The 56102-nt window shown below is 67.8% G+C and carries 59 protein-coding genes and 1 pseudogene (2 of these 60 running past the window's edge); 27 read left to right on the forward strand and 33 right to left on the reverse strand.

Annotated features, from left to right (window positions below; all coding sequences use genetic code 11):
- The 6 genes from hsaA to ACT89H_RS13085 form a co-directional block, all read left to right on the forward strand.
- A protein-coding gene (gene hsaA / locus ACT89H_RS13060) for a 3-hydroxy-9,10-secoandrosta-1,3,5(10)-triene-9,17-dione monooxygenase oxygenase subunit (RefSeq protein WP_445108816.1) crosses the window boundary here: on the forward strand, positions 1-772 show its 3' portion. Its footprint begins 392 nt before the window's first position; 772 of the gene's 1164 nt are visible here — the last part of the coding sequence; its start codon lies beyond the left edge, outside the window; the stop codon is at positions 770-772.
- An 11-nt stretch (positions 773-783) separates the two neighbouring features.
- Positions 784-1662, forward strand: a complete 879-nt coding sequence (hsaD, locus tag ACT89H_RS13065; protein WP_445108817.1) for a 4,5:9,10-diseco-3-hydroxy-5,9,17-trioxoandrosta-1(10),2-diene-4-oate hydrolase — start codon at positions 784-786, stop codon at positions 1660-1662.
- Positions 1662-2567: an iron-dependent extradiol dioxygenase HsaC gene (hsaC, locus tag ACT89H_RS13070; RefSeq protein WP_445108818.1), complete on the forward strand. Its 906-nt coding sequence runs from the start codon at positions 1662-1664 to the stop codon at positions 2565-2567. Before hsaD ends, hsaC begins: the two co-directional genes overlap by 1 nt.
- A 13-nt stretch (positions 2568-2580) precedes the next feature.
- A complete protein-coding gene (gene hsaB, locus ACT89H_RS13075) occupies positions 2581-3153 on the forward strand; it encodes a 3-hydroxy-9,10-secoandrosta-1,3,5(10)-triene-9,17-dione monooxygenase reductase subunit (protein ID WP_445108819.1) in 573 nt (190 codons plus the stop codon).
- A gap of 109 nt (positions 3154-3262) precedes the next feature.
- Positions 3263-3490 carry a hypothetical protein gene (locus ACT89H_RS13080; protein WP_445108911.1) on the forward strand — a complete coding sequence of 76 codons (228 nt, stop codon included), beginning with the start codon at positions 3263-3265 and terminating at the stop codon, positions 3488-3490.
- Entirely contained in the window at positions 3487-3891 is a 405-nt protein-coding gene (locus ACT89H_RS13085; protein WP_445108820.1) for a type II toxin-antitoxin system VapC family toxin, read from the forward strand. Before ACT89H_RS13080 ends, ACT89H_RS13085 begins: the two co-directional genes overlap by 4 nt.
- A gap of 454 nt (positions 3892-4345) precedes the next feature.
- Here the strand turns inward: ACT89H_RS13085 and ACT89H_RS13090 are convergent, their stop codons facing one another.
- The 8 genes from ACT89H_RS13090 to ACT89H_RS13125 all read right to left on the reverse strand — a co-directional run bounded on the left by ACT89H_RS13090 (position 4346) and on the right by ACT89H_RS13125 (position 11187).
- The gene (locus ACT89H_RS13090) at positions 4346-4699 is read right to left on the reverse strand and encodes a YybH family protein (protein WP_445108821.1); all 354 of its coding nucleotides are present in this window, start codon (positions 4697-4699) and stop codon (positions 4346-4348) included.
- Positions 4700-4781: 82 nt separating this feature from the next.
- Positions 4782-5360, reverse strand: coding sequence for a maleylpyruvate isomerase family mycothiol-dependent enzyme (locus tag ACT89H_RS13095; protein WP_445108822.1), 579 nt, complete (start codon positions 5358-5360; stop codon positions 4782-4784).
- Positions 5361-5700: 340 nt separating this feature from the next.
- Positions 5701-6168, reverse strand: coding sequence for a MarR family winged helix-turn-helix transcriptional regulator (locus tag ACT89H_RS13100; RefSeq protein ID WP_445108823.1), 468 nt, complete (start codon positions 6166-6168; stop codon positions 5701-5703).
- A 57-nt stretch (positions 6169-6225) separates the two neighbouring features.
- Positions 6226-6819 carry a DUF4158 domain-containing protein gene (locus tag ACT89H_RS13105; protein WP_445108824.1) on the reverse strand — a complete coding sequence of 198 codons (594 nt, stop codon included), beginning with the start codon at positions 6817-6819 and terminating at the stop codon, positions 6226-6228.
- 288 nt (positions 6820-7107) lie between these two features.
- Positions 7108-7965 (reverse strand): 3-hydroxyacyl-CoA dehydrogenase, encoded by an 858-nt coding sequence (locus ACT89H_RS13110; RefSeq protein WP_445108825.1) that lies wholly within the window; start codon positions 7963-7965, stop codon positions 7108-7110.
- 686 nt (positions 7966-8651) lie between these two features.
- Complete coding sequence (locus ACT89H_RS13115; protein ID WP_445108826.1) at positions 8652-9614, reverse strand: class I SAM-dependent DNA methyltransferase; 963 nt, start codon at positions 9612-9614, stop codon at positions 8652-8654.
- 249 nt (positions 9615-9863) lie between these two features.
- Positions 9864-10565 (reverse strand): class IV adenylate cyclase, encoded by a 702-nt coding sequence (locus ACT89H_RS13120; protein WP_445108827.1) that lies wholly within the window; start codon positions 10563-10565, stop codon positions 9864-9866.
- Positions 10459-11187: a hypothetical protein gene (locus ACT89H_RS13125; RefSeq protein WP_445108828.1), complete on the reverse strand. Its 729-nt coding sequence runs from the start codon at positions 11185-11187 to the stop codon at positions 10459-10461. Before ACT89H_RS13125 ends, ACT89H_RS13120 begins: the two co-directional genes overlap by 107 nt.
- Positions 11188-11494: 307 nt before the next feature.
- On the opposite strand from ACT89H_RS13125, the gene ACT89H_RS13130 reads away from it, so the two are divergent.
- From ACT89H_RS13130 to argS, 4 genes are read left to right on the forward strand one after another with little or no spacing between them, the layout of a single operon-like run.
- Complete coding sequence (locus ACT89H_RS13130; RefSeq protein ID WP_445108829.1) at positions 11495-13078, forward strand: pyridoxal phosphate-dependent decarboxylase family protein; 1584 nt, start codon at positions 11495-11497, stop codon at positions 13076-13078.
- Entirely contained in the window at positions 13075-13992 is a 918-nt protein-coding gene (locus ACT89H_RS13135) for a class I SAM-dependent methyltransferase (RefSeq protein ID WP_445108830.1), read from the forward strand. Before ACT89H_RS13130 ends, ACT89H_RS13135 begins: the two co-directional genes overlap by 4 nt.
- Positions 13989-14711: a hypothetical protein gene (locus ACT89H_RS13140; protein ID WP_445108831.1), complete on the forward strand. Its 723-nt coding sequence runs from the start codon at positions 13989-13991 to the stop codon at positions 14709-14711. Before ACT89H_RS13135 ends, ACT89H_RS13140 begins: the two co-directional genes overlap by 4 nt.
- Positions 14712-14751: 40 nt before the next feature.
- A complete protein-coding gene (gene argS, locus ACT89H_RS13145; protein ID WP_445108832.1) occupies positions 14752-16524 on the forward strand; it encodes an arginine--tRNA ligase in 1773 nt (590 codons plus the stop codon).
- Between the two features lie 235 nt (positions 16525-16759).
- Here the strand turns inward: argS and ACT89H_RS13150 are convergent, their stop codons facing one another.
- Together ACT89H_RS13150 and ACT89H_RS13155 are read right to left on the reverse strand one after the other, a co-directional pair.
- Positions 16760-17095, reverse strand: a complete 336-nt coding sequence (locus tag ACT89H_RS13150; protein ID WP_445108833.1) for a DUF397 domain-containing protein — start codon at positions 17093-17095, stop codon at positions 16760-16762.
- A gap of 4 nt (positions 17096-17099) precedes the next feature.
- A complete protein-coding gene (locus ACT89H_RS13155) occupies positions 17100-17966 on the reverse strand; it encodes a Scr1 family TA system antitoxin-like transcriptional regulator (protein ID WP_445108834.1) in 867 nt (288 codons plus the stop codon).
- Between the two features lie 159 nt (positions 17967-18125).
- Between ACT89H_RS13155 and ACT89H_RS13160 the strand changes: the two genes are divergently transcribed.
- The 4 genes from ACT89H_RS13160 (at position 18126) to ACT89H_RS13175 (ending at position 20177) form a co-directional block, all read left to right on the forward strand.
- On the forward strand, positions 18126-18440 hold the full coding sequence (locus ACT89H_RS13160) for a hypothetical protein (protein WP_445108835.1): 315 nt from the start codon (positions 18126-18128) through the stop codon (positions 18438-18440).
- A 233-nt stretch (positions 18441-18673) separates the two neighbouring features.
- Complete coding sequence (locus ACT89H_RS13165) at positions 18674-19147, forward strand: DNA-directed RNA polymerase subunit beta (protein ID WP_445108836.1); 474 nt, start codon at positions 18674-18676, stop codon at positions 19145-19147.
- Positions 19148-19230: 83 nt separating this feature from the next.
- On the forward strand, positions 19231-19521 hold the full coding sequence (locus tag ACT89H_RS13170; protein ID WP_445108837.1) for a hypothetical protein: 291 nt from the start codon (positions 19231-19233) through the stop codon (positions 19519-19521).
- A 170-nt stretch (positions 19522-19691) separates the two neighbouring features.
- Positions 19692-20177, forward strand: coding sequence for a hypothetical protein (locus ACT89H_RS13175; RefSeq protein WP_445108838.1), 486 nt, complete (start codon positions 19692-19694; stop codon positions 20175-20177).
- A gap of 133 nt (positions 20178-20310) precedes the next feature.
- Here the strand turns inward: ACT89H_RS13175 and ACT89H_RS13180 are convergent, their stop codons facing one another.
- Complete coding sequence (locus ACT89H_RS13180; protein ID WP_445108839.1) at positions 20311-21792, reverse strand: AAA family ATPase; 1482 nt, start codon at positions 21790-21792, stop codon at positions 20311-20313.
- A 241-nt stretch (positions 21793-22033) separates the two neighbouring features.
- Here ACT89H_RS13180 and ACT89H_RS13185 point away from each other — a divergent pair, with 241 nt between their 5' ends.
- The 4 genes from ACT89H_RS13185 to ACT89H_RS13200 all read left to right on the forward strand — a co-directional run bounded on the left by ACT89H_RS13185 (position 22034) and on the right by ACT89H_RS13200 (position 23567).
- Entirely contained in the window at positions 22034-22474 is a 441-nt protein-coding gene (locus tag ACT89H_RS13185) for a VOC family protein (protein ID WP_445108840.1), read from the forward strand.
- A 116-nt stretch (positions 22475-22590) separates the two neighbouring features.
- On the forward strand, positions 22591-22809 hold the full coding sequence (locus ACT89H_RS13190) for a DUF8778 family protein (protein ID WP_445108841.1): 219 nt from the start codon (positions 22591-22593) through the stop codon (positions 22807-22809).
- Positions 22806-23162: a type II toxin-antitoxin system PemK/MazF family toxin gene (locus tag ACT89H_RS13195; protein WP_445108842.1), complete on the forward strand. Its 357-nt coding sequence runs from the start codon at positions 22806-22808 to the stop codon at positions 23160-23162. The genes ACT89H_RS13190 and ACT89H_RS13195 overlap by 4 nt, the downstream gene beginning before the upstream one ends.
- Before the next feature lie 75 nt (positions 23163-23237).
- On the forward strand, positions 23238-23567 hold the full coding sequence (locus tag ACT89H_RS13200) for an ATP-grasp domain-containing protein (RefSeq protein WP_445108912.1): 330 nt from the start codon (positions 23238-23240) through the stop codon (positions 23565-23567).
- Positions 23568-24418: 851 nt separating this feature from the next.
- Here ACT89H_RS13200 and ACT89H_RS13205 read toward each other — a convergent pair.
- The 6 genes from ACT89H_RS13205 to ACT89H_RS13230 all read right to left on the reverse strand — a co-directional run bounded on the left by ACT89H_RS13205 (position 24419) and on the right by ACT89H_RS13230 (position 29579).
- Positions 24419-24832: a PIN domain nuclease gene (locus ACT89H_RS13205; protein WP_445108843.1), complete on the reverse strand. Its 414-nt coding sequence runs from the start codon at positions 24830-24832 to the stop codon at positions 24419-24421.
- On the reverse strand, positions 24829-25044 hold the full coding sequence (locus tag ACT89H_RS13210) for a type II toxin-antitoxin system VapB family antitoxin (protein ID WP_445108844.1): 216 nt from the start codon (positions 25042-25044) through the stop codon (positions 24829-24831). Before ACT89H_RS13210 ends, ACT89H_RS13205 begins: the two co-directional genes overlap by 4 nt.
- Positions 25045-25195: 151 nt before the next feature.
- On the reverse strand, positions 25196-26233 hold the full coding sequence (gene dmpG, locus ACT89H_RS13215) for a 4-hydroxy-2-oxovalerate aldolase (protein ID WP_445108845.1): 1038 nt from the start codon (positions 26231-26233) through the stop codon (positions 25196-25198).
- A 12-nt stretch (positions 26234-26245) separates the two neighbouring features.
- Complete coding sequence (locus tag ACT89H_RS13220) at positions 26246-27151, reverse strand: acetaldehyde dehydrogenase (acetylating) (protein WP_445108913.1); 906 nt, start codon at positions 27149-27151, stop codon at positions 26246-26248.
- Positions 27152-27166: 15 nt separating this feature from the next.
- Complete coding sequence (locus ACT89H_RS13225; protein ID WP_445108846.1) at positions 27167-27952, reverse strand: 2-keto-4-pentenoate hydratase; 786 nt, start codon at positions 27950-27952, stop codon at positions 27167-27169.
- A gap of 1 nt (position 27953) precedes the next feature.
- Complete coding sequence (locus tag ACT89H_RS13230; RefSeq protein WP_445108847.1) at positions 27954-29579, reverse strand: FAD-binding protein; 1626 nt, start codon at positions 29577-29579, stop codon at positions 27954-27956.
- A 106-nt stretch (positions 29580-29685) separates the two neighbouring features.
- Between ACT89H_RS13230 and kstD the strand changes: the two genes are divergently transcribed.
- Both kstD and chsH3 read left to right on the forward strand, forming a co-directional pair.
- Positions 29686-31395, forward strand: coding sequence for a 3-oxosteroid 1-dehydrogenase (kstD, locus tag ACT89H_RS13235; protein WP_445108848.1), 1710 nt, complete (start codon positions 29686-29688; stop codon positions 31393-31395).
- 236 nt (positions 31396-31631) lie between these two features.
- Positions 31632-32498 (forward strand): enoyl-CoA hydratase ChsH3, encoded by an 867-nt coding sequence (chsH3, locus tag ACT89H_RS13240; RefSeq protein WP_445108849.1) that lies wholly within the window; start codon positions 31632-31634, stop codon positions 32496-32498.
- A gap of 31 nt (positions 32499-32529) precedes the next feature.
- Here the strand turns inward: chsH3 and ACT89H_RS13245 are convergent, their stop codons facing one another.
- The 6 genes from ACT89H_RS13245 to zapE form a co-directional block, all read right to left on the reverse strand.
- Positions 32530-33012, reverse strand: coding sequence for a hypothetical protein (locus ACT89H_RS13245; protein WP_445108850.1), 483 nt, complete (start codon positions 33010-33012; stop codon positions 32530-32532).
- Positions 33009-34283, reverse strand: a complete 1275-nt coding sequence (locus ACT89H_RS13250; RefSeq protein WP_445108851.1) for a DUF58 domain-containing protein — start codon at positions 34281-34283, stop codon at positions 33009-33011. The genes ACT89H_RS13245 and ACT89H_RS13250 overlap by 4 nt, the downstream gene beginning before the upstream one ends.
- Entirely contained in the window at positions 34280-35242 is a 963-nt protein-coding gene (locus tag ACT89H_RS13255) for an AAA family ATPase (RefSeq protein WP_445108852.1), read from the reverse strand. Before ACT89H_RS13255 ends, ACT89H_RS13250 begins: the two co-directional genes overlap by 4 nt.
- A 29-nt stretch (positions 35243-35271) precedes the next feature.
- Entirely contained in the window at positions 35272-35760 is a 489-nt protein-coding gene (locus ACT89H_RS13260) for a hypothetical protein (RefSeq protein WP_445108914.1), read from the reverse strand.
- Positions 35761-35794: 34 nt separating this feature from the next.
- The gene (locus ACT89H_RS13265) at positions 35795-36712 is read right to left on the reverse strand and encodes a DUF4129 domain-containing protein (RefSeq protein ID WP_445108853.1); all 918 of its coding nucleotides are present in this window, start codon (positions 36710-36712) and stop codon (positions 35795-35797) included.
- 183 nt (positions 36713-36895) lie between these two features.
- Positions 36896-37906, reverse strand: a complete 1011-nt coding sequence (gene zapE, locus ACT89H_RS13270; protein WP_445108854.1) for a cell division protein ZapE — start codon at positions 37904-37906, stop codon at positions 36896-36898.
- 63 nt (positions 37907-37969) lie between these two features.
- On the opposite strand from zapE, the gene ACT89H_RS13275 reads away from it, so the two are divergent.
- Positions 37970-38533 (forward strand): TetR/AcrR family transcriptional regulator, encoded by a 564-nt coding sequence (locus ACT89H_RS13275; protein WP_445108855.1) that lies wholly within the window; start codon positions 37970-37972, stop codon positions 38531-38533.
- Here the strand turns inward: ACT89H_RS13275 and ACT89H_RS13280 are convergent, their stop codons facing one another.
- The 7 genes from ACT89H_RS13280 to ACT89H_RS13310 all read right to left on the reverse strand — a co-directional run bounded on the left by ACT89H_RS13280 (position 38534) and on the right by ACT89H_RS13310 (position 46152).
- Positions 38534-38971, reverse strand: a complete 438-nt coding sequence (locus ACT89H_RS13280; RefSeq protein ID WP_445108856.1) for an NUDIX hydrolase — start codon at positions 38969-38971, stop codon at positions 38534-38536. It lies immediately after the preceding gene.
- Between the two features lie 99 nt (positions 38972-39070).
- A complete protein-coding gene (locus tag ACT89H_RS13285; protein WP_445108857.1) occupies positions 39071-40249 on the reverse strand; it encodes a lipid-transfer protein in 1179 nt (392 codons plus the stop codon).
- Entirely contained in the window at positions 40242-40661 is a 420-nt protein-coding gene (locus tag ACT89H_RS13290; RefSeq protein WP_445108858.1) for a MaoC family dehydratase, read from the reverse strand. Before ACT89H_RS13290 ends, ACT89H_RS13285 begins: the two co-directional genes overlap by 8 nt.
- 70 nt (positions 40662-40731) lie before the next feature.
- The gene (locus tag ACT89H_RS13295; protein ID WP_445108859.1) at positions 40732-41667 is read right to left on the reverse strand and encodes a bifunctional MaoC family dehydratase N-terminal/OB-fold nucleic acid binding domain-containing protein; all 936 of its coding nucleotides are present in this window, start codon (positions 41665-41667) and stop codon (positions 40732-40734) included.
- An 18-nt stretch (positions 41668-41685) separates the two neighbouring features.
- On the reverse strand, positions 41686-42924 hold the full coding sequence (locus ACT89H_RS13300; protein ID WP_445108860.1) for an acyl-CoA dehydrogenase family protein: 1239 nt from the start codon (positions 42922-42924) through the stop codon (positions 41686-41688).
- Positions 42909-43973 (reverse strand): acyl-CoA dehydrogenase family protein, encoded by a 1065-nt coding sequence (locus ACT89H_RS13305; protein WP_445108861.1) that lies wholly within the window; start codon positions 43971-43973, stop codon positions 42909-42911. Before ACT89H_RS13305 ends, ACT89H_RS13300 begins: the two co-directional genes overlap by 16 nt.
- Before the next feature lie 25 nt (positions 43974-43998).
- The gene (locus ACT89H_RS13310) at positions 43999-46152 is read right to left on the reverse strand and encodes an acyl-CoA dehydrogenase family protein (protein WP_445108862.1); all 2154 of its coding nucleotides are present in this window, start codon (positions 46150-46152) and stop codon (positions 43999-44001) included.
- 145 nt (positions 46153-46297) lie between these two features.
- Here ACT89H_RS13310 and kstR point away from each other — a divergent pair, with 145 nt between their 5' ends.
- The 6 genes and pseudogenes from kstR (at position 46298) to ACT89H_RS13340 (ending at position 53869) form a co-directional block, all read left to right on the forward strand.
- Positions 46298-46948 carry a cholesterol catabolism transcriptional regulator KstR gene (gene kstR, locus ACT89H_RS13315; protein WP_445108863.1) on the forward strand — a complete coding sequence of 217 codons (651 nt, stop codon included), beginning with the start codon at positions 46298-46300 and terminating at the stop codon, positions 46946-46948.
- A 224-nt stretch (positions 46949-47172) separates the two neighbouring features.
- On the forward strand, positions 47173-49746 hold the full coding sequence (gene otsB, locus ACT89H_RS13320; RefSeq protein ID WP_445108864.1) for a trehalose-phosphatase: 2574 nt from the start codon (positions 47173-47175) through the stop codon (positions 49744-49746).
- 156 nt (positions 49747-49902) lie between these two features.
- Positions 49903-50784 carry a metal ABC transporter solute-binding protein, Zn/Mn family gene (locus ACT89H_RS13325; protein WP_445108865.1) on the forward strand — a complete coding sequence of 294 codons (882 nt, stop codon included), beginning with the start codon at positions 49903-49905 and terminating at the stop codon, positions 50782-50784.
- A gap of 4 nt (positions 50785-50788) precedes the next feature.
- Positions 50789-51652: pseudogene (locus ACT89H_RS13330) on the forward strand (metal ABC transporter ATP-binding protein); the annotation flags it as partial.
- Positions 51653-52047: 395 nt separating this feature from the next.
- The gene (locus tag ACT89H_RS13335) at positions 52048-52917 is read left to right on the forward strand and encodes a metal ABC transporter permease (RefSeq protein ID WP_445108866.1); all 870 of its coding nucleotides are present in this window, start codon (positions 52048-52050) and stop codon (positions 52915-52917) included.
- A 145-nt stretch (positions 52918-53062) separates the two neighbouring features.
- Positions 53063-53869, forward strand: coding sequence for an enoyl-CoA hydratase/isomerase family protein (locus ACT89H_RS13340; protein ID WP_445108867.1), 807 nt, complete (start codon positions 53063-53065; stop codon positions 53867-53869).
- A gap of 84 nt (positions 53870-53953) precedes the next feature.
- Here the strand turns inward: ACT89H_RS13340 and ACT89H_RS13345 are convergent, their stop codons facing one another.
- From ACT89H_RS13345 to cysS, 3 genes are all read right to left on the reverse strand, one after another.
- The gene (locus tag ACT89H_RS13345) at positions 53954-54232 is read right to left on the reverse strand and encodes a DUF4190 domain-containing protein (RefSeq protein ID WP_445108868.1); all 279 of its coding nucleotides are present in this window, start codon (positions 54230-54232) and stop codon (positions 53954-53956) included.
- A 131-nt stretch (positions 54233-54363) separates the two neighbouring features.
- Positions 54364-55341 carry a 23S rRNA (guanosine(2251)-2'-O)-methyltransferase RlmB gene (rlmB, locus tag ACT89H_RS13350; protein WP_445108869.1) on the reverse strand — a complete coding sequence of 326 codons (978 nt, stop codon included), beginning with the start codon at positions 55339-55341 and terminating at the stop codon, positions 54364-54366.
- Positions 55341-56102: the 3' portion of a cysteine--tRNA ligase gene (cysS, locus tag ACT89H_RS13355; protein ID WP_445108870.1), read on the reverse strand. Its footprint extends 645 nt past the window's final position; only the last 762 of its 1407 coding nucleotides appear in the window; its start codon lies beyond the right edge, outside the window; its stop codon occupies positions 55341-55343. The genes rlmB and cysS overlap by 1 nt, the downstream gene beginning before the upstream one ends.

A 56102-nucleotide genomic window follows, 5' to 3' on the forward strand; every position in this document is an offset into this window, starting at 1 on the left:
GTGGGCCTGGTCGTCGGGCTGCGATCACGCCACGTGGGCGGTGCTCGGCGGCCCGGTGATCAAGGACGGCAAGCCGGTGGACTTCGGCAGTTTCCTCCTCCCCCGCGACGACTACCGCATCGACGACGTGTGGAACGTGGTCGGCCTGCGCGGCACCGGCTCCAACACCGTCGTGGTGCGGGACGTCTTCGTGCCCTCGCACCGGTTCCTCAGCTTCCGTGCCATGAGCGAACTGAAATCGCCCGGTCTGGCGCAGAATACCGATCCGGTCTACCAGATGCCTTGGGGCACAATCCATCCCACCACCATCTCCACTCCGATCGTCGGCATGGCCTACGGCGCGTACGCGGCGCACGTCGAGCACCAGGGCAAGCGGGTGCGCGCGGCCTACGCGGGCGAGAAGGCCAAGGAGGACCCGTTCGCCAGGGTGCGCATCGCGGAGGCCGCCAGCGATATCGACGCCGCGTGGCGGCAGCTGTCGGGCAACGTGGCCGAGGAGTACGCGCTGCTGGCGGCGGGCAAGGAGATCCCGTTCGACCTGCGCGTGCGGGCCCGGCGCGACCAGGTGCGCGCCACCGGCCGCTCGATCGCCGCGATCGACAAGCTGTTCGAGAGCTCCGGGGCCACCGCGCTGGCCGACGACACTCCGCTGCAACGCTTCTGGCGCGACGCGCACGCGGGCCGGGTACACGCGGCCAATGATCCCGAGCGCGCCTACCTGATGTACGGCACGCACGAGTTCGGCCTGCCCGTCACCGACGGCATGGTCTAGGAGGGGTGACCGTGACATCGACCGCGGAACTCACCGCCGAATCGACTTCGCGCTACGCGCAGGTGCGGCCCGATCTGCGGCTGCACTACCACGAGGCGGGCGTCGGCACCGGGCCGACGATCGTTCTGCTGCACGGCGGCGGGCCGGGCGCGTCCTCGTGGTCGAACTTCGCCCGCAACATCCCGGTGCTGGCCGAGCACTTCCACGTGCTCGCGGTCGACCAGCCGGGCTACGGCCGCTCGGACAAGCCCACCGAGCATCCGCAGTATTTCGTGCACAGCGCCTCGGCGTTGAAGGAGCTGCTCGACCATCTGGAGATCACCTCCCGGGTGCACCTGCTGGGCAACTCGCTCGGCGGCGGCGCGGCGGTCCGGTTCGCACTGGACTACCCGGACCGGGCCGGAAAGCTGATCCTGATGGGACCGGGCGGGCTGAGCATCAACCTGTTCGCGCCCGACCCCACCGAAGGCGTGAAGCTGCTCGCGAAGTTCAACTACGAACCGACCAGGGCGAACCTGGCGGCGTTCCTGCGCGTCATGGTCTTCGACCAGTCGCTGATCACCGAGGAGTTGATCGAGGAGCGGTTCGCCTCGGCGAGCACACCCGAGGCGCTGGCCGCGGCCAGGGCGATGGGCAAGTCGTTCGCGAGCGCGGACTTCGAGAAAGGCATGCTCTGGCGCGACGCCTACCGGCTGCGTCAGCCGGTGCTGCTGATCTGGGGCCGCGAGGACCGCGTCAACCCGCTCGACGGCGCGCTCGTGGCGACCAAACTGATCCCGCGCGCGCAACTGCACGTCTTCGGTGGCTGTGGGCACTGGGCGCAGCTGGAGAAGTTCCACGAATTCAACCGGCTCGCGATCGATTTCCTCGCGGGCGCCGAGGAGAAATGATGGGCATCCGCGCACTGGGATATCTGCGTATCGAGGCGACCGATCTGACCGCCTGGCGGGAGTACGGCCTGAAGGTCCTCGGCATGGTCGAGGGGAAGGGCGCCGACCCCGCAGCGCTGTATTTGCGCATGGACGAGTTCCCGGCGCGGCTGGTGATCGTCCCCGGCGAGAAGGACCGGTTGCGGGTCTCGGGCTGGGAGACGGCCGATGCCGGGGAATTGCAGGACATCCGCAACCGGCTGGACGCGGCGGGAGTGCCCTACAAAGAGGGCACGGCAGCCGAACTCGCCGAACGCCGGGTGCACGAGTTGATCGAGTTCGACGACCCCTCCGGCAACACGCTCGAAGCGTTCCACGGCGCGGCGCTGGAGCATCGCCGGGTGGTGAGTCCCTACGGGCACAGATTCGTCACCCGAGAGCAGGGGCTCGGGCACGTGGTGCTCAGCACCAAGGACGACAAGGCGGCACTGGAGTTCTACCGCGACGTGCTCGGCTTCCGGCTGCGCGACTCGATGCGGCTGCCACCGCAGTTGGTCGGTCGCCCAGCCGACGGCGAGCCCGCCTGGCTGCGCTTCTTCGGCTGCAACCCGCGCCACCACTCGCTGGCGTTCCTGCCCATGCCGACGCCGAGCGGCATCGTCCATGTGATGCTCGAGGTGGAGAACGCCGACGACGTCGGGCTGTGCCTGGACCGCGCGCTACGCAAGAAGGTCACGATGTCGGCGACGCTCGGACGGCACGTCAACGACAAGATGCTCTCCTTCTACATGAAGACCCCGGGCGGGTTCGACGTCGAATTCGGTTGCGAGGGTTTGGAAGTGGACGACCACGAGTGGATCGCGCGGGAATCCACCGCGGTGAGCCTGTGGGGCCACGACTTCACCGTCGGGCAGCGGCAGCAGTGACGGCGAGCGAGCGATGACCGCGGACGGATCCGAGATCGATCCACGGCGGTTCCGCACCGTGCTGGGGCAGTTCTGCACCGGCGTCACCGTGATCACCACCTTCGACGGCGACCGAGCGCCGATCGGCTTCGCGTGCCAATCCTTCGCCGCCCTCTCCCTTGAACCGCCGCTGGTGCTGTTCTGCCCGACCAAGGCGTCCCGCTCCTGGGCGGCGATCGAGAAATCCGGTCGCTTCTGCGTGAACGTCCTCGCCGAACAGCAGCGCGAGGTGTGCGCCCGCTTCGGCTCCCGCGCACCCGACAAGTTCGCCGGAGCCGCCTGGCACGCCTCCGACCTGGAACTGCCGCTCCTCGACGACGCGCTGGCCACCATCGAGTGCAAAGTCGACAGCGTAATCGACGGCGGCGACCACTACATCGTCATCGGCCGAGTCCAAACCCTCACCGAAACGACCACCACCGGCCGCCCGCTCCTGTTCTACCGCGGCCAGTACACCGCCATCGAACCCGAGAAGACCACCCCGGCCCCGTGGCGCGCCGACCTGGAGCACTTCCTCACCACGACGACGTTGGACACCTGGTTGTAGGGCTTCGCAGCACCAAATAGCACTTGTAGCTCCACGCGCTACACCGGGCTACAATCACGTTATGAAGGTGATCACGCAGCGTGAGTTCCGCAACAACTCAGCGGCAGTCATGGATGCCGTCGAGGCCGGGGAGACCTTTCGCGTGACCCGCAATGGGGTCGAGGTCGCAGAAGTGCGACCGGTCGGCCGAAAGCGCCGTCGAACGGCGGAAGAACTCGTCGAACGGCATCGCAAACTCCCGCGTGTCGACTATGCCCGTATGCGGCGAGAGGCCGACGAATTCTTCGGAACGGAGGATCGAGTCGGCGACGACGACGCTTGGGGTTCGCGTTCATGACCGAGCGGAACGCATCGGGCGTATTGGACACCTGCACCTACATCGACCTGTACGCGCTCGATCCCGCGTCTTTGCCGGAGATATGCGAGATAACGGCGATCACACTGGCCGAATTGCACCAAGGCGTCGCCACGGCGAAAGACGCTGCCACCCGATCCGCCCGATCCGAGCAACTCGGCGCCGCCATCGTGGATTTCGATCCGTTGCCCTTCGACGAGGACGCCGCGACGCGTTACGGCACGCTGGTAGCACTCACCCTGGCAGCGAAACGCGACCCGCGACCCCGCCGGATGGATTTGCTCATAGCGGCGATCGCGTCAGCACGTGGATTACCGCTGTACACCCGCAACAGCGCGGATTTCCGCGGGCTGGAAAGCATGCTCGAGATCGTCGCGGTCTAGCGCGGGTGGTGCTCGCCGCCCCGAGTCAGTACTTGTAGAAGCCCTCGCCGGTGGCGCGCCGACCTGGAGCACTTCCTCACCACGACGACGTTGGACACCTGGTTGTAGGCCGACAGACTCCGACCCCGATCGAATATGGCAACGCTCCAGCGCGATGGTCGCGCCGCTGTGGCGCCCAGGACGGCGCTGTCGGATCACCCTGTTTCATAGGTGATCACCTATGAAACAGCTGCTGTGAGAGTATTACCCGACATTCCTGTCCACCTTCGCCGGGAAGTCCGGGACGAACCTCGCCAAACCCGAAGCCCGCGCGGTCCTGGCGCTGGCCCCGACCCCCGCGTACGCGGCCAAACTCACCAGGGCCCGTGTCGCAGCGGCCCTGCGCCGCGCCGGGCGCAAACGCGGCATCGATGCCCGCGGAAAATGCTGCCCGCCGGCACCACCCTCACCGGGGTCAGGACACCAGCATCGGCTGGTCGACCGCCCACAGCCACGACCCGTCCGGCTGGCGCCGAGCGACCTCGACCGACACCGAACCGGTGGTCGACGTGGTCGCTGTGAGGGCCAGGTCGCCGTTCACCAGTGCCGGATGTTGCCTGCCCCGTTCGAGGACCGGCGCGGTGGCGATGAGCTGCTCGAAGACCTTGCGTATTTCCGCATGTCCGGTCACGAGGGTGCCGGAGGGAAACTCCAGCACGGCGTCGGGCTCGTACAGTGCCACCAATCCGTCGAGGTCGCCCGCATTGACGCGCTCGAGGAAGTATCGGCCCAGATCGTTCGGCTCGGTGGCAATTTGCTTGTTGGTCATACTGTTAAGGCTCCCAACGGATTACGGCAGGATATGTGTCCCCGGCGCTCCCCGGCAGCGCAGCGAGCGGCTGTCCGGACCTTCAGCGTCTGCGTCCGGACAAGGTGAGCACAGAAGCGAATACGCCTGTGCCGTCGACTGTTTCGGTGGTCGACTCGTCTGTCTGCGGGGTCGCGCGCAGGACCGTGGTCCGCAGGATGCGCAGGGCGACATCGCAGGCCGGTTGATAGGAAAAGCCCAAGGCCTGAGCGATATCCCAGGTGTGGATGACGGTATTGCGGATCTGTTCCTCGTACAGGGTCGCGATGTCGGCCGCTGCGGGGAACCCCGGGACCTGGTAGCGCCGGCTCATGTCGGTCGTGGCGGCGAACGCGTTCTCCATGAGCTGGGCGGAGCGCCGGTAACCGGCTTCGAGCCCGACGCCGCCATACGGGTCGACGCGGGCATCCAGGGCTTGCCTGTCGTGCGGGCCGGGTGGCTGGGGGATCGGCCGGGCGCCGAGAGCGGCGGCGAGGTTGTGGTGCTGGTCGACCAGATGCAGATACAGATCGCCGATGTCACAGGTGGAGTAGGGCACCGGGCTGCTGAGGTCGCTGTGGGTGACTTCGGACAGGAATGCCGCGAAGTCTTCGGTCAGGCTGTGGAGGACGGATACGTCCACTGCGTGTTCTCGCTTCCACTGTCGCTGGTCGTCACATCGCGGTCGGGACCGGCGGGGCGCGCCAGATTACGGGGGCGTGTTGCGGTCGGTGATAGCGAGCGTGCTAAGCACCGGCGGTAAATCCTCTACCACGGTAGACGATTAATGGAAGGATGTCCACGCCCCCGGCGGTCACGCACCGGCCGGAACGAGAGACGCGACACGCGGACCCGGGGAGTATTTACCGGGGCTGCCGAGTCCCTGATGGCGAGCTTGCCTCGTGCTCGTCGCCCACCTAGCGGGCCCGACGGTACCCGGCACTGTTCGGCGGAGCGCCGTTGTCTCGTGGTCACCGCGATCGTCAGGATGATCGCTGGCCCGAGTCGCCCGCCGGAGCATCGGGTGTTGCGAGCCGGGTGAGTAGCTGCCGAAAATCGGTGGCTTCTACTGTGCTCAGCGTCGCATGCAGGAGTTCGTCCTCGGCGGCTCTGACGCGGTTCTTGACCGTCGCGTACACCGTGCGCCCGCTGTCGGTGAGCCCGACGGTGCGCTGGCGTTGATCCTGCGCCCGTGCCCGCACGACCAGGCCGCGGGTGGCCAGCTCGTCCAGATGCCGGCCCAATCGGGTGGGGTCGCGCCGGGTGCGGCGCGACAGTTCGACCTGCGACACGACCTGCGTCGACACCAGCTCGCTCATGATCGCGTACTCCCACATTGACAGTCCCGCCTCCCGCAGCAGCGGTTCCTCCAGCGCCGCCAGCTGCGGCAGCACACGAAACATCAACGCGGCCAGATCCGGTTCCTCCCCAGCTTCTCCCTCCTCGGACATGGACACCCTTCCCATACCGTCTACCATGGTAGAGTATTAACTCTGTGCTCGGCGTACTCAGTATCGCCGACTCGGAACCTCCAGCTCACCGGACTCCCCGCCCGCCGACGCGACCAACGCCACCAGCTTCGCCACCACCTCGGTCGGCAACCGCGACAGCACCCGGTCGAACAACACCTCTTCGCCGCGGCTCAACGCCGACCCGACGATCCGGCCGGACGTAGGAGGTTCCAGCTTCCGCCGGCGCAGCTCCGACAGCAGATGTTCGCGCACCCGCTCGCCGCTGCGCTCGATCTGGGTCACGTGATCTACCAGCCACCACGTCAACGCGTCCGCGTCGGCCACCGAGCACTCCCGGAACCCGAGCTCCGCCCGGATCTGGGCGCGGTGCGCCTTGCTGGTGCGGCCGGTGAAGTCGTAGAACGCGATCTCGGTCCGCTCCACACCCACCTGACGAGCCACATACGCGATCGCCTCGTCCGGCACCTCGGCCCGGCCGCGCGGGAACCGGCCCTCTCGGCGTAGAACCGCAGCATCACCGCGAACCCCAGCTTCGCCGCACCCCGCTTGGTCGCCACCAACTCCGGCTCGTCCCGCACCAGCGTCCAACAATCGATCAGCTCGTCCTGAGCCAACTCCCTCATCACCCACGGCAAGCTACACCCGCGAAAAACGTTGTCGCAGAGCTTTTACGACAGCTTCATGTACCTGGTGACACGATCCTTACCGGCACCCCATCCATGGCGACATCGACATCGACGACTCCCAGCCGCAGCTCGTGCGTCTGGTCATGGCCAGCATCTGATCAAGCCCTCGGCCAGTACGGCTGTGCCACTCCTCGAAGACGAATCGCTTGTACATCCACCTCCCGGGCCTTTCGTTGGTCCGGACGGCTGCCCACGGTCGGCGGTGGCGCGCTCCAGCGTTCCCCTCGCCCGGTCAGTACTTGTAGAAGCCCTCGCCGGTGGCGATGCCGAGCTTGCCCCTGTCGATGTAGTTCTCCTTCAACCACTGGGCCAGTCGTTGGGAGTTCTCGTCCTGGTTGTTGACCAGAATGTTGTAAGGCGTGGTCAGACCGATGATGTCCAGGATGCGGAACGGCCCGGCCGGGGCGCCGGTGCCGATCTGCCAGGTCTTGTCCACCGCTTCGGGATCGGCGTATCCGCCGGCCGCCAGGCTCATGCCCGCGTTGAGTAACGGCACCAGCAGCGAGTTCAGGACGTAACCCGCCTTCTCCTTGTGGATTTCGATCGGCACCATACCGATCTTCGAGGCGAAGTCGACCACGGCCTGGTACACCTTCGGGTCGGTGTCGGCGGTGCCCATGATCTCGGCGGTGTTGAAGTGCCACACCTGATTCGCGAAATGCAGTGCGAGGAACCGGTCCGGACGGCCGGTGAAGTCTTTCATGGCGCTGGGCAGCAGGGTGGAGGAGTTGGTGGCGAAGATGGTGCGCTCCGGTGCGACCCGGCCGAGCTTCTCGTAGGTCTGCTGCTTGATGCTCAGCACCTCGGGAATGGCCTCGATGACCAGGTCCGCGTCCTGCACCGCTCGAGCCAGATCGGAATCGAGCGCGATACTTGCCGCCGTCTGCTCCGCCTTGCCGTCCCCGCCGCCGGGCACCTGCTCGCGGTAGAGCGCCGCGAGCTTGTGGAATCGCTCCTCGGCCGCGGCCAGCGCCTTGTCGTCGATGTCGTATGCCGTCACCTCGAAACCGCGGAAGGCGGTCTGGAAGGCGATCTGCGACCCGAGCACCCCGGTGCCCAGGACGGTCACCTGGCGAAGGTCGATGGTCATTCGTTTCTCCCTGTCGACAGTTGCGAAGAAGCCCTCGGCGATCTGGGCGACCTTCGCCCGCAGGCGGAGGCGATCGCGATCAGGACGCGCCCGGTCGCGGCCGGGCCGGCAGCACGGCAGCGAACACGCTACGCCCAGCCATCAGCGAGTTTTCGTCCAGGTTTGGGACTCATGCCCCGAGAGCAGTCGTCAGCCGCCTGTCGATGTTCGGAGTCGTCTGCACGGCGTTCGAAGTGCTCTGCACTGCGGTGAGTCGGTGCTGATGTGGCGCAAACCCGGCTGACTCGGTCATTCTGATTTCCGGTCAGGTCGCGTGACCGGGCCAGTTGCGGAAGGGGTGGTATCGGGTGCGGTAATTTCTGGGGATGCCGGGTCGGTTGCGCAGATGGGGTGGGTGGATGGTGCTGGGTCGTCGGGTCGGGGTGCTGGCATGCGTACTGTGCACGGGGGTGTGGGTCGCCGGGTGTGCCAGCGCGGGGCCGCGGTTACCGGACCTGCCGCAGTCGCTGAGCTTCACCGGCAATCTGGTCGGGACCCTGGATCGAGGGATCGACGTGCACCGGCACTCCTCGGAAGCGACGGGATGGGGTCGCACGATGACCCGCTGCTCGGAATACAAACCGGACCGCATAGACAAGACCGTCTTCGCCGCCGACATCGTCGGCTACGTCGCCGGAGTCAAAGTGTCACTGCATCTGGGGACCTACGAGGACAATCCCGACGGCGCCTACGCACACCCGGGCGAGCCGGAACTTTTGTACGTGAGCGAGGTCAACTTCCTGCATATCGCCGATGACACCGACCACGATGCCCGGTATGCGATGTCCGGGGCGAGTATCCCGGGCCGTTCGATCGAGCGTCAGTTTCTGACGATCGATGCCGATCACAAGGGCGGCACGATCACGGCGAGCTACGGCAGTAACGGCCACAACCCGCCGGCGTCGTATCCCGGGGTCACGACGGTGACCGGACATTGGCAGTGCGGCTGACCGATGAGGTCGGCCAGCGTGGGCCTGACGGACACATCCGGCGAGGTTCATCTTCGCCAGCGGCACTGTGTCCTCGGTCTTCTCGGCGCCGAACACGCTCAACTCGCGGGAAGCCGACTTGTTATGCCGCTCAACGAACTTCGCGCATTGCACGAACATGCCGCCCGAGCCGCACGCCGGGTCGAACACGCGCCCATGGTACGGCTCCACGATCTCGACGATGAGCCGCACGATCGAGTACGGCGTGAAGTACTCGCCGCCACCCTTGCCTTCTTGCCGGGCGAAGTTCGAGAGGAAGTCTTCGTAGATGAACCCGAACGCATCGCCCGAGAGCTGGGTCGGCAGCGGCGCGAACAGGCGCAGCAGCTCGATCAGCGTGGCACGCTCCAACTTCTTGTAGCCGCGCGGCAGGATGTCACGCAGTTCGGAGTTGGTCGCCTCGATCTGAACAATCGCGTGATCTACCGCCGCGCCGACGTCCTCACCCTCCGGCGGATCCACCAAACCGGACAGGCGAGAGACCTCGGGCACGTGGAGCACGCCCTTCGCCTTGTAGTCGGCGGGAGTGACCGGGTTCCGCGCGGTGGCGTTCGCCTCGACTTCTTCGCGCACCTGCTCGAAGCGGTTCTCGGCGTAGGCGAGGAACACTAGCCCGAGCACCGGATCACGATACTGGCCTGGAGTTTGCGCGGAGCTCGTCGGCTGCCGCCCACAAGGTGGCGCGCACCTTCGCCAGATCGGTCGTCTTCATCGCTTCACCCACCGCTCGGATGAACGCACCGCAGCCATACGGCTTCGTCGCCCGGTCCGGCGATACTCATCGTTCCCAGTCATTGTTCAAAGTTTATCGGTGACCTCCGACACAGCCGGTTGAAGGCCCGAATCCCACCCGCCGATCCTTTCGCGACATCAGCGAACATCCGTTGAATGGCGTGCCTGTCGGACCGCGTCGGTGTACAGCTCGTTGGTCAGTTCTTCGGACGTGACGCCGAGTTCGGAGAGGACTGTACGTAGGTCCGTGAAGGCCTGGGCCAGGTCGGGTTCTTCGGCTTGGGTTTCCAGCTCGAGGAAGGTGCCGTCGATTTCCGGGACCTCCGCGATGGTCGCGAGCATGTGCCTACCGACGGCGGTGAACTCGAAGTTTTCGCATCGTTTGGTGAAGGCCAGGGCGGGCCGGTATCCGAGCCTGGTGATGATGTCGCGCATGGCGTCACGATCGGCGACGAGGGTTTCAAATTCAGGTTTGGACCCGGTCGCCTCATCGACAGCGGGGTCTTTGAAGGTGAGCACATGTCGGCGACTGCCGGAAGTGTCTTCCACCGTGCGGAGCCGGAATTCACGGCCGGCGCGGTCGAGATCGCCGCTTGGGGTGTCGTAGTAGGTGTCCTGGTAGGACACGATATCGGGGGTGACGCGTTCGCGTAGGGCGGCGCGAACCCGGCCCGGGTTCGTCAACCTGGCTTTGTATTCTGCCTCGATCACGGTGCTGCCTTTCTGTGGCTTCTCAGACGACGCGGTGTGCGGTGGTGATGGTCTGTTCCACGGTTCGGCGGAAGGCGTGGTGCAGGATCCCGCCGGGGTTGGGTTCGATCCGCTGGGTCGGGCACGCATGGGCTTCGCGGTGGTCGGTGAATGCAGAGACGAACATGATTCCGCGCGGCCCGTTGACGCTGATGATTCGCCATACCGGCACGTGATCGTAGAGGTAGACCTCGACGCGGCGTCCGGCAGCGACCAATTCACGCAATCGTGAGAGGGACAGGCGGATACCGGCGGAGAATGACTCGGCCGATTCGCCGATCTCCTGCGCGCGGTAGGCGGCGGCAGCCGAGTCGGGGTCGAGCAGAAGGGCGCGTAGCCGGGCGTCGACGGGGATGACTTCGCGTAGGAGTGAGTCCTTCAATCCCAGGATGCCGAGCCCGCGCACCGCCATGACATCGACGGTGGCCGCATTGCGGACCGCTGTGCGGATGTCCTCGGCGGCGTCGGCCTGCGCCGGATAGGTGCGGGTGATCTCGATGTGATCGTCCGATGTGACCGGATGGTTGTCCTGGGGTGCGAGTCCCAGGGCGATCCGCGCCGGGTCCGGCATCCCCAGGCCGTCGGCTAGTCGCTGGAAAGAACTGAGACTGGTGACCTGCCGGCGCCGGTTGATCAGTTCGTTGATCCGGCCTTGGGAGAGTGCCAGCGCGGTGGCCAGGCGTTGCTGGCTGGCGCCGGTGTGCTGCTGCACCAGTCGGAGGATGCCAGCGACATCACGATCGGCGAGAAGACGCCGGGCTTCCTCACGTGCCCAGACTTCGGCGGGTACGACGACCGGCGTGAACGCAGATCCATGCACGGCTGCCCCCGTCCTGAGCCCCCCACCAGGGTTTATCTCACCGCGAGATTATCAGGTTGGCCGGTGATATCCCCGCTGTGTGATCGAAAATCCATGCGCGCCTTGGCTTACTGGATTCACTGTCCACCATGTCCGAAAGGCGTCGCGCATGCTCGAGTTCACCCCGCTTCTTCCGCCACCTCGAAGAACATCGGTCGGCGTGGATGCTCCCGCCGGTGGCGCCGGAATCGACGCCGAATACACCCGGTCGGAGTACTCCCGCACCACCACTGTCGGGCCGGAGTCAGCGAGTGGCCAAACCGGGCTGGATGTTCCCGACTTGCTGCATCGAGCGCTGGACCTCGGCCTGGCATTCAAGGATCGCGATGAGATCTACGGCAACCGTATGCCGCCGAACGAGATTCGTGACCTGCTGCTGACCGGATTACCGGAAGCGCCGATGCCGTATGAGACGGTCTATCGGCAGTTCTGTGATCAGGTTCTGCCGTTGTGTAAGAACGAAGCATCGCCTCGGTTTCTGGGTTTCGGCGATACCGGCGATGATCCGGCGGCCCTCATGGGTGGTGTCTTGTCGCTGCTGACCCAGCAGAACATGATCAACCAGTCGTTCGACTCGCCCAGCGCCACCTTCATCGAGATCGCGGTTCTGCGGTGGCTGCGAGATCTCCTCGGGTTCCCAAATCCTCTTGTGCCCGAAGTGAACTCGGTGTGGGACGTGGGTGGTGTGATCGGCCCTGGCGGGACGATGAGCAACACGGTCGCGATGATGCTGGCACGCGAGACCACGGCTCCCGGCACCATGACTTCTGGTATCACCGGCCCGGAAAGGTTCTCGGTCGTCGTCCCCGAAGGGATCGGACACTACAGCGTCAAGGCCGCGCTGACATGGATCGGCTGCGGTGCCCGGATCATCGAAGTCCCGACAATCGGGTTCCGCTACGACCTTACAGCCCTCGAGCGCACGCTCCGTGAGCGTCTCGGGCGGGTGATGGCGGTCGTCGCCTATGCCGGCGACAGCCGCACGCAAACCGTGGACGATCTCCGTGCCGTACACGACCTGGTCCGCTCGGTCGATCCCGGTATCTGGCTGCACGCCGATGCCTGCTGGGGCCTGCTCGCCGCCTTCAGCCCACGGCTGCGGCCTCTGATCGACGGCATCGCCGAATTCGACAGCGTCACCGTGGATCCGCACAAGATCATGGCCGTCCCGTACGGGCTGAGCGCGCTGCTGGTCCGCGACCCGGCGGCGCTGCGGGCGGTCTCCACATACTCGGACCTGATCATGCAAGAGGATTTCGCATTCGGCCAGGTCACTCCGTTTCTCGGGACCAAGGACTGGAGTTCGCTGAAGCTGTGGATGATGATGCTCGGCCGTGGCCGTTCCGGCTTGGCTGCCCTCGCCGACGACCGGGCCGAGGCCGCCCGGAGGTTCGCCGCGCTCGTCGACGCTCATCCCCGTCTCGTCCGGTTGAACGATCCTGATCTCGCGGCTGTCGTGTTCGTGTATCTCCCCGTCGGCGTCGAGGAGACCGTTCCGCTGTCCGATACCGACGTTGCCGCCGTCAATGCGTTCAACCTCGCCATCCATCGTCGAATGCTCGACGATGGACGCTGGCACCTGCACCAGTTCACCCTGCCCGACGATCTCGGCCGGTTGCGCCGGAGCGCGGTAATGCGCCCGCTGCGCTTCATGGCCAATAACCCACGCCTGACCACCGAGAATATGCACGGCGTCGTGACCTATCTCGACCACATCGCCGCCGACTTGGACGGTGCCGCATGACGACTACCGATCTGTTCCGATCCGTCTACGAGACCGAGGGCGTCTACGACCGCCTGCTGCTGCGCCACTTCTTCGGTGGAGCTGAGGACACCGAACTCATGCGGAACCGGATGACCGAACTGTTCGGCGCACCCGACCGGGCACTGCGGATCGCGGAGTTCGGTTGCGGCACCGGCCGTATAACCCGCGTGCTCGCCCCCTACGCCCATGAACTCATCCTGGCCGACTACAGCACGGCCATGATCACGGCAGCGTCCCAAGGCTTTCCGCAAGCGCGCACACTGTGTACCGACACCCGGGATGCCGTCGCGACCCTCCTCTCCGAGGGCCGGAGCGCGACGTTCGATGTCGTAGCGGCGTTCTGGTCATTGAGCTATCCACTCGGCGAGTTCTTCGAAACCCTGTCTGCGTCCGGTATCGTGCCGAACCCGGAACCAGCTCACTCACGGAACCAGGCGACCGCCTTCGTGCACCACATGGTCGACCTACTTGCCCCGAACGGACACTTGACGGCGCTGTTTTTCGACGCCGAAAGCCCGGAACAACGACTGGTCACCCGCGGTTGGGAGCGGGTCGCACCTTTCCCGGAAGGCGGCCGGTCCTATACCCGAGACCTCCTGATCGATGCCCTCCGGCAGCTGGAAGAGCGTGGTCGAGGAACGCTGAACCACACCCGGCTCGGCGGAGTCGCCTGGGCACCGGCCCCGGCGGCCGCTCGTGACTGGTTCTTCGGAGTCCACTTCAAACATCACCCCCAGCTGATGGCCGATCCGGAGCTGGCCCGGATCGTCGACGCCTTCATCGACCAGCATCGCCTGCCAGACGGTGCCGTCGCTCTTCCCAGCGGGGTGCACGTGATCGATTTCCACTGTGCCGATCATCCCTGCGCGGCCCTGCCACCGGTGTTGCCATGAATCACAAGTTGTTTGCCGCGGCGGCAGCCATCACGGCGGAGTTCGTTCCGGACGGATACGGCCTCGCCTACGGCTCGCACGCCAGCGGTCGTGCCGGGCCGAACTCGGACCTCGATCTCGTCCTGGTCGGCCGGCAGCGGCCCGAGGGTGAACGGATGAGGGCGTTGACCAGCCGGGTGGTCTCGCTGCACCACACCTTCGGACTCGACCTCGACACCGAGGTGGACTACCGGACGAAACTCTTCGCCACCTACCGGGACGTCGATGCCGCAGTGGCGCTATGGTGCTTCGGCCAGCCCGACGGTCGCCTCGTCGCCGAACCGGTGATCACCGAAGCCTGGTGGCTGAACTCGGCCGAATTCGGCCACCGACTCCTACTCAACGCCCTCACCAGCGAACACGTTTTTCTCGGTGGCGACATGCAGCGCTATCGCTCCGACCGGCATCGGGCTGAGCAGGGCATCGCCCGGCTCGCCGTCTCGATAATCGACAGCCACTCGATCACGATCTCCGATGCGGTCGCGGCATTGTCTCGGAACACCACCGGTGCTTGCGGCAAGGATTTCCTCGGATATACCCCCACCGCCCATCTCCGTTCGGTCGTCGAAATAGGGGTGGCTGCGCTCGTCGCCGCAGGAGACCTCGAGGTTCTCCCCGGTTCCCGGGTTCGACTGACAGCCCGAGCCCACCTTGAAAGTCATGCGTACACAAGGCCCTGAGATACTCGGTGCCTACCGTCGTTCAGGAAAGGAATCCCGGGTGAGCCCTGCCAGTGTTGTGCCGCTGCTCGGAGCTGTCGCTGCCGCAGTGTCGGAGGCGATCGGCCGAGTCCGACCCGATCTGGCAGGAGCCGACCCCGTGGTGCGACGATCCGATCGTGCCGACTTCCAGTCGAACGCCGCGCTGCCGTTGGCGAAGAAAACCGGGACGAGACCCGTCGAACTGGCAGGCTCGCTGGTACCGCATCTCGACGGCGTCGGCCTCGGGATCGTCGAGTCCGTGACGGTGTCTGGACCGGGCTTCCTGAACATCACCGTCTCCGATACTGCGATCTGGTCGCAGGTCGCCGCCCGGCTAACCGACGACCGGCTCGGCGTTCCCGCCGGTGAAGCCGGGCAGCGGGTGGTGATCGACTATTCGGGGCCGAACGTGGCCAAGGAGATGCACGTCGGGCATCTGCGGACCACCATCATCGGTGATTGCCTCGCCCGTGTTCTCGGCTTCCTCGGCGCCGAGGTGATCCGCGCGAACCATTTGGGCGATTGGGGAACCCAGTTCGGGATGCTCATCCAGCATATCGACGAGCATCCCGAAACCCCCTGGCATCAAGGCGACGTCAGCGACCGCCGGACCAGCGCGGTCTCGGCGTTGGATGCGCTGTACAAAGCTGCCCGGGCCCAATTCGACGCCGACCCGGAATTCGCCGACCGTGCCCGGCGGCGTGTGGTCGCCCTGCAAACCGGTGACGAGCAGACGGTAGCCCGGTGGAGGGAGATCGTCGCCGAATCGGAGAAGGCGTTCGGCGCGATCTACGACCGTCTGGGTGTGCTGCTCACCTCGGACGACTACGCCGGAGAGTCCTTCTACAACCCGATGCTGGCCGACACTGTCACCGAACTCCTCGACAAGGGCGTCGCCGTCGACAGTGAGGGTGCGATCGTGGTGGCCTCGGAAGAAGTCACCGGCCCCGACGACACCCCCGCCGTGCTGATGGTCCGCAAGAGCGACGGCGGCTACGGCTACGACAGCACCGACCTGGCCACCATCCGCTACCGCATCGCCACCCTGCGCGCCGACCGGCTGCTCTATGTCACCGATTCCCGCCAAGCCCTACATTTCCAGCTGGTCTTCGAATCGGCCCGCCGCACCGGCTGGCTCACCGATGCCGTCACCGTCGACCACGTTGCCTACGGCACCGTCCTCGGCCCCGACGGCAAACCCTTCAAGACCCGCGCCGGGGGCACTGTCCGGTTGATGGACCTGCTCGACGACGCCGTCGCAGCCGCCCGCTCCGTGGTCGCCGAGAAGAATCCCGACCTGCCCGCTGCGGACCTCGACCGGATCGCCGAACAGGCCGGGATCGGCGCGGTGAAATATGCGGACCTGTCCACCAGCCGGATCAGGGACTACACCTTCGACCCACAGCGCATGACCGCGTTCAACGGCAACACCGGTGTATACCTGCAGTACGCCCACGCCCGAATCTGCTCGATTCTGCGCAAAGCCGAAGACATTCAGGCTTTTTCGGTGGACCCGAGCATTGTCCTCGAGCCCGCCGAGCGAGAACTCGCGCTCACCCTGGACGGATACGGAACGGTCATCGCCGAAGTCGCCACCACGCTCGAACCTCACCGCCTGGCCGGCCACCTCTACGAACTCGCCCGCGCCTTCACCGGTTTCTACGACACCTGTCCCGTCCTCACCGCCACCGAACCCGTCCGCGGCAACCGCCTCGCCCTCGCACAGTTGACCGCCCGAACCCTCGGCCACGGCCTTGAACTACTAGGAATCGCCGCGCCGGAACGGCTCTGATCGGGAGGATCGGAGGGTAAAAGCTGAAGCCCTGTTGTCCCGGGTCGCCCTACCACCATGCCGACGTCTACGGCGTGTCTCCTGCTGCGCACCTCGACGATCCGATGGCGTGGCGGGTAGGGCCCTTTCGTGTGTAGTCGGCCAGTTCCAGCGTCCGCTAAGGTCCGGGGAATGCCTATCGGACCGGATTCGGCTTCTTCATCTTCAAGATCGCGACAGACCATCCGAGCAAGCGCTACCGGCGGCTGAACTGGCCGTCCGCTACACCCTTCATGAACGCGTCCCACTCGGCAGTGGTGTACTCCAGCCGGACGTTCTGACCGGAGACCGTCGCGCTACCGTCGCCGTGAACGGCTACCGCGACACCGCTGTTCACAGCTCCGGACCGAGCGCTCAGGGTCAAGTCGAGGAAAGCGGTCCACTTTTCGGCCGGAACCATGATCACCGGCTGGGCGGCGGCGTCGCCGACGTACTTGCTGTCGCGGATGAGCGTTGCATCGCTGCGATGGGCGACCTCGACGCAGGTCTTCTCCGAACCGGAGAAAGTGGACTTGAACCATGCGATGCTCATGCGCTCACCCTATCTGTCGTTCAACCTGCTCGATCAGGCGCAGCGATTCTTGTCGATTCAGCGCGGCCGAGTGGACTCGGTTGTACAGAAACTGAAGTTCACCGACTCCCTTGGAGTCCTCGACGACTTCGCCGTAAAGGGCGGTTTCGAGCCAGCCGACGGTTGACAGTCGCGGACTCGCAAAGTCCAGCAGGTGGAAAGTAGCCGTATTCATGGCGGCAATCGAGCCCTCGGCGTCGAATGGAATGACGCGAAGATCGAGGGTCTTTGCATACTTGTCCGCCAACTGCCGCAAATGCAGTAGTTGCGCGCGCTGCACGGCTGGCCCGCCGACTTGCTGCATCAGCGCGGCTTGACCGATAACGATGGACAGCTGGAGAAAGCCAGGTTCTTCGAGTCTGCGTTGGCGGCGCAGTCGCGCCTGGACGCGCAGCTCGGCCTCGGTCGGTCGACCGGTCGCTGTGATCGCCGACATCAGGCCGCGAATATAGTCCTCGGTCTGCAACAGGCCTGGGATAACTGCGCACACCCAACTGCGGATGCTCTGCGCGCCGTCTTCCAATCCGTAGAAGCGCATCAGCTCATCGTCGAACAGACCCGAGTATTCGGCTTGCCAACCTCGGCCCTTGGCAACGGTCCGAAGGGCAATCAACTCCTCCTGCTCGTCGGCCTCGAACTCCAGAAGCTCCATCAGCGTCTTGAGCTTCTCCTCGCTCAGGACACCCTTGTTGTTGGTCAGCAGCGACCAGTACTGCTGGCTGATGTTCAGAGCCGACACGATCTCCTTCGGCTTCACGCCACGCTGAACCGCTTGCTTCCGAAGCCGCAGCATGAGTTCCCAGCCTGCAACGGCGGGAGACGTGCTTCCCATCGAGTTCCTTCCGTGTGGTCGGCCGCACTCACGCTACAACACTCAGCCAGCGCAAATCGGGCCGATATTGAAACCATACTTGTAACAAGTGAAGTAACGTGTCTAGCATCAAACTGTGATTCCGGATCGAGTCTGGACATGCGAGGGGATCGGGGAGCGATGGCGATACAGGTAGTGCGTGGCGCGCTGATGACCAGCGATTACACCGACCACCAGGCCAGATCGGTCGGGCAGGGGGCGTGGGTGGTTTCGTCCATGCCGGGGCGGACGTTCGACTTGGAGCAGGCGGTGGCCGCCATGCGGATCGCGGAGCTCACGGGCGAGGCGAGAGAGTTGGCCGATCTGTTGAAGGTGCCGCTGCTCGAGGCGGTCGGCCGCGCCATGGTCGCCTCGCCCTGGCGCGCGGGCCGACGCCCCAGGCGGTTCCCACTCGACCTATTCGGCGCGAACCCCATTGGCGGCGCCACCCGGTGACCGGCCGTGCGACCGCCGCGTTCGGCGTCACCACGTCCGAACGAGGACGACCTGCACATCCGCTTCACCTTCAGCTCCGGCGACACAGTGGACGTGTCCGCCTGCCGGACCGCCGCCGTGAACTTTCTCCACCACTGGCGGCGAAGCCATTCACCCCACCTTGCCGCGCACCTGGTGCTCGACGGCAACACCGACTACCCCAGATTGAGGTGTGAACAGCTATGGCTTTCGCGATGACGACTGGTTTCGGGGACACCCCGCAATCCCGGTGCCTCTATTACCGGCGGACCTGCGGCTTACCCGCCGTCATCGACCCACCGGAACTGGGCCGGATCATTCTGCGCACGGGTAGCGTGTGGGGCGTCACCATGCCGATTCGGCTGGGACAGCGCGTCAAAGCCCACATGCAGAGTCGCGCGGAATTGCTCGGGCCGATCGTCGCGCATCCCCGGTCGGGCAGATGGACCTTTCTGACCGACCCCGACATCGAACTCACTGACGTGACGGTGTTCGCCGAACTGTGGCGATCGAATGTCACCATCGCCCATACCGGGGCGGTGATCGCCCTGCCGTCGCCCACGGCGGCCGGCGGCATACGGCACTGGATAGTGCCTCCGCGCAACATGTTTCGGCCGTCCGGTCGCATGGTGGTCACCGCGCTGCGGGTCTGGGCCGACGAGCACGTCCGACACAGGTCGCGGGGGTGAACGGTGCCGGATGACGACGTTCTCCGCTCGGCCACGCTGCCGAGAGATGTTTCGCACCGAACCCTGTCGAGGATGAGTGCCTGATGTTCATCGCTTTCGCCGCCACCGCGTGGACTATGGCGTGCTTCTTCGTCGGCATGGCGGTGCTGGAACGCCGCCTCGACCGTGCCTATCCCGAATCCCACTGCCCACACTGCGGACACTCGACCGCACCGGCCGTTGCCGCCGCGCCCGACCCGGAGCCCTGGATGCTGGCGCGGACATTGCCGAGCACCGTGCCGTTGCTCGCCCCGCACGGTTCGCCCGCGATCGTGCGCTACGCCGACTCGCGGAATGCGCCCAGCAGTGGCAAAAGAATTGCGAGATATGTTTGATTTGCCTCCAGCTGAAGCGCTCGCAATTCCGCCGAGAACAACGGGAATTAGCCTAGCGGCCCCGACAGATGGGCAGTTCGCGGTGGTGTTTCATGCGCGTGATATCTGAGCTTTTGGAGCGAGTAATGATCGGTATTGTTGGATCCGCCGTATGCGATGGGACTCGTGTTGTGAGCGATCCCTGGATTCCTTTGAACATCCAATGGCTTCCCGAGTTGTGGGATCAACCGCTCTATATCAGGATCTCTGGTCTGCACGGCGGAGAGATCGAGCTCAAAGCTGACCCTGAAACCGGTGCGCTTGTACAAGCTATCGTACTGACAGCGCCCCCCTTCCTTGCGGTCAACGGTATCGGTGAACCTCCGATCGGTGAGCCCTCTCGACTCGAAGACGGCCGGGCGCCCGTCGTGACGAAAGCGTTGTGGCGGAAGCCGGATTTTCGGGATATCGATCGCGATCCGCAGCCAGGGGCAACAGCGAGTTTTTCGGACTATCTTCGCTTCTATATTGACGATCAGTTCGCTTGCCTGCGCTTTTCGGAAATCGCTGCGACACGGTATATCCGAAGCGGATCAGTAGTTGTGGGGATCTCGCAAGACGGGAATCTTTCGGAGATCTGCACATTCGGCCCGAGGATATTCGAGTACTTTAATTAATTGTCGAGCGCGCGAAAATCGGATCCGCATACATGTCATCCTTGGTGATGGCACTATTGTTGCTCCGAGCAGCTCTTCAACATGCAGAGGAGGCCGACGAATTCTCCGGCGCGTGATGGCCGACGTCGTACGATCACAAGCGGCCGTACAGTTCATCCAGTCCGATCAGATCGACCTCTCCTGCGCGCTCGGCCCGTTGGAGGTCTTCGCTGAACCCCGCACCGGAGAAGCACAGCAGGCGCATACCGGTGACATCGAACTTTCCGCTCGCCGTAATCAATTCGCGAATGCGTCGCAGCCGGTCCAAGTGGCCGAGGCCCATCACCTCGTTCCACTTCGCCTCCCCGATACCGAGCAGCGGTGGACGGCCGTACTCGGCGTAACCGATCGCGACAACGTCGACCTCCTGTGTCGTGCGGTTCGCCGAATCATTGACCGTGCCCGACGAAACCTGCACCGGAAGGTCACCGAGCCGATTTCGGCCGGTACTTTCCTGGGCGAAAAGCATGGCCCACTCTCGGCAGATCCGCTCGAAATGCGGACCGATCACATTGCTGGCGAACCGATGCGACGCCCGTTGCCAGATACGGCTGGTGTCGGTGGCCAAGGTCAGCTGAGGCCAGAACGGCCGCATGATCGCGTGATAGAAGGTGACCAGCGGTTCGGCGATCCGGAAATCACTGCGGTTGGCGCGGAACGCGTCGGCCTCGCGGGTGATGAAACCGGCGTCCTGGAGCACGGTCAACGGGTGTGCCAGCGTGTTCACCGGGCGGCCGACGTGGCCGGCGATACCGCCCCGGCCGGTGTTGCCGGTGGCGATGGCGTTGAGGACGGAGTGATAGAGGGCGCCGTCACGGAGATCGGGCTCTTCAGCGAGCAGGTACCGAGCCTCCAAGAACATCGGGCTGCCTGGGGAGAGGATCGCTCGAACCACCCAGTCGTCGAAATCCGCGAGATTCGCGGGCGCGTCGTAGCGGATCATCTCGGTCCGATACGCCGGTGTTCCGCCCACCACCGAATGCACGAGCAGGGCCAGCCGCGGATCATCGATTCCCCAGAACTCGGCCGCTCGCCGGTAATTCAAGGTGGCGATGGGCAATTCGAGCGAAGCACGGCCGCGCAGCGGCGCATTTCCCGAAAGCAATCCACCCATGAAGGACAGCGCCGAACCACACAGCAGCAACCGCGTGCGAGAGGCGGTGCGCTCGGCGCGTCTCGGCGCATACGCCCCCTGAATGATCGACGGCAGCGCCGGATTCGCCCTGACCAGATAGGGAAACTCGTCGATCACCACGGGCGTGTTCCGCTCGACGCCCATGCGAAGAAGCACGTCGATCACCTGCCCCCAATTCGCCGGGGTGAACGGAGCGACGAGATCGAGGTGGCGGCTGAGCGCCTCTCCGATCGCGGCGAGCGATTCCGCGTCGGTGGCCTCCTGCGCGGAGAAGTAGAAGCCGTCGGCGACTTCACAGACGGCCTCGAGCAGAAAACTCTTCCCTTGCCTGCGACGACCGGAGACCACACCGAGCGACGCACTCGGTGCGGGATCGTCGACGAACCGGGTCAGCGCCTCCCATTCCCGGTCGCGATCGAAAATATCGGACGGCTTCCGCACGAGCGCCTCCCGAGAGTAGTGAAGTTATGATAACTGTACTACTCACATTCCCGGGTATATCGGCGAGGCACTCGGCAGCGCGCTCCGATTCGGCTGGATCGGCAGCCATCGGTGCGGCGTCGACGCCGAGCTGAACGACAAGTTCGCCGCCCACTGCGATGAGTTTCCGTCGCGCCGTCGGTCTCTACTGCTGCGCCCGCCAAGCCCATGGCGGGGGCCTACCGATGAAGGAGATAGGGCTGTGGCGATTCAGCGGATGGACAACGTCCTCATCGTTGTCGAGGACCTCGACGCCGTCATCGAGTTCTTCGTCGAACTCGGAATGGAGTTGGAGGGCAGGGGGCCGGTGGAGGGACGTTGGGTGGAGCGTGTCATCGGGGTCGACCACGTCCGACAGGACGTCGCAATGCTGCGGACCCCGGACGGCCACGGTCGGGTCGAGCTGGCGAAGTTCCACACGCCGCAGGCGATCAGCGCCGAGCCGAAAAACGCGCCGACGAACACCCTGGGCATTCGACGTGTCATGTTCGCCGTCGACGACATCGATGACGTCCTTGCCCGCATGCGCGCCCACGGCGCCGAACTCGTCGGCACGGTGGAGCAATACGAGCAGAGCTATCGGCTCTGCTACCTCCGTGGCCCCGAGGGCATCATCGTCGGGCTAGCCGAGCAACTGGGCTGACCAGGAATGATCTCTCCACCCACACCGAGGTATCCACAAAGGTATGACATCGCGGTACCCTGAATCGTATCCGCATCTCGAAGGGAGGTACGCACATGGGTTCCACAATGTCGTCGATGAAAGTCGAGCAATCGGTGCGTGAGCGCGTGAGCGCTCTGGCGCAAGCAGAGGGCCGCACCGTCTCCCAGACCATCGCACACCTGCTGGACGAGCACGACCGTAGACAGCGGTTCGCCGCCGTCGCGGCCGCGTACGCCGAAACGGACGCCGACTATGTCGCCGAGGTCGACGCCTGGGACGACACGCTGGAAGACGGCTTGGACGACGATCGGTGAACGCCCTACCGTCGTACCAGCCCGGGGACGTCATCTGGACCGAACTTTCCCCCACCAAGGGCCACGAGCAGAACGGACGGCGCCCGGCGGTGGTCATATCCACCGCCGACTACCTGCGAACAGTGCGCGGACTCGTCGTCATCGTGCCGGTGACCACTACCGACCGCGGTTGGCCGCACCACGTTCAACTGCGCGGCGACGAACTCGGACTGCCGCACATTTCCTTCGCCATGACCGAACAACCACGAACTGTGAGCATCCAGCGGATCAAAGGTGTGGCAGGTTCGGTCAGTAGCCGAACGCTCGCACTGATCCGCCGGTGGATCAGCGATTTCACGGTGCTGGAAGGCTAGTGATTATCTCATAGGCAGTGAGTCGAAGCGTGTTGTAGCGCAATGTAGGTCGGCCCGGGCCGGGTGAAATGACCGATACTTCGCGGCGAAGACCTGACCGGTGGGTTCGTCCTGCGCCGCTTCGAGCATTTCCGGTCGGCCGAAGTCCGCACCTGGTGGGTGGACGGCAGGTGCCGGTTGATCGGCCCGCACCCGGACACCCCGGAGGACATGCCCGAGGTCGAATTCGATCCAGCCGCCGTGGGGAACGTCATCGCAGCCCTCGGCCTCCCCTTCGTCACGGCCGACTTCGCACTACGCAACGACCGAGTCTGGCGCCTGGTCGAACTCGGGGACGGCCAGGTCAGTGATCGGCCCCGGACCATTCCTGCCGAGACGCTGCTCACCGTCCTCCGCACTGGTTGACGCGCGCAGGACGAGCGCGTCGGCCAGCTGAATCCGTGCCTGTCCGCTGACCCCGGCAGGCCATCTGGCCCGGCACAGTGCTCGGCGAGCTGATCGACCACCTTCAGCTCGACGACTTCGTTCTGATGGGACATGATTAGGGCGGACCTATCGGTCTCGGCGCGGCCACCACGCGCGCGGATCGGGTGCGGGGGATCGTACTGGGCAACACCATGTTCTGGCCGATCGAAGCGATAGCGAATCGGGCGTTCAGCGTCATCATGAGCAGCCGTCCGATGCAGGCGGATACTCGAACAGAATTTCCTCGTCGAGCGCGTCCTGCTGGCAGAACTGGGACGCAACCTAACCGCAACCGAGGCCGACCACTACCGCGCGGTCCAGCCCACGGCGGAAGCTCGGCGCGGACTCGCCGTACTGCCCAAAGAAATTCATGCCGCGCACCCGCTGCTGGACCAACTTGCCCGAGATGTGCCCGCCCTGCTCGGCGACAAGCCAACCCTATTGGTATGGGGAATGCGGGACATGGCATTCCGTCCCAGCTCCTGTATCCCGCGAATGCGTGCCGCCTTCACCGATCTGGACATGGTCGAGTTGCCACACGCCCGGCACTTCATTCAGGAACACGCACCAGACGCGATCGCCGCGGCGATCGCGAAGCGATTCCTTTGATTTGCCATCCTCGAGGGTGCTGTCTGCTCCCGCTGCAATTCCAGCGCGATGTCGACGAGCTGGATCCTCTTGGCCGCCGACCAGCTTGCGCTTACCAGCGCGCATGAGCATCTCCGCGGCCGGAGACCATCGCCGGACGCACGACGTCTTCGGCCGCGTCATCCGATTGCGCGGATCATCGACTAGTTCGAGCCGAGCCACTGATGTGGCTGACCGGTCACCGCGGCGATGCAGTCGAAGTCGTGGTCGCGGTGCAGCAACGTCAGCCCACGAAGTTCGGCGGTGGCAGCCACGACCAGATCTACCGGACCGGCGCTGCGGTGCAGACCTCGTTTGGTCAGCTCCCCTTGCACCTCCCAGGCTCGGTCGTACGCGCGGTCATCGACCGGCTCCCAGCCGAAAAGCGCCCGCATATCTTCCACCGCACGCTCACGGTCGGCCATGGAGCGCGCACTGAAGAAGAATTCCAGTTCGGTTATCGGACAGAGTGCGATCAGTCCCGCCGCGGCGGCGTGCTGCCACGCGAGTGCGTCGGCGTCGCGTCGGAAGAGTGGGACCAAAGCGCTCGTGTCGATGAGAAACTGGGCCGCGCTCACCGACGGTAATTCCGCTTGTCGGCAAGCGCATCCAAGTCGAACGCACCGTCGGCGACAGCATCCTGAAGGCGGGTCAAAGCCAGTGCGCGGCGACGCGTCTGGAGAACCTCACGAAGCGCCGCGTTCACCGTCTCCTTCTTGGTTCCGGTGCCAAGCGCCTTCGATACATCGGCCACCAGTTGGTCATCGAGGTCGATTACGGTCCGAGTCATGACACACCTCCGGTGATATCTCCAATTGAATAAATGATATCAGCACAGGTGCATGCGCAGTTGTTGGTCGCCTCGGCGGCCCGCTGAGCTCCGAGGACGAAGGGTCGCCCGACGTGCGTGAATGAGCCGACCGGAAAGCACCGCCGCCCGGTCAAGCGGTGACGGCTGCCTTCTCTCGCCGCAATTCCAGCGCGATGTCGATGAGCTGGTCCTCCTGGCCGCCGACCAGCTTGCGCTTGCCCGCGCGCACGAGCATTTCGGCGGCCGAGACGCCATAGCGTTCGGCTTGCCGCTCGGCATGCTTGAGGAAGCTGGAGTACACACCCGCGTAGCCCATCATCAGGGCTTGGCGATCCAGCAGGCATTCCTGTGGCATCGCCGGGCGGACGACGTCTTCGGCGGCGTCGGCGATGGCGAAGAAGTCGATGCCGGTGTTGACGCCGAGTTTGTCGCACACACCCACCAGCGCCTCGACCGGCGTGTTTCCCGCGCCCGCGCCGAAACGCCGGGCGCTGCCGTCGATCTGGGTGGCACCGGCGCGGATGGCGTAGATCGAGTTGGCGACGGCCAGATCGAGGTTCTCATGCCCGTGGAAGCCTACCTGCGCGTCGTCACCGAGTTCGGCGACCAGGGCGGCCACCCGGTCGGAAACCTGTTCCAGCACCAGCGCTCCCGCCGAGTCGACGATGTAGACGCACTGACAGCCGGCGTCGGCCATGATGCGCGCCTGCTCGGCCAGCACCTCCGGCGGCTGGGTGTGCGCCATCATCAGGAACCCGACCGTCTCCAGCCCGAGTTTCCGCGCCAGACCGAAGTGCTGGATCGACACATCGGCCTCGGTGCAGTGCGTGGCGATCCGGCAGATGGACGCGCCGTTGTCCCGGGCGATCTTGATGTCTTCTTTGACCCCGACACCGGGCAGCATCAGCACGGCGATCTTCGCCCGCCGCGCCGTTTCGGCCGCGATGGTGACCAGTTCCTGCTCCGGTGTCTTGGAAAAGCCGTAGTTGAACGACGAACCGCCCAGACCGTCGCCGTGGGTCACCTCGATCACCGGCACGCCCGCGCCGTCGAGCGCGGCCACGATGTCGCGGACCTCGGCGGCGGTGAACTGGTGGCGCTTGTGGTGGGATCCGTCGCGCAGCGAGGTGTCGGTGACGCGGATGTCGAGTTCTGCCGAGTAGGCCATGTCGAAAGCTCCTCACACCCGGGCCGTGACGATCTGTTCGGCGATGACCTCGCCGACCCGCGTCGCGGCGGCGGTCATGATGTCGAGGTTGCCCGCGTACGGGGGCAGGAAATCGCCCGCGCCCTCCACTTCGACGAACACCGACACCTTCGCCATGCCTCCGGAGACCACCGACGGCTCGTCGAACTGCGGTTCGTTCAACAGCCGGTAGCCGGGCACATACCGCTGGATGTCGGCGACCATCCGCTGGATCGAATCGGCGATCGCGGCGGTGTCGGCGTCCTCCGGGATGGCGCAGAAGATGGTGTCGCGCATGATCATCGGCGGCTCGGCCGGATTCAGGATGATGATGGCCTTGCCGCGCTGCGCGCCGCCGATGGTCTCCACGCCGCGACTGGTGGTCGCGGTGAACTCGTCGATGTTGGCCCGGGTGCCGGGACCGGCGGAGACCGACGACACCGAGGCGACGATCTCCGCGTACGGCACCGGGACGACCCGCGACACCGCGGCGACGATCGGGATCGTCGCCTGACCGCCGCAGGTGATCAGGTTGACGTTCGGCGCGTCGAGATTCGCGCGCAGGTTCACCGGCGGCACCACGGCGGGGCCGACGGCGGCCGGGGTGAGGTCGACGGCGCGGATGCCCGCTTCGGCGTAGCGCGGGGCGGCGGCGCGGTGCACGTACGCCGAGGTCGCCTCGAAGATCAGATCGGGCAATTCGGATTGCGCGAGCAGCCGGTCCACGCCCTCGTGCGAGGTTTCCAGCCCGAGCCCGCGCGCCCGCTTCAGGCCCTCGCTGTCCGGGTCGATCCCGATCATCCAGCGCGGCTGGATCCGCTGCGAGCGCAGCAGTTTGTAGAGCAGATCGGTGCTGATGTTGCCGGACCCGACGATCGCGGCGGTGACGGTCCCGTGCACGGGCACGACAGCCTCCTAGGTGAATTGCAGACGGACGGAGCCGAGTCCGGCGAACTCGGCATGGAACTCATCGCCCGGACGTGCGTCGATGGCGCGGGTGCACGAACCGGGCAGCACGATGTCACCGGCGTTCAGCCGCACACCGAAGCCCGCGACCTTGCGCGCCAGCCAAGCCACCGCGATCACCGGATCGCCCAGCACCGCGTCGCTGCGGCCCTCGGCCACCACCGCGCCGTTGCGGGTGAGCACGGCGTCGATGGCCGTGGTGTCGATATCCTTTGGCGCGACCCGCCGCGCGCCGAACACGAAACCGGCCGAAGACGCGTTGTCGGAGATGGTGTCGGCCAAGCCGATGTTCCAATCCTTGATCCGCGAGTCGATCAGCTCGATCGCGGGTGCCAAGGCGACCGTGGCGGCGAGCACGTCTTCCTCGGTGCATTCCGCACCGGGCAGGTCGGCGCCGAGCACGAACCCGACCTCCACCTCCACGCGGGGGAACAGATACCGGCCTGCTTCGACCGAAACGTCCTCGTGGACTTCCATTTCCGCGAGCAGATGCCCGTAGTCGGGCTCGTCGACGCCCATCATCCGCTGCATGGCCTTCGAGGACAGGCCCACTTTGTGCCCGACCACCCGCGCGCCCGCGGCCAGCTTGCGCCGGATGTTGATCAGCTGGATCTCGTAGGCGTCGACCACGTCGATATCGGGGTGGCGGGCGATCAACGGGTCGATCGCCACCCGGTCGCGCTCGGCGCGCTCGAGTTCGTCAGCCAGTTCGGTTCGTACCGCGTCGGACAGCACGCTAGTTTCCTTCCACAGTTGCTTTATCCAGCGCCGAGAACTGCTCGTCGGCCGCGGACCGGCCCGCCCTGCGGCCGGAGAAGACGCAATCGGCGAGCGACAGCCCGCTGACATAAGACTCGGAGCAAATGCCGACCGCGGTGCGACCGGCCGCGAAAAGCCCCGGGATGTCGGCCCCATCGGCCGTCTTGACCGCGCCGGTGCGCTCGTCCACGACGACGCCGCCGAGGGTGAGCATGGGGCACGGGTTGGTCAGGCTCGGTTTGATGCCCACATCCAACAGCCAGAACGGGCCGGTGCGGACCGGTTGTGCGAACTCGGCGGGTTTCCCGGCCGGATCGGGGGCGCCGGTCTCGATCGCGGTGTTGTGCGCGTCGACCGTCGCGCGCAGCCCGGCCGGGTCGATGCCCGCCTTCGCCGCGGCCTGCTCCAGCGTCGCGCCGCGAATCGCGGTGCGCCGCATGGTCTCGAACTGCCCGCGCTGGAACCAGGCGCCCTGCTTGCCGATCTGCGCGATCGCGGCGCGCATCAGTGGGTCGTCGGCCAGCAGCCATCCCTTGCCGTCGTGCTCGGTGATCAGCTTGTTGCCGACGGCGGCACCATAGCGCGTCTCGTCGATCACCCGGCGGCCGTCGGCGTCGACCAGCAGCGCCGCGGTGAAAGCGCTGGGCGGGAGCAGGAATCGCCACGCGGAGACGTTGTCCATGTGATCGACGGCCGCGCCGACCTGCTGGGCCATCAGGATGCCGCTGCCGTCGTCGGCGCTGGTGCCGAGGGCGAGACCGCCGTGGAACGCGGGCGCGTACTGCCGCACCAGGTCGCGATTGGCGATGAACCCGCCCGCGCTGAGCACCACCGCGCGCCGGGCGAGCACCCGAATCGTGCTGCCGTATCGGCGTTCCAGCCGGTCCAGCCGCTGTTGCAGCGCCCGCCGCAGCTGCGGGTAGTAGATGCCCGGCTTGGCCGCGATCTTGGCCATACGGGTGTAGCGGTCGCGGACCCGGCTCGGCGCGTCGCGCAGAGTGTGGCATTCGACGCCGATCACCGCGCCCGCGCTGTCGGTGATCAATCGGGTCACCCTGGTGCGGGTCTCCACGCGCACGCCCGCCCTGGACGCGGCGGCGGCGAGCGGTTCGGTCAGTTTCTTTCCCGAAGTGCCCCGGCCCCGCACCCGGTGTCCGCGTGGGGCAGCCGGGATATCGCGGAACGCGCCGGAGATCTCGCTGCCGGAGTAGTACAGGTAGTAGCGGTCGTTGGGGTAGGAAGTCTTGTACGGGCACAGCGAGGCCTCGAACGGGACGCCGTGCCCCTTCAGCCATTCGATCAGGTCCGGGCTCTCGTCGACGAACCTGCGCAGCGTCTCTGGGGCGACGCCGTCGCCGACCTCGCGCTCGAGGTAGGCGTACATCGCCGCCGGGGTGTCCTCGACCCCCGCCTCGCGCTGGACGGAGGTGCCGCCGCCCGCGTAGATGATGCCACCGGACAGCGCCGATGTCCCGCCTCCGGCGAAGCGTTCCAGCACGAGCACCCGCGCGCCCGCCGCGGCGGCTTCCAGCGCGGCCGCGGCCCCCGCGGCGCCGTATCCGACCACGACAACGTCGGCGGCCAGGTCCCATTCGAGGCCCATGTTCTCAACTCCCGCTCTGAAACTGAAACAAGTTTCCGATGCATATGGAATGTCGATCAAGCCATCTGCCGCACGACATAGACCAACGGCGCGTCCATTCTATAACGTGTTCTACATGATTGATCGGGAATACGACGTGGTGGTGGTCGGCAGCGGGGCCGCCGGCATGACCGCCGCCCTCACCGCGGCCCACAACGGCCTGAGCGTGGTGGTCATCGAGAAGGCCGCGCACTACGGCGGGTCGACCGCGCGCTCCGGCGGCGGCGTGTGGATCCCCGGCAACAAGGCGCTGCGCGCGTCCGGTCGGCCCGACGACCGCGAGGCCGCGCGGACCTACCTGCATAGCATCATCGGCGACGTCGTGCCCTCCGAACGGATCGACACCTTCATCGACCGCGGCGCCGAAGCACTGGACTTCGTGCTCGATCATTCGCCACTGAAGATGACATGGGTGCCGGGCTACTCCGACTACCACCCGGAGGCGCCGGGCGGGCGGCCCGAGGGTCGCTCGTGCGAGCCCAAGCCGTTCGACACGAAGATCCTGGGCGACGAACGGTTCAACCTGGAGCCGCCGTACGCGAAGGCTCCGCTGAACGTGGTGGTCATGCAGGCCGATTTCGTTCGGCTCAACTTGATTCGGCGTCATCCGAAGGGCATGCTCCGCGCGATGCGTGTCGGCGCGCGGACCTACTGGGCCACGTTCACCCGCAAACACATCGTCGGCATGGGACAGGCCCTCATCGCCGGCATGCGCAAGGGGCTCATGGACGCGAACGTCCCGCTTCTGCTGAACACCCCGATGACCGACCTCGCCGTGACCGACGGCGTCGTCACCGGCGTCCACGCACAGCACGACGGCGGGCCGGTCACCTTCACCGCCCGCTACGGCGTCGTCCTCGGAAGCGGCGGTTTCGAGCGCAACGCGGAAATGCGCGCCAAATACCAGCGCCGGCCCATTACCTCCGAGTGGACCACCGGCGCGGCCGCGAATACCGGCGACGGCATCCGAGCGGGCATCGCGGTGGGCGCGGCCATCGGTTTCATGTCGGACGCTTGGTGGGGGCCCAGCATCTTCAAGGGCGGCACACCGTGGTTCGCGCTGGCCGAACGGAACCTGCCCGGCAGCATCATGGTGAACGCCGCGGGCAAGCGATTCGGCAACGAATCCGCCCCGTATGTCGAGGCCGTGCACACCATGTACGGCGGCGAGTACGGGCAGGGTGCGGGGCCGGGTGAGAACATTCCCGCGTGGCTGGTGTTCGACCAGCGCTACCGCAACCGCTACGTCTTCGCCGGGCTACCGCCAGGTCGGCGTTTTCCGTCCCGCTGGATGGACAACGACCTCATCGTCCAGGCCGACAGCATCGAGGAATTGGCAGGCAGGATCGGTGTGCCCGCCGAGGAGTTGGCCGCGACCGTCACCCGGTTCAACGGCTTCGCCGCGACCGGGAAGGACGAGGACTTCGGCCGCGGCGAGAGCCACTACGACCGGTATTACGGCGATCCGACCGTACGGCCCAACCCATGCCTGGCCGCACTGGTGCAGAGCCCGTACTACGCCGCCGCGATCGTGCCGGGCGATCTGGGCACCAAGGGCGGGTTGGTGGCCGATACCGCAGGGCGGGTGCTACGGGAGGACGGCAGCGTGATCGAGGGGTTGTACGCCTCCGGCAACTGCTCCACACCGGTGATGGGCCACACCTACGCCGGGCCCGGCGCCACCATCGGCCCCGCGATCACCTTCGGCTACCTCGCGGTACTGGACATCGTCAAGCGCAAGAAGGAGCAGCCCGCGGCCGCCGCGGCGGAGGCGTGAGACGAGATCGCGGTGCCTGTCATAGCACGCGGCGGGGACCGGCCCGGAACCCGCGCCCGGCCGGGTACCGCGATTTATCCACAGGCCGATGAACGATCCCCAGGAGCGGACGACGCACTGGCGAGCCGGTGTCCGGACGCGCAGGATCGAACCCGGGTGCCGCCGAGTTCCGGCGCGGCCGCGCTCGCGGCGCGGGCGAGCCGGATCCATCCACATTCATGCACAAGGAGAAGCTGATGCCCATCGATCCGAGGATCGCGCTCGGCGCGCGACTGCACAGCCGCGAGTTCGCCTGGACCCCGTCGGACGTGCAGCTTTATCAGCTGGGCATCGGCGCGGGTGCGCGCTGGACCGACCCGGCCGAGTTGCGCTATCTCGACGATCGGCAACCGCAGGTGCTGCCGACCTTCGCCACCGTGGCGGCGACCGTGCACGAGACCGAGCCGCCTCAGGTGAATTTCCCCGGCATCGAGATCGATCTGGCGAAGGTGGTGCACGGTCATCAGGAGGTCGAGGTGCACCGGCCGATCCCGGCGGCGGGCAAGGCGACCAAGGCCGGCCGGATCGCCGAGATCTGGGACAAGGGGTCGGCCGCGGTCATCGTGCAGGAGCACACCGTCACCGGCTCCGACGGCGCGCCGCTATGGACCGAACGCTCCTCGATCTTCGCCAAGGGCGAAGGCGGTTTCGGCGGCGAGCGCGGACCCAGCACGAAGGCCGAATCGCCCGATCGCGCTCCGGATTTCGACGTCACCACGCCGACGCTGCCGCAGCAGGCACTGCTCTACCGGATGTCCGGCGACCACAACCCACTGCACTCCGACCCCGAATTCGCCCGCGCGGCCGGGTTCCCCGCGCCCATCCTGCACGGGTTGTGCACCTACGGCATCGTCTGTAAGACCGCGACCGACATCGTGCTCGACTCCGACGCGAGCCGCGTCACCGGTTTCCGCGCACGGTTCGCCGGGGTGCTCTACCCGGGTGAGACGATCCGCACCCGGATCTGGCGCCGAGACGACGCACTCACCATCGCCGCGACCGTGGTCGAACGCGATGACGCACCGGTACTCCGCGACGTCGAACTGCGGTTCCGGTCCGCCTGAGCGATTCGACCAGACGTTCCATGCGCATCCGTCAGCGTCCCTGGGGTTTCGCTCGCCGGCGGCCCGCCCGCGCGCGCTGAACGGCCGCAGGTGAGTGCCGGGCCGCTGCGCCCTGGATCACCAGGGCGTACAGCAGCAGCACGAGCACCGGCACGGCCAGCGGCGCCCAGGCCAGGCGCAGCGGGACCAGAGCGGCGGCGACGGCGACCGCCGCGAAGCCGACCGCACCGGTCACCGATGGGATCGTGGTCGGCACGACTCCGCGCGGCGCGGTCACCGTCGCGGTGTTGAGCAGATACGTTGTGGCCACTAAACCCGTTGCCGCGCAGGTGAGCACACCCGCGTCGGCGAGCGTGAGCACGGCGAGCGCGACCAGCACCGCGCAGACCGCGAGCGGCCGCAGCCACCAGCCGAGCGCGACGAAGGCCACGGCGGGAATGCCGATCCACGGCTCCAACAGCGCCACCGAGGCCACCAGCAGCACCCCGGAGATGACGGCGAGGAATCTGGTCATCGGCGCACCCGCACGGTCCTGCGGTGCTCGGGCAGCACCCGCATGATCTGATCCAGGCGCGCGCCTTCCGGCCACGCCACGATATCGACGCCGACGGTGCCCATGTCGCGGTACATCGCCGCGCGCTCGAGCTCCCACATCTTGCCCAGGATCGCATCCGGGTCCGCCCGGAACGGCGTGCCGCGCAGCACGTCCACCGCGACCACCGCGTGCCCGCGCTTGCGCAGATCGATCAGCGCGAGCGCGAACTGCGTATCCAGCAGCGTGGAGAAGGCCACCACGATCGCACCGAGCGGCACGGCCGCGTGCGGCGCGAGGGTGCCGGTGGTCGGGATGTACTCGTCGCCGACGTCGAGCACGGTCTCCACGATGCGGTAGAACTGGCGGCGGCCGATGTCCGGCCGCAGCCAGCGCGGTTGCCGGCCCAGGCAGACCACCGCGGTCCGGTCGCCCGCCCGCAACGTCGACTGCACCACCTGCGCCGCGCCGCGCACCGACAGCTCCAGCGAATCGGCGGCCGGTCCCGGCGCCTGCTGCGAGGTGTCCACCAGCACCACCACGTCCGCGGAACGGTTGGTCAGCCGCTCGGTGACGTACAGTCGGCCGCGCCGCGCGCTCACCGGCCAGTTCACGATGCGCAACTGGTCGCCGGGGACATAGGCGCGGATGTCCGCGTACTCGACGCCGGGACCGGGCCTGCGGGTCAGGTGGGTCCCGAACCGCTCGGGAAGTTCGATGTGGGGCAGGCGCATCCGCTGCGGATCGGTCATCGGATACACGAACAGCTGCCCCACGGGCAGCACCGCGGTGGCGACCGCGAGCCCGGCGGGGCTCAGCGCCGAGACCCGCACCGAAATCGGATAACGCCCCCACCTGCCCGCCGACAGCGCGAGCCGCAACCCGGCGGGCGCGACGCCGGAATCGCCGAGCTCCTCGACCTGGATCTCCAGCCCGGTCGAGCTCTCCGGCTTCAGGCGCAGCAGCGCGTGCCCCTTCGTCACGACGGCGGCGACGGTGAGCGTCACTTCCTCGCTCTCGAAACAGCGCAGCGTGCCGCCGCCATCGACTCGGATCCTGGTCGAGGACTGCTGCCACGGCGCGGTGGCCAGCACGCCGAGCAACGGCGCGGCGAACACGAGCGGTTGCCAGCGGCCGAGCACCACCGCGAGCACCAGGGCCGCGGCGGCGCACGCCGCGAGCATGAAGACCAGCGGTGCGGGGCGCCACCGCAACTCGGCGTCGATCGCGCAGCCTGCGTCGCGGTGCCTCATGTCACGGTGGCGCGCGGCACCGGCAGACGGCGCAGCAGTTCGGTGATCACATCCTCGCCGCGAATGCGGCGCACCCACATCTCCGGCCGCAGCGTGATCCGGTGCGCCATGGCCGGTACCGCCAGCGCCTTGACGTCTTCGGGGATCACGAAGTCGCGGCCGAGCAGTAGCGCCCGCGCGCGGGACATCTGCACCAGATCCAGTTCCGCGCGCGGACTGGCGCCGACCTCGACCTGCGAATGCCCTCTGGTCGCCGACGCCAGCGCGACGACATAGCTCACCACGTCGGGATGCACGCTCACGCATTCGACGGAGTGCCGCATCTCCAGCAGGCCGTTGGCGTCTACCACCTGGGCGACCTGCGGTTGCCGCGCCCCGCGCTCCAGCCTGCGGCGGATCATCCGCGTTTCGTCGTGCTCGGACAGGTATCCCAGCCGCAGCTGGATGGCGAAGCGGTCGAGCTGGGCTTCCGGCAGCGGGTAGGTGCCTTCGTACTCGATCGGGTTGTCGGTGGCCAGCACGACGAACGGCCGCGGCAGCACGAACGTCTCACCGTCGATGCTGACCTGTCCCTCCGCCATCGCCTCCAGCAGCGCGGCCTGGGTCTTCGGCGGGGTGCGGTTCACCTCGTCGGCCAGCAGCACATTGGTGAACACCGGCCCGCGACGGAAGGTGAACCGGCCGGAGGACATGTCGTAGATCGTCGAACCGAGCAGATCCGCGGGCAGCAGGTCGGGAGTGAACTGCACCCGGGTGAACCGCAACCCGAGCGCGGACGCGAACGATCGCGCGATGAGCGTCTTGCCGAGGCCGGGTAAGTCCTCGATCAGCACATGCCCACCGGAAAGCACCGCGATCATGATCAACTGCAACTGGTCCCGCTTGCCGACCACGACCCGGGACAACTCCCGGAGCACGGCCTCGCTGCGCCGGATGGTCACGTCCATCGGCCTGGTCATGTGGGTACCCGCACTTGCCTCAACGAATGTCACATTCTCTGCAGGCGGCTCAGGATCTCCTCCAGCACCGCACGCCCCGGTGCCCGGCCGGCCCGATCACGAAGATCCGAATCGGCCGGGTCCACCCAGTGCCACAGTTCCGGCCCGAACTGGTGCACACCCGCCGCCTCGACCGCGCTGCGGTTCTTCGCCACCCGGTGGCCGCTGGACAGCTCGAACTGCTTTGCCAGCAACGGACGCAGATGCCGGTCCCAATCGGCACGGCTGCCGTCCGCGCGGTCGGCGAGCGTCTGTGCCCTGGCGTGCCAGCGCCGCAACATCTCGGCCGGGCCGTTCTCCGTGTCCTCGATCGCTTCGGCGTCCCCCGCCTCGGCGCGCTCGAGCAGCGACCAGATCAGCCGGCCCAGCGCCACCGCGACCGGGATACCCGCGGCGATCAGCAGCAGCCCGGGGGCGCGCTCGACGGCGACCAGCTCGACCACCGCGATGACGATCACGCCGGTGACCACAACCTTCATCCGATTCACGCGATGTCCTTCCGCCCTCGACCGGTCACGCGGGCACCTCCCCTGGCAGGTCGGCGAGCACGATGCGCAGCAGTCGCTCGGCTCGCCTGCGCTGCCCTTCGAGCATGGCGTGCGGGCTGAACCTGGCCTCCTCGAACAGGGCGACCAGCTCGCGGGCGGCCGCGTCGTGCAGAGCGCCGCGTTCGAACGCGCGGGCCAGCACCTCCATCGGGGTGTCCGAGGCGAGGGGCGCGGCGGCGCGGTCGGCGGCGAGGCCGCGCTCCATCGCGACGTAGCAGGCGATGATCGCGGTGCGCGGGTCCTGGCCCGGGGCGTTCATCGCGGCCAGGCCCAGCTCGGCCGCGCGGGCCAGCGACTCAACCGCGGTGGGCGTCCCCGCGACCGCGAGCGCCTGCGGCGCAACGGGCCTGCGCCGCGACGACACCGCGACCACGACCAACCCGCTCATCGCCACCGTCACGAGTCCCGCGGCCGCGATGCCGGTCAGCACCAGCGCTGTCCCGGTCAGCCCCGCCGACCCGGGTTGGCGCTCGGCGGGCGGCACGGTGCCCTGCTGCGGCGCGGCGCCCGTGGTGGTGGCGGGCGGCGCCGGGCGCGCGGGCTCGCCCGGCCTGCTCGCGCCGATGAAGTAGATCGCCGTCCCGGCCGCGACCAGCACGCCGAGCAGCGCGAGCGCACCGAGCACCGCCAGGCCCGCGCGGCCCAGCCGCCACCGCCTGCGCTCGTCCGCGCGTTCCGGCTCCGGCATGACCGACGGCAATCGCTGCCGGCTCGCGATGACACCCGCCAGCAGGATCACGATCGAGACAGTCAGCAACACCGGCACGAGCGCGACCGACACGGCGGACGGGGCCTGCCCGCGCGACCCGGCCGCGGTGATTCCTGGGATGTATCCACGCACGGCGATGACGGCAAAAGCCAGCAGCGTGATCAGCACGATCACGCGCGATATCGACGCTCGCGCCCGGGCCACTCCGCTACCACCAAATCTGCGTACTCCACAAATGCGTACTCCACAAAACAGCCACATAGTTACATGCCGAGCGGTCCGCCCGGGATGAAATGGAATTCTTCGCAGTCTCTTCTCTCGAACCGCAACTCCGCGGAGCGGCCGACGCGACGGTGACTACCGGGCGATATCGGGCGCGGATTGGGACAAAGCACTGAGCCGACTCGTCAAACGCGATATATCCGGCACTTCACGCACCTCCCGCACCAGCTCACCGAGCGTCGACGACGCGATGACGGCGAGTTCGCGATCGGCGTCATAGAGCACGTCGACGACGTTCACGAAACGCGTCGCCCAGTCGAGCGGAACTTCGCACAGCCGTGGCACATCTCGGATTTCCCAGCGCGTAAATCGTTGGGCCAGCGAAACATAATCCGCCGCGGAAGCCGGGGTCCCGCACAATGCGCCGAATTCGATGACGAGGGCGCTTCCGTCGGTCGCAATAGCGCGCAGAATTCGAGTGCCGAGGGGAATTTCGACGGCCGACTCGTCGGTCCGCCGCGCCGCGCCATTATTCCGGACGACCGAAATCGACAGCGGCTCCATGGGCGCGCGCCTCGAGGGCGCCACGATGTATCGCCCGGCCGCGAATCCGGCCGCGGGGCTGGGAGAACCGAGAGTGCGATAGTCGGTCGCGCCGTCGACGGCCACCGCGTCCATGTTCGCGCGAATTCGGTCGATCGTCGGCACGAACCGGTCGTGGAACAACGGATTCGGCAGCAACTCCTCGGGTGGATAATTCGACGTCACCACCAGCGCGACGCGGCGGGCGAACAGTGCGTCGAGCAGCCGGGCGATCAGCATGGCGTCGCCGATGTCGTGCACATGGAACTCGTCGAAGCAGACCAGCCGGGTGTCGCCGAGCAGCGCGTCCACCGCTGCATCGATCGAGCCGGACGCGTGTGCCGCGGCATGCAGATCGGCGAAGAACTGGTGGAAGTGATAGCGCCGCTTACGCTCCGATACCACCTCGGCGAAGAACCGGTTCATGAGCATGGTCTTGCCGCGTCCGGGCCTGCCGTGGAGATAGACGCCCCGGCGACGTCGAACCGGCCTGCCGCGCCGATCGACCAACTCACCCAACCGCGCCGCCGCCCGCGCCTGATCGGCATCCCACCTGGGTTCCATGACACCTCCCGAGTCCTCTACATTTGTAGAGGACGAGCCCCACGGCGGCCAGGAAGGGTGATCATGTCCACAGACGACCGACGCGTGCTCCTCGTCGACACCGCCATCGAGCTGATCGCCGCGCGCGGCCTGCGCGCGCTGACCCACCGCGCGCTGGACGCGGAACTGGGCTTGCCCACCGGGTCGGCTTCCTACTACTTCCGCAGCAAACGCGCGCTCATCGAGGCCATCGTGGACCGGATCACCACCCGCTCCCGCGACGATTTCGCCACCGCCGCGCTGACGCCGACCACCGCGGGGCCATGCGACATCGCCGCATGGCTGGACCGGCTACTGGCGCACCGGCGCGCTCACCTGATCGCCCGTCACGCGCTGCTGATCGACCTGCTCGACGATCCCGACCTACATCCCCGGCTGGTGCGCAGCCTGTTCTCCGTCGACCGCGCCCGCGAGTTGTTCCATGCCCTGGGCGCGCCCGATCCGGACACCCGGGCGGCGGACTTCGTCGCCGTCATCGAGGGAGCAGTCTTCGACCGCTTCGCGGGCTACCGCACCACGCTGCGCCCCGACACGCCGGAGAGCGTCCAGCAGCTCGCCCGCATACTCGCCGCGCACTTGCGTGTGTGATCAGCTCGGCCAGCCCCGCTGGCTGTAGGTCACGCCGGTGCGGTAGCCGCGGATACCCGCCGCCGGATATGGAATGAGCGTTTCCGGAAGGTTCGCGAGCGGGAACCATCCCAACTCGTAGGACTTGTCGGGTTCGCGGTTGACCGGCTCGCCCGACCAGCGGCGAGTCTCGAAGAACAACCCGATCCTGGCCTCTCGCCCGGACTCGACGACATGCGCGGAATGGACGTGCCGCAGATCCGCCGGGTCGATCACGACGCCGACCTCCTCGAACGCTTCGCGGACCGTCGCGGCGAGCACCGACTCCCCCGGCTCGAGCTTCCCGGCGGGCAGGTGCCACAACCCGTCGAACTCGTCCCCGCTACGCCGCCTGCTCAGCAACACTTCCGCGTCGCGCAGCAGCAACACGTGCACATCCACCAAATGCCTGGCCACCACTTGCCCTAAGCTACGCGCCACCCGCGCGCCGGAGAGCGCCACTGGGCACTCGCCGCGACGGGCGCGAAGTGCCGACGCGAGTATGCGCGGCCGAGCTGATCACTCGGCGGTGAGCACGAGTCCGGAGGTCGGCACGCCGGTGCCCGCGGTGACCAGGATGTCGGTCAGGTCGGCGACCTGGTTGACCGAGGTGCCGCGGATCTGGCGCACGGCTTCGGCGATGCCGTTCATGCCGTGGATGTACGCCTCGCCGAGCTGGCCGCCGTGGGTGTTGAGCGGCAGGCGCCCGCCGACCTCGATGGCGCCGTCGGCGATGAAATCCTTCGCCTCGCCCCGGCCGCAGAACCCGAGTTCCTCCAGTTGCAGGAGGACGAAGGGGGTGAAGTGGTCGTACAGGATGGCGGCCCGCGTGTCCTCCGGACGCAGCCCGCTCTGCGCCCACAGCTGCGCGCCGACCAGGCCCATCTCCGGCAGGCCGGTCATGGCGTCGCGGTAGTAGCTGGTCATCACGTACTGGTCGGCGCCGCAACCCTGGGCGGCCGCGGCGATGACGGCGGGTCGCTGCGGCAGGTCGCGAGCCCGCTCGACGCCGGTGACCACGATCGCGACGCCTCCGTCGGATTCCTGGCAGCAATCCAGCAGATGCAGCGGTTCGGCGATCCAGCGGGAATTCTGATGGTCCTCCAGCGTGATCGGCTTGCCGTAGAAGAAGGCGGCCGGGTTCACCGCGGCATGCTTGCGGCCGGCGACGGCCACGCGGCCGAAGTCCGCGCTGGTGGCCCCATAGACGTGCATGTAGCGCCGGGCGATCATCGCGACCTGCGCGGCGGGCGTGCCCAGCCCGTGCGGATAGGACCAGCCCGCGTCGATACCCGAGGACGTGGGCGCGGTGGCCAATGCCGTGGCGAACTGCCCGAACCGCGACACCGACCGCTCGTTGAACGCGCGATAGGCCACCACGACATCCGCGACGCCGGTGGCCACCGCCATGGCGGCCTGCTGGACGGTGGCGCAGGCCGCGCCGCCGCCGTAGCCGATGTGGCTGAAGAACGTCAGCCGGGGAATGCCGACCGCCCTGGCCACGGCGGCCTGGCTGTTGGTGTCCATGGTGAACGTGGTCAGGCCGTCCACGTCGGCCGGCGTCAGGCCCGCGTCGGCCAGCGCGGCGGTGACCGCTTCGGCGGCCAGACGCAGTTCGCTACGCCCGGAGTCCTTGGAGAAATCGGTGGCGCCGATGCCGACGATGGAGGCGCGGCGGGAAATCGTCCGCTCAGACATCGGCCCTCCGCAACGCGATGACCGCCGTGGCCGTGATGTGGTCGCCGAGGCTGTCCTTGCCGACCACGTCGATGTGCACGTCCGCACCTTTCACCGCGGTCACCGCTCCGGTGAGCGTGAGCGTGTCCCCGGCGTACAGCGGCACGCCCAAGCGCAGCGCGATCGACTTGACGACGGCGCGCGGGCCCGCCCAGTCGGTGACGAAGCGCTGCACCAAGCCGGTGTCGGTGAGGATGTTGACGAAGATGTCCTTCGAGCCGCGGGCGACGGCCTTGTCCCTGTCGTGGTGCACGTCCTGGAAGTCCCTGGTGGCCAGGGCAGTGCTGATCACGAATGTGGGGTCGGCGTGGATCGCCAGTTCGGGCAGCACCGTGCCGACGCGCACGGCGCCGGGTTCCACGGCGGCGGTCATCGTGCTTCCTTCCTCGCATGAGCGGAGCCCCGCGTGGTAACGCTTCGCTGCCTCCTGCGGGCCTGACCGCTCATGCGACCACCTGCCAGACCGGCAGCGTCGCCTCGTCGTCGAGTCTCTCGAAGCCCACCTCGACCGGCAGGCCGATCCGTACCTCGGCCGGGTCGATGCCGCGCAGTTCACCGAGCATGCGCACGCCCTCCGCCAACTCGACCAGCGCCACCACGAACGGCAGCTGCCGCCCGGGCACCTTCGGCGCGTGGTGCACGACGTAACTGAACACGGTGCCGCGCCCGGAGGCGACGACATAGTCGGTCGGTGTCGACTTGTCCTGCCAGATCGCCGGAATGGGCGGATGCCGCAGCGAACCGTCCGGCAGCCGCTGGATGCGCAGCTCGCCCGCTTTGGTTCCCGCCCAGAAGAATTCGGTGTCCCGGGAAACCAGCGGCTTGACCCGCGCACCCTCCGCGACTGTCGGCGCGGCCGTGCCGGGAGCGAATTTCAGCAGCCGGAACAGCATTTCGGCGACCACCTCGGCGCCGACCCGCCAGGTGGTCTGGAAGGTGACGAACCAGCCCTCGCCCAGCGCGGTGCGCTTCGGGCCACGGATGTCCGACAGCGTGCTGGTGACCGAGACCTGTACGCCGACCTCGAGGTAGCGGTGGTAGGTCTGCCGGCAGTCCGTGGCGACCACGGACGTGTATCCGGCGGCGTCGAGCAGCTCCGTGGCCAACCCCATCGGGTCGTCGGCGGGACGAGAACCATCGAGCCCGAACATGGTCCACACCTGGGCCATGGCGGGCGGCGCGACGATGCCGGGATGTCCCGCGGCGCGCGCCGCCGCCTCGTCGACGTAGATCGGATTGGCGTCGCCGAGCGCCTCGACCCAGTTGTTGATCATCGGTTGGTTCACCGGATCACGCCCGTAACGGGGCGTGCTCTCCCCCGCCGCCGTGATGGCCGCGGCCGCGGCGACGATCGCCTCCGGCGTAGTGGTTTCCGGCACACGCGGCTCCTTCACTCGTTATCGGGGTACTCGCGGCAACCGCAGACCGGACGAGGCGACCAGCTCCCGCATCACCTCGTTGACACCACCGCCGAAGGTGACCACGAGGTTCTGCTTGGTCCTGCGGTCCAGCCAGGTCAGCAGCTCGCCGGTGGCCGGGTCGGCCGGGTCGCCGTAGCGGCCGACGATCTCCTCGGCGAGTCTGCCCGCCTCCTGGAGCGATTCGGTGGAATAGACCTTGGTCGCGGACGCGTCGGCGATCACCCGCGCCTGGTCGCCGTCCACACCGGCGGCGGCAGCGCCGGGCCCGGAAGCGGTCGCGGTGCCCGACGACGCGCGGCCCTGCGACCGCCGCCCATCAGACGCGGCGGCGACCTGCCAGTTCAGCAGCTCGTTCAACCGAACCATGGCGTGGATGCGGCCCAGCGCTCGGCGCACGTCGAGTTCGGCGAGCACGCCACGCGGTCGCGCCCAGTCGCGCACCCGGTCGTAGAGCTGCTCGATCTTGCCGGACGGACCCAGGCTCACCCGCTCGTGGTTGAGCTGCGTCGTGATCAGCTTCCAGCCCCGGTTTTCCGCGCCGACCAGCATGTTCGCCGGGACCCGCACATTGTCGAAATAGGTCGCGTTGGTGTGGTGGGCGCCGTCGCAGGTGATGATCGGCGTCCACGAGTAGCCGGGGTCGGTGGTGTCCACGATCAGGATCGTGATGCCGTGGTGGCGCGACTCGGCGGAGCCGGTGCGGCAGGCCAACCAGACGAAATCGGCCTCGTGCGCGCCCGTGGTGAAGATCTTCTGCCCGTTGACGATCCAGTCGCCGGACTCGTCGCGCACCGCCGAGGTGCGCAGCGAGGCGAGGTCGGTGCCCGCGTCCGGCTCGGAGTAGCCGATGGCGAAATGGATGTCGCCGGAGAGTATTCCGGGCAGGAACCGCTGTTTCTGCTCCTCGGTGCCGAACTGCTGCAAGGTGGGGCCGACGGTCAGCAGCGTCACCAGGGGCAGCGGGACGTCGGCCCGGACCGCCTCGTTGAAGAAGATCTGCTGCTCGACCGGCCCGAAGCCTTGCCCACCGTATTCCTTGGGCCAGCCGACACCGAGCCGGCCGTCGCGACCCATCCGGCGCACCACGGCGCGGTAGGCCGCGCCGTGCCGGTCGACCGCCATCTCGGCCTCTTCCTCGGGGGTCACGAGAGCGGCGAAGTAGGCCCGCAATTCGTCGCGCAGCCTGCGTTGTTCGGTGGTCAGGTCGATGAACATCTGGCTCCCAGTCGGTCGAGCCGGAACGACGCGCCGCCGAGCCAGCGCGCGATGTCCTTGGCTTGTGAGTAGTAGCGATGCATCGGGTGGGTCACGTCTACGCCGAGGCCGCCGTGCAGGTGATGGCACTTCTGCATGGCCGCGGGCAGTTCCGCGGCGACGGTGTAGGCCAGGATCTCCAGATCGTCGTCGGTGCGCTCACGCTGCTCCTGACTCGAATCATTTTGTGCCAGAGCCCAATTCGCCGATACCGCGGCCACGTGCAGGGTCCGCGAGACGATATACAGGTCCGCGATCTGCTGGGCCACCGCCTGGAACTCGGCCAGCGGCCTGCCGAACTGGTGGCGGGTGCGCAGATGCTCCGCGGTGAGCGTGATCGCCCCCTTCAGCAATCCATCGGCTACCGATCCGATGGCGGCGAGCGCCAGCCGGTGCAGGTCGGCGAGACCGACCGGCCACAGCTGGTCGGCCGGAATCTCCACCTGGTCCAGCCCGACCGTGTACTCCGGAATGCCGCCGGAGACCGGCGTCGGCGTGCGGGTCAAGCCCGCGGCGTGCGCGTCCACCACGGCGATACCGGCGTTGGTCGGCACGAGCAGCCAGGCGGCCTGCTCCGCGTACGGCACCGCGACCTTGTGCCCGGTGATGCGCACGGTGTCGCCGTCGAGGACGGCGGTGGTCTGCGGCTCGGGCGTGAACGGTGCCGCCGGTTCGCTCAGCGCCGCGGTGAGCACCGCGCCCGCGGCGACCCCGGGCAGCACGAGCGACTGCACGTTCTCCGGCGCACAGGCCACCAGCGGCAGCACGCCCATGCCCAGCGTCGGCAGCGCGGGCACCGCGACCGCGTCGGTGGCCAGTTCGGTGAGTAGCGCCGATACTTCGAGCAGCCCCATCCCGTCGCCGCCGAACCGCTCCGGCAACGCGACGACGAGCAGACCGGAGTCGGCCAGCTTCGGCCACAATCGCATGTCGCGCGCCGGTTCGCGCTCCAGCAAACTCACGACGACCTCGGCCACCGCGTCCTGGCCGTCGTCCCTGGTGAAGTCCACGCTCGTCTCCCGATCGGCGGTAGGGCTAGCTGTCCGCGTCCCGGGGCAGCCCCAGAATCCGCTCAGCGGCCACGGTGAGCAGGATCTGCTCGGTTCCGCCCGCGATCGACAGGCAGCGCGTGAGCAGGAACTCCTTGGTCACCTCGCAGTCCCGCGCGCCGAGCGGGCCCGCCGCCTCCGCGGCGAATTCCGCGACCGCCTGGCGGTGGCGCACGCCGACCAGCTTGCGCACACTGCTCTGCGCACCCGGATCCCCGCCCGCCAGCATCCGCGCCGCGGCGCGCTGTTCGAGCAGCAGGCCCGCGATCGCCTCGGCAACGAATCCACCGAGCCGGTCGTTCACCAGCTCCGCGCCGGGGCCGGTGGCGGGTGATTTCGCGATCAGCTCCTCGAGCACCGGACCGATGCCGTTGCCGCCCATGGCCACCCGCTCCGTCGACAGGGTGGAGCGGGCGATCTTCCATCCGTTGTTCAGCGCGCCGACCACGCAGGCGTCCGGCACGAACACGTCGTCGAGGAAGACTTCGCTGAAATGCGCCTCCCCGGTGATCTGCACCAGTGGGCGCACCTCGAGCCCGGCGCTGTGCATGTCGACCAAGAAGTACGTGATGCCGCGGTGTTTGGGCGCATCCGGGTCGGTGCGCGCCAGGCAGATCGCCCAATTCGCCTGGTCGCCCAGCGAAGTCCACACCTTTTGACCGCGCAGCACCCAGCCGCCGTCGGCCTTTTTCGCGGTGGTGCGCAACGCCGCCAGGTCGGAACCGGCCTCGGGTTCACTGAAGAGCTGACACCAGATCACCTCGCCGCGCAAGGTCGGCCAGGCGAAGCGTTCGATCTGTTCCGGCGTGCCGTGCCGTAGCAGGGTGGGGATCACCCAGCCGCCGATGGCCAGGTCCGGCGCGGTGAGGCCGGCGCGGCGCAGCTGCTCGGAGATCACCAGGCCGGTCATCGGGTCCGCGGCGCGCCCGTACGGCCGCGGCCACTGCGGCATGACCAGGCCAGCGTCGACCAGCGCCGCGCGCCGGCGCTCCGCGGGCAGCGCAGCGATCCGCGCGACCTCGGCGGCCAGTTCGTCCGCGCTGTCGCCGTCCACGGCGGCCACGCCCTCCTCGGCGAAGACCCGGGTGGCGCCGGTGGTCCGCCGCAGGCCGCGGCGGGTGGATTCGGCGACCCGAGCCCGCCAGCGCGCCGAACCGCCGAGCAGTTGACGCAGGGCCGTCGCCCGGCGCAGATACAGGTGGGCGTCGTGCTCCCAGGTGAAGCCGATGCCGCCGAGCACCTGGATGCAGTCCTTGGCGGTCTCGACCGCGGCGTCCAAGGCGATGGCGGCCGCGATGGCGGCCGCGATCGGCAGTTCGGCGCCGCCCTCGTCCACAGCCGCCGCGGTGTCGGCCGCCACGGCGCGAATGAGTTCGGTGCGGCACAGCATCCACGCGCAGATGTGCTTGACCGCCTGGAACGAACCGATCTTGCGGCCGAACTGCTCGCGCAGCTTGGCGTACTCCACCGCCGTCTCCAGGCACCAGCCCGCGAGGCCGGACAGTTCGGCGGCGACCAGCGCGACGAGCAGGTCCTCTGCCGCGTGCGGCGCGACGAACACGCGTTCGGCGGGTACGCGCAAGCCGGCGCAGTGCACCCGGGCCAGCGGCGTGCTCGGGTCCAGCGGCGCGAGCGCTTCCACCCGCAGGCCGTCGGCGTCCGGCGGGATCAGGCACCACCGCCGCCCTTGTGGGTGCTCGATCGGCAGCAGCACGGCGGTGCCGGGAGCGGCGCCGAGGACGGAATCCCAGGTACCCGTGAGCGACGCGCCGTCGCTCGCGGCGGGTACGCTCACCGTCGAATCGACGACGAAGTCGAGCGCGACACCGCAGGGCAGATCCTCGTCGAGCTGCCCGGCGGTGATCAGATCGGCCAGAGCCGTCGTGAGGACCGGGCCGCCGACCAGATCGTGCGCCGCCTGCTCCACCAGCACGGCCAGATCGGAGACCGACCCGCCCGCGCCGCCCGCGTCCTCGGCCACCGCGACGCGGAAGATCCCGATCTCGGCCAGCGCGGGCCAGTAGGCGCGCCAGAAGTCGGCCGAGCCGGCCCGCATTGTTGCAATCGGACGGACCGCGGCGGCCCATCCGCGCATCGACTCCTGAACGGCTTTATGCTCGTCAGTGGTGGCGATGGTCACACTCCCTACCGCCTTTCCGGCGTGACTCCCACACCTAGAACATGTTCTAATATCCTAGCCGGGCGGAAGTCAAGAGACCATTGCCGTCGCGGCCGCACCGCGCACGCAGCCGACGAAACGACATTTCCGGAAAGGATTTCCATCAATGGCCAGTCCGTCCCGATCGCAGCCAGCCGACCCGAGCGCGGGCCGGCCGGCCGCCACGGTCACCACGCTCAGCGAGGCGGAGCTGAGCTCGGCGGCGCAACGCGAGCGGCGCAAGCGGATCCTGGACGCGACCTTGGCGCTCGCGTCCAAGGGCGGTTACGACGCGGTGCAGATGCGCGCGGTGGCCGAGCGCGCCGATGTCGCGGTCGGCACGCTGTACCGCTACTTCCCGTCGAAGGTGCACCTGCTGGTCTCGGCGCTGTCGCGCGAGTTCGAGCAGATCGAGGGCAAACGCAAGCCGCTCGCCGGGCAGTCTCCGCAGGAACGCATGCACCTGCTGCTCACCCAGATCACCCGGATGATGCAGCGCGACCCGCTGCTCACCGAAGCCATGACCCGAGCGTTCATGTTCGCCGACGCCTCGGCGGCCGCCGAGGTGGACCGCGTCGGCAAGGTGATGGACCGGGTGTTCGCCCGCGCGATGAACGACGGCGAGCCCACCGAACGCCAACTGGCCATCGCCCGGGTGATCAGCGACGTGTGGCTGTCGAATCTGGTCGCCTGGCTGACCCGGCGCGCGTCGGCCACCGACGTCACCGAACGTCTCGAACTGACCGTCGACCTCCTGCTGGGCGACCGCAACCAGTAAGCTCTTCGGCGCCCGGCCACCAGCCGGGCCCGAAACGCCCGCTGTGCTGCGACGAAGCTCACCCGCGCGGACTCGTTGCCGTTAGCTGGGCAGACCTACCGGACACCGGTTCAGGTCGTGCGTCATCGTGCGCACGCGAACCGGCGCGCTTCTGTGCGCAAATTCGACACAGTATTGTTTTGCCCGCCCCCTGAAAAAACTCCTCCGATCACTAGGTTGGATGCGTGAGCGCACAGGATCTGCCACTGGAACTTCGCCGTGCACTGTCGACGGTCGCGCGCGTGCCACGGCTGCTGGTCGCATCGGACTACGACGGGACACTCGCGCCCATCGTGTCCGACCCGGCCAAAGCCTTCCCCCATCGGGAATCGGTGAGCGCGTTACGAGCCCTCGCCGGCCTGACCGGGACCACTGCCGCCGTGATCTCCGGCCGTGCGCTGCGAGATCTCGCGGCGCTGTCCCGTCTGCCGGTCGAGGTGCAACTGATCGGCAGTCACGGCTCGGAATTCGACGTGGGCTTCGTGCACGCGATCGACAACGACGCCAGGCATCTGCTCCAAGAGCTGCAGACCGCGCTGAACCAGATCGCCGCGGACAACCCCGGCGTCACCGTCGAGATCAAACCGGCCAGTGTCGCGTTGCACGTGCGCAACGCCAGCCCGGAGATCGGCCATCGCGCGCTGTCGCAGGTCCGGCTCGGTCCGGCGTGCTGGTTCGGCGTGCAGGTCACCGAGGGCAAGGCCGTCATCGAACTGGCCGTGGTGCAGACCGACAAGGGCACCGCACTGGACACCGTTCGGCATCAGGCGGGGGCCTCGGCCGCGGTGTTCTTCGGTGACGACGTCACCGACGAGAAGGCGTTCCGCGTGCTGTCGGGCCCGGACGTCGGCATCAAGGTCGGCGAGGGCGAGAGCCTGGCCAAGTTCCGGGTGGACAGCACCGAGGCCGTGGCCTGGGCGCTGGCCTACCTGCTGGAGGAGCGCCGCACCTGGCTGGCCGGCGCCAGCGCGCCGCGCATCGAGCGGCTGACCATGCTGGCCAGCCCGCGCTCGGTCGCGCTGCTCACCCCGGATGCCACGGTGACCTGGTTCTGTCATCCGGAGCCCGATTCGGCCGCGGTGTTCGCGCACCTGCTCGGCGGTCCGCAGGGCGGCCACTTCACCATCGAGCCCGAGCGGCCCGGCCTGCCGCTCTCGCAGCGCTACGTCGACGGCACGATGACCGTCGAAACCCGTTGGGCCAAACTGCAAGTCACCGACTACCTGCCGCACGACGTGGCCCCGACCCGCACCGACCTCACCCGGGTGATCACCGGCGACGCGAAGGCCGTGGTCACCTTCGCTCCCCGCCCGGAGTTCGGCCAGGTGCCGGTGAACCTCGAGGCGCAGGAGGGCGGGCTGCGGGTGTACGGCACCAACGACCCGATCGTGCTGCGCTCCCCCGGCGTGCGGTGGGAGATCGTCTCGGACGGCACCCACGAGTCGGCACGGGCCGTGGTCGACCCGTCCAAGGGTCCGATCGTGCTCGAATTGCGCTGCGGCACAACTGATCTCGACCCCTCTCCGACCAGCGAGGCGGAGCGGCGCCGGGACGCGGAGCGGTACTGGTCGGACTGGGCCGGGACGCTCACGTTGCCGCCGCTCAAGCCCGACCTGATGAAACGTTCCGCGCTCACCCTGCGCGGACTGGTGCACGCGCCGTCCGGCTCGATCCTCGCGGCCGCCACCACGTCGCTGCCCGAGGACATCGGCGGCGTGCGCAACTGGGATTACCGTTACTGCTGGCTGCGCGACGCGGCGCTGACCGCGCAGTCGCTGGTCTCGCTCGGCTCGCTCGCCGAGGCCGAGAGCTACCTCGGCTGGGTGCACCGCGTGCTGGAGACGTTGCCCGGCCCCGAGCGGCTGCACCCGCTGTACACGCTCTACGGCGAGACGCTGCCGCCGGAGGCCTCGATCGACCAGCTACCCGGCTACGCAGGCTCCCGCCCGGTGCGCGTCGGCAACGCGGCCAACATGCAGGTGCAGCTGGACGTCTTCGGTCCGATCGTGGACCTCATCGCCACCCTGGCGCATGCCAGGGAGCTGCGCGGCGTCACCGATCCGGCGCACGTGCTGCCCGATGCCGACTGGGAGCTGGTGTGCGCCATGGTCTCGGCGGTGCAGCGGCGCTGGCAGGAGCCCGACCACGGCATCTGGGAGATCCGCGGCAACCCGCGCCACCACGTGTACTCGAAGGTGATGGGCTGGCTGACCGTCGACCGCGCGCTGACCCTGGCGCAGAAGTTCGATCGCGAGACCGATCCGGCCTGGCCGCTGCTGCGTGACACCATCGCCGACGAGGTGAAGGCCAAGGGCTGGAACGACGAGGTGCAGTCCTACACCGCGGCCTATGACGGCACCGACCTGGACGCGGCGACGCTGCACATCGGATTGAGCGGCCTGATCGACCCGTCCGACCCGCGCTTCGCGGCGACCGTCGTGGCGACCGAGGCCGAGCTGCGCAGCGGCTCGACGGTGTACCGCTACCACCACGACGACGGACTGCCCGGCGGCGAGGGCGGATTCCATCTGTGCGCGGCCTGGCTGGTCGAGGCGTACCTGCTGATCGGCAAGCGCTCCGACGCCGAGGCGCTGTTCGCGCAGCTGGTCGACGTGGCGGGCCCGACCGGGCTGCTCAGCGAGGAGTACGACCCGGTTGCCGAACGATCGCTCGGCAACCATCCGCAGGCGTACAGCCATCTCGGCCTGTTGCGCTGCGCGCAGCTGCTCGGACAGCCGGTGGAGGCCGCGCTGGTCTGACCGCGTACCGCCGAGGGCCCGCGAACGAGCAATCGTTCACGGGCCCTTCGCATTCGGCTTTCGCGCGGGCACAACGTCCGATCGTTTGACGGCCCCTGCTAGAGTTAACGGGAACGATTTCCATTATGATCTAGAGCACGGCCAGGAGTACCCCACGTGAGAACCCGATTCGCCATCAGTTGCGCAAGTATCGCCGTGGGGGTCGTCTCCGCCCTGACGCTGACCGCCTGCGGCAGCTCGGACCACGACGGGCGACCGTCCGTCGTCGCCTCCACCGACGTCTGGGGCGATATCGCCGCCACCATCGCGGGCCCCGACGCGGCCGTCCGGGCGCTGATCACCGATCCGTCCGCCGACCCGCACTCGCACGAGACCTCCGCCGTCGAATCCGCCGCGCTCAGCGATGCCGACCTCGTGGTGTACAACGGCGGCGGCTACGACGAGTTCGCCGAGAAGGCGGTGGCGGGCACGAACAAGCGCACCGTGGACGCGTTCGCCCTGCGGGCCGACCAGAGCGACAGCAACGAGCACGTCTGGTACGACGTGCGCACCGTCGACGTGGTCGCCGACCGGATCGCCGCCCAACTCGGCGAATTGGACCCGGGTAAGGCCGCCGCCTACGCCGAGCGCGCGACCACGTTCAAGAACCGGCTCGCCGCGGTCACCGCGATCACCGGCAAGATCGCCGCCGAACACCCGAAGACGCCGGTGCTGCAAACCGAACCCCTGGCGCACTACCTGGTGGTTGCCGCCGGAGCCGACGACCTGACTCCGCACGAGTTCCAGGAAGCCGTCGAGCAGGAGACCGACCCGGCCCCCGCGGCCGTGGCGGCGACCCAGGACCTCCTGGCCGGCAAGCGGGTCCGCGCCCTGATCTACAACGTGCAAACCGAGGACAAGATCACCAAGGACCTGCGTGGCACCGCGCAGCGGGCGGGCGTCGCCGTCGTCGAGGTGACCGAGACTCTGCCCCACGGCGTGGATTACATTCAGTGGCAGACGAACAACGCGCAGGCGCTGGCCGCCGCGCTGGGTTGAGCAGATGAACAAGGGAGCCGCGCTGACCGAGCACGCCGACGGGGCGCAACGGCGATCGAACATCGGTGACGTCTCGGCGGCGGTGGTTCGACTGGAGGCCGCCCGCTTGTCGTTCGGCGATCGAACCCTCTGGGCGGGGCTGGATCTCACCGTCGCACAGGGTGAGTTCGTCGCGGTCCTGGGGCCGAACGGTTCGGGCAAGACCTCGCTGCTGAAGGTGCTGCTGGGCCAGGTCGGATTGAGTTCGGGCACGGCTCGGATCGCGGGATCCCCCGCGCGCACCGGCAATCACGACATCGGCTATGTGCCGCAACAGAAGACGATCGACGCCGGGGTGCAGTTGCGCGGCGTCGATCTCGTCGGTCTCGGCGTCGACGGGCATCGCTGGGGGCTCGGGTTGCGCTCCCGCGCCGAACGCAAGCGAAAGGTGGCCGCGGCCATCGCCGACGTGGGCGCCGAGCAGTTCGCCCACGCGCCACTGGAATCCATGTCCGGCGGTGAACAGCAGCGACTCCGGGTGGCGCAGGCGCTGGTCGGTGATCCGAAGGTGCTGCTGTGCGACGAACCGTTGCTCAGCCTGGACCTGGCGAATCAACAGCTGGTCGCCGAGCTCATCGATCGCCGCAGGCGCACCCACGACACCGCGGTGCTCTTCGTGACGCACGAGATCAACCCGATCCTTCCCCTGGTGGACCGGGTGCTGTACCTGGTCGACGGCCGCTTCCGGATCGGGACGCCGGAAGAGGTGATGACCTCGGCGGTGCTGTCGGAGCTGTACCGCACCCAGGTGGACGTACTGCGGGTACGCGGGCGTCTGGTGGTCGTCGGCACCGGCGACACCATGGACGCGCTCGGCACGGCGGGCGGCCACTGTCACGGCCCGGCGGGCGACGAATTCGCGCACGGCGACCCCGCCGGCACCCCGGTATCGGGCGCCGCCACTTCGACCATGTCATCCGCGGCAGAGCCGGTCCCCGCAGCACCGGCCTCGACGCATACCGCCGTCGCCTTCGTGTCCGCACCTTCGGCAGACTCCGCACCCTCGGCAGACAGGGAGACCGTCGCGCGAACCAGCAGGTCGACAACCCACCCCGCGACCAACGCCACCACCCCGGCGAACGGCGACGCGGCACCAGGCGATGTGGGGTCCGGCCGCTCGATACCCGGCAACGGCACGGCGGCGGTATCCCATGCTTCGGCGGATCGTGTGCACGGCGACGGCGACCGTCCGGCCGCGGATCCGGAGCAGAGCGGAGTGCGTTCGTGACCGACAAGCTTTCCGGGGTCCTCGGCAAGATGCTGGACTTCGGCACCACGGCGAACCTGCTGTCCTATGGCTTCGTCCAGCAGGCGCTGCTCGCCGCGGCCCTGCTGGGGCTGCTGTCCGGCGTGATCGGCCCACTGATCATCAGCAGGCAGATGTCGTTCGCCGTGCACGGCACCAGTGAGCTGTCCCTGACCGGCGCGGCCGCCGCGCTACTGGCCGGTGTCGGGGTCGGTTTCGGCGCCATCGCCGGATCGGTGGTCGCGGCGATATTGTTCGGCCTGCTCGGTGCGCGGGCCCGGGAACGCGATTCGGTGATCGCCGTGGTGCTCTCGTTCGGGCTGGGGCTTTCGGTGCTGTTCCTGTGGCTGGGCCCCGAGCGCGCCGGATCGAAATTCTCGCTGCTGACCGGCCAGGTGGTCAGTGTCGGTAACAGCGGCCTCGGCCTGCTCACGGTCTGCACCGCCGGCGTGATCGCGGTGCTCGCCTTCGTCTACCGGCCGCTGCTGTTCGCCAGTTCCGACCCGGAAGTGGCCGTCGCGCGCGGCGTCCCGGTGCGGGCGCTGTCCATCGTGTTCGCCGTGTTGCTGGGCATCACGGCGGCGTTCGGCGTGCAGATCGTCGGCGCGCTGCTGGTCCTCGCACTGCTCATCACTCCGGCCGCCGCGGCCGCCCAGCTCACCGCGGATCCCGTCCGCGCGACCGTGCTCGCCGTGGTGTTCGCGGAGCTCGCCGCCGTGGGCGGCATCCTGCTGTCGCTCGCACCGGGCGTCCCCGTCTCGACCTTCGTGACCACGATTTCCTTCCTGATCTACCTCGCCTGCCGCCTGCTGGGCACCCGCAGCCGACGACTCGCCGGCGCTCGCTGACGACACCGCCCGCCGGTCCGGTAGCGAGGTCGGCGCCGGGCCGGCCGAGGTGCACGAGTACGCCATCGGGCGCACAGCGCTGCGCGGAAAGCTGAGGACTTCTGCCTCGGGTCAGGTCCCCGCCCGTCGGCTAACATCCTGTGGCATGAGTTCGGAACTGCACGTCGATGTCTCTCGGGGCGTCGCTGTGCTCACGCTCAACCGGCCCGCCCAGCAGAACGCCTTCACCCCCACGATGGCCGCCGAGTTGGGTGCCGCGTTGCAGCGCTGCGATTCGGAAGACGCCATTCGCGCCGTGGTCATCACCGGTACCCCGCCCGCGTTCTGCGCCGGCGCGGACCTGTCCAATCGGGTGGGCGAGGTCAGCGCCACGATCGACCCGCCGCCGTGGCGGGTACGCAAACCGGTGATCGCGGCTGTCAACGGCCATGCGGTCGGCATCGGCTTGGCCCTGGCCTTGCAGTGCGACCTGCGATACATGGCGCGCGACGCGGTGTACGGGCTGAATCAGGTGCGTCGCGGCGTCCTGGCCGACGGCTACGCGCACTGGACGCTACCCAGGCTGGTCGGCATGGCCAACGCCGCCGACATCATGCTGACCGGCCGCACTTTCGACGGTGACGAGGCGAAGGCGCTGGGCGTGGCCAACAGCTCACTGCCCGCCGGCGAGGTGCTACCGACCGCGCTGTCCGTCGCGCACGACATCGCGAACGGCCCGGCGCCGCTACCGGTGGCACTGTCCAAGCGGCTGCTCTGGGAGGGGCTCGGCATGACCCCGGCCGTGGTCGGTCAACTAGAAACCGATCTCAACCAGCACGCGACCAAGAGCGTCGACGGCGGCGAGGCCATGGCCGCGTTCCGCGATCGCAGGCAGCCCACGTGGTCCGGCAGCGTCAGCACGGAATGGCCCGCGTGGGATACCGCCGAACCCGGGCAGCCCAGTCTGGATTGAGCGGCTGGGCGCGATGCCGCGGGACGGACCGGTTCGCGGTCGCGACCCGCGCCCAGCGTGGTGGACCGGCTCCGGCGGCGCCGCTCAAGCATTACCGCCGAGCGAGATGAGCAGGAACAACACCGCGAAGACGATCATCATGACGGTGCCGATGACGCCGAGGACGTAGCCGACCAGTACCTGGGCGCGACCACCGTACGCGCCGCCGGATTCCTCGATCTGGCTGAGCGCGCGCCGTCCCAGCGCCCACGCCACCGGCCCCGGCACCCCGCAGCAGAGGAGGCTGGCCGCGCCGAGAAACAACACCGCCGTCGCGTTCGGATGCTCGACCGGCGAGCCAATGGGCTGATTGGGTATCACCACCAGCCGAATTCTACTGGGCGCAGCCGCCTCTCCGGGTTTTTAGGCCGTTCGGCAGCTCGAGTGGCTACAGCCCGACGCGGCACATCAGGAGCCCGGCCGGCGACCCAACGCGTGAGCGACCGGCGTAAGGCTCAGGCGCGGCGTTGGCGGGCGACTTCGGAAAGCACCACACCGGCCGCGACCGACGCGTTCAGCGATTCCACCGGGCCCGCCATCGGAATCGACAAGATCGTGTCGCAGGACTCCCGCACCAGGCGCGAGAGCCCCTTGCCCTCCGAGCCGACCACGATCACGGTCGGCTCGCGGCCGTCGAAATCGTCCAGCGTGGTGTCGCCACCGGCGTCCAAGCCGACGACCTGGATGCCCTGAGCCGCCCAATCCTTCAAGGTGCGAGTGAGATTCGTCGCGCGGGCGACCGGAAGCCGAGCGGCGGCGCCCGCGCTGGTGCGCCAGGCCACCGCGGTGACGCTCGCGCTGCGCCGCTGCGGGATCAGGACGCCGTGGCCGCCGAACGCCGCCACAGAGCGCACGACCGCGCCCAGGTTACGCGGGTCGGAGATGTTGTCCAGCGCCACCAGCAACGCGGGCTCGGCGGCATCGCGCACCCGGTCGAGCAGGTCGTCCGGGTGGGCGTAGCGGTACGGCGGCACCTGCAGGGCGACGCCCTGGTGCAATCCGTTGGCGCTCAACCGGTCCAAGTCGGTGCGTGGCACCTCCAGAATGGAGATACCCGTCTCGGCGGCCAGCCGCACACTCTCGGTCAAGCGGTCGTCGTTCTCGGTGCCGACCGCGACGTACAGCGCGGTCGCGGGCACACCGGCGCGCAGGCACTCCACCACCGGATTGCGCCCCAGCACCAGCTCGGGACCGTCTTCGGTCCTGCGTCCGGCGGGACGGCCGGCAGCGCCGCGCACCGACGGACGGCCTTGGGCGGCTTTGGCTTTCGCGGCCGCTCGCTTGGCGGCGGGATGTTTGGTGCGCATCTCCGCGGGTGGGGTGGCGCCACGCCCCTCCAGTCCGCGCCTGCGCTTGCCGCCGGAGCCGACCACGGCGCCCTTCTTGCTGCCGCTCTTGCGAACCGCACCGCGGCGCTGCGAATTGCCTGCCATCACTTGGCCTTTCCGGATTGCGGCACGCCGAGCGCCCATTCGGGACCGTTGGCGGTGTCGGTGACCTCGATCCCCGCGGACTGCAAGCGATCGCGTACGGCGTCGGCGGTCGCCCAGTCCTTGGTGGCCCGCGCCTCCTGGCGGCGGTCGAGTTCCGCACGCACCAGCACGTCCAGAGCGCCGAGCGCGGCCGAGGAATCGCTCGGGCTGAACCAGTGCGGGTCCAACGGATCGACACCGAGAACGGCGAGCATGGCGCGCACCTGACTCGCCAGGTCGCGCGCGGAGTCGATCGCGCCGACCTCCAGCGCCTTGTTGCCCTCGTGCACCGCACGATGGATCTCCGCCAACGCCTTCGGCACCGCGAGATCGTCGTCGAGGGCGGCGGCGAACGCGTCGGTCCACTTGCCCACCGGAATCTCACCGGCCCGGTCCACCACCCGGTTCACGAACGCCTCGATGCGCTGGTAGGACTGCGCGGCATCGCGCAGCGCCTTGTCGGAGTACTCCAGCATCGAGCGGTAGTGCGCGCTGCCCAGGTAGAACCGCAGTTCGACGGCTCGCACCTGCTTCAGCACGTTCGGCACGGAGAGCACGTTGCCCAGTGACTTGGACATCTTCTCCCCGCCCATGGTCACCCAGCCGTTGTGCAGCCAATACCTGGCGAACTCGTCACCGGCGCCCTTCGACTGGGCGATCTCGTTCTCGTGGTGCGGGAACACCAGATCCATACCGCCGCAATGGATGTCGAATGCCGAACC

This window comes from Nocardia aegles (assembly GCF_052545135.1).

Excerpts from the sequence above, each read along its gene's own strand:
- hsaC (WP_445108818.1), top strand. The coding sequence starts at position 1,662 with ATGGGCATCCGCGCACTGGGATATCTGCGTATCGAGGCGACCGATCTG.
- hsaB (WP_445108819.1), top strand. The coding sequence starts at position 2,581 with ATGACCGCGGACGGATCCGAGATCGATCCACGGCGGTTCCGCACCGTG.
- ACT89H_RS13080 (WP_445108911.1), top strand. The coding sequence starts at position 3,263 with ATGGATGCCGTCGAGGCCGGGGAGACCTTTCGCGTGACCCGCAATGGG.
- ACT89H_RS13085 (WP_445108820.1), top strand. The coding sequence starts at position 3,487 with ATGACCGAGCGGAACGCATCGGGCGTATTGGACACCTGCACCTACATC.
- ACT89H_RS13090 (WP_445108821.1), bottom strand. The coding sequence starts at position 4,699 with ATGACCAACAAGCAAATTGCCACCGAGCCGAACGATCTGGGCCGATAC.
- ACT89H_RS13100 (WP_445108823.1), bottom strand. The coding sequence starts at position 6,168 with ATGTCCGAGGAGGGAGAAGCTGGGGAGGAACCGGATCTGGCCGCGTTG.
- ACT89H_RS13110 (WP_445108825.1), bottom strand. The coding sequence starts at position 7,965 with ATGACCATCGACCTTCGCCAGGTGACCGTCCTGGGCACCGGGGTGCTC.
- ACT89H_RS13120 (WP_445108827.1), bottom strand. The coding sequence starts at position 10,565 with ATGCGTGCCCGACCCAGCGGATCGAACCCAACCCCGGCGGGATCCTGC.
- ACT89H_RS13135 (WP_445108830.1), top strand. The coding sequence starts at position 13,075 with ATGACGACTACCGATCTGTTCCGATCCGTCTACGAGACCGAGGGCGTC.
- ACT89H_RS13140 (WP_445108831.1), top strand. The coding sequence starts at position 13,989 with ATGAATCACAAGTTGTTTGCCGCGGCGGCAGCCATCACGGCGGAGTTC.
- ACT89H_RS13150 (WP_445108833.1), bottom strand. The coding sequence starts at position 17,095 with ATGAGCATCGCATGGTTCAAGTCCACTTTCTCCGGTTCGGAGAAGACC.
- ACT89H_RS13155 (WP_445108834.1), bottom strand. The coding sequence starts at position 17,966 with ATGGGAAGCACGTCTCCCGCCGTTGCAGGCTGGGAACTCATGCTGCGG.
- ACT89H_RS13160 (WP_445108835.1), top strand. The coding sequence starts at position 18,126 with ATGGCGATACAGGTAGTGCGTGGCGCGCTGATGACCAGCGATTACACC.
- ACT89H_RS13165 (WP_445108836.1), top strand. The coding sequence starts at position 18,674 with ATGACGACTGGTTTCGGGGACACCCCGCAATCCCGGTGCCTCTATTAC.
- ACT89H_RS13170 (WP_445108837.1), top strand. The coding sequence starts at position 19,231 with ATGTTCATCGCTTTCGCCGCCACCGCGTGGACTATGGCGTGCTTCTTC.
- ACT89H_RS13190 (WP_445108841.1), top strand. The coding sequence starts at position 22,591 with ATGAAAGTCGAGCAATCGGTGCGTGAGCGCGTGAGCGCTCTGGCGCAA.
- ACT89H_RS13210 (WP_445108844.1), bottom strand. The coding sequence starts at position 25,044 with ATGACTCGGACCGTAATCGACCTCGATGACCAACTGGTGGCCGATGTA.
- dmpG (WP_445108845.1), bottom strand. The coding sequence starts at position 26,233 with ATGGCCTACTCGGCAGAACTCGACATCCGCGTCACCGACACCTCGCTG.
- ACT89H_RS13230 (WP_445108847.1), bottom strand. The coding sequence starts at position 29,579 with ATGGGCCTCGAATGGGACCTGGCCGCCGACGTTGTCGTGGTCGGATAC.
- chsH3 (WP_445108849.1), top strand. The coding sequence starts at position 31,632 with ATGCCCATCGATCCGAGGATCGCGCTCGGCGCGCGACTGCACAGCCGC.
- ACT89H_RS13245 (WP_445108850.1), bottom strand. The coding sequence starts at position 33,012 with ATGACCAGATTCCTCGCCGTCATCTCCGGGGTGCTGCTGGTGGCCTCG.
- ACT89H_RS13250 (WP_445108851.1), bottom strand. The coding sequence starts at position 34,283 with ATGAGGCACCGCGACGCAGGCTGCGCGATCGACGCCGAGTTGCGGTGG.
- ACT89H_RS13255 (WP_445108852.1), bottom strand. The coding sequence starts at position 35,242 with ATGACCAGGCCGATGGACGTGACCATCCGGCGCAGCGAGGCCGTGCTC.
- ACT89H_RS13260 (WP_445108914.1), bottom strand. The coding sequence starts at position 35,760 with ATGAAGGTTGTGGTCACCGGCGTGATCGTCATCGCGGTGGTCGAGCTG.
- zapE (WP_445108854.1), bottom strand. The coding sequence starts at position 37,906 with ATGGAACCCAGGTGGGATGCCGATCAGGCGCGGGCGGCGGCGCGGTTG.
- ACT89H_RS13275 (WP_445108855.1), top strand. The coding sequence starts at position 37,970 with ATGTCCACAGACGACCGACGCGTGCTCCTCGTCGACACCGCCATCGAG.
- ACT89H_RS13285 (WP_445108857.1), bottom strand. The coding sequence starts at position 40,249 with ATGTCTGAGCGGACGATTTCCCGCCGCGCCTCCATCGTCGGCATCGGC.
- ACT89H_RS13290 (WP_445108858.1), bottom strand. The coding sequence starts at position 40,661 with ATGACCGCCGCCGTGGAACCCGGCGCCGTGCGCGTCGGCACGGTGCTG.
- ACT89H_RS13300 (WP_445108860.1), bottom strand. The coding sequence starts at position 42,924 with ATGTTCATCGACCTGACCACCGAACAACGCAGGCTGCGCGACGAATTG.
- kstR (WP_445108863.1), top strand. The coding sequence starts at position 46,298 with ATGGCCAGTCCGTCCCGATCGCAGCCAGCCGACCCGAGCGCGGGCCGG.
- ACT89H_RS13340 (WP_445108867.1), top strand. The coding sequence starts at position 53,063 with ATGAGTTCGGAACTGCACGTCGATGTCTCTCGGGGCGTCGCTGTGCTC.
- rlmB (WP_445108869.1), bottom strand. The coding sequence starts at position 55,341 with ATGGCAGGCAATTCGCAGCGCCGCGGTGCGGTTCGCAAGAGCGGCAGC.